This window comes from Halochromatium glycolicum (assembly GCF_016584085.1).
GTDB lineage: Bacteria > Pseudomonadota > Gammaproteobacteria > Chromatiales > Chromatiaceae > Lamprobacter > Lamprobacter glycolicus.
On record NZ_NRSJ01000038.1, the window covers coordinates 1 to 50,215 of the forward strand.

35 protein-coding genes are annotated in these 50,215 nt (G+C 65.3%); 13 read left to right on the forward strand and 22 right to left on the reverse strand.

Annotation, left to right across the window (positions count from 1 at the left end; all coding sequences use genetic code 11):
- A partial coding sequence (gene purL / locus CKO40_RS17430) for a phosphoribosylformylglycinamidine synthase (RefSeq protein ID WP_200347727.1) occupies positions 1–1,993 on the reverse strand: 1,993 nt, incomplete at its 3' end.
- Positions 1,994–2,128: 135 nt separating this feature from the next.
- Between purL and CKO40_RS17435 the strand changes: the two genes are divergently transcribed.
- From CKO40_RS17435 to tsaA, 3 genes are all read left to right on the forward strand, one after another.
- A complete protein-coding gene (locus CKO40_RS17435) occupies positions 2,129–2,359 on the forward strand; it encodes a type II toxin-antitoxin system HicB family antitoxin (RefSeq protein WP_200347728.1) in 231 nt (76 codons plus the stop codon).
- Entirely contained in the window at positions 2,359–2,586 is a 228-nt protein-coding gene (locus tag CKO40_RS17440; RefSeq protein ID WP_200347729.1) for a type II toxin-antitoxin system HicA family toxin, read from the forward strand. The genes CKO40_RS17435 and CKO40_RS17440 overlap by 1 nt, the downstream gene beginning before the upstream one ends.
- 104 nt (positions 2,587–2,690) lie before the next feature.
- Positions 2,691–3,407 carry a tRNA (N6-threonylcarbamoyladenosine(37)-N6)-methyltransferase TrmO gene (gene tsaA, locus CKO40_RS17445; RefSeq protein ID WP_200347730.1) on the forward strand — a complete coding sequence of 239 codons (717 nt, stop codon included), beginning with the start codon at positions 2,691–2,693 and terminating at the stop codon, positions 3,405–3,407.
- Positions 3,408–3,672: 265 nt separating this feature from the next.
- Here tsaA and CKO40_RS17450 read toward each other — a convergent pair whose 3' ends face one another.
- The 7 genes from CKO40_RS17450 to carA all read right to left on the reverse strand — a co-directional run bounded on the left by CKO40_RS17450 (position 3,673) and on the right by carA (position 14,063).
- Positions 3,673–4,128 (reverse strand): hypothetical protein, encoded by a 456-nt coding sequence (locus CKO40_RS17450; RefSeq protein WP_200347731.1) that lies wholly within the window; start codon positions 4,126–4,128, stop codon positions 3,673–3,675.
- Positions 4,129–4,282: 154 nt separating this feature from the next.
- Positions 4,283–5,047 carry an NRDE family protein gene (locus CKO40_RS17455; RefSeq protein WP_200347732.1) on the reverse strand — a complete coding sequence of 255 codons (765 nt, stop codon included), beginning with the start codon at positions 5,045–5,047 and terminating at the stop codon, positions 4,283–4,285.
- A gap of 25 nt (positions 5,048–5,072) precedes the next feature.
- Positions 5,073–7,478 carry a sucrose synthase gene (locus CKO40_RS17460; protein WP_200347733.1) on the reverse strand — a complete coding sequence of 802 codons (2,406 nt, stop codon included), beginning with the start codon at positions 7,476–7,478 and terminating at the stop codon, positions 5,073–5,075.
- A gap of 11 nt (positions 7,479–7,489) precedes the next feature.
- The gene (locus tag CKO40_RS17465; protein WP_200347734.1) at positions 7,490–8,395 is read right to left on the reverse strand and encodes a carbohydrate kinase family protein; all 906 of its coding nucleotides are present in this window, start codon (positions 8,393–8,395) and stop codon (positions 7,490–7,492) included.
- A gap of 268 nt (positions 8,396–8,663) precedes the next feature.
- Positions 8,664–9,140, reverse strand: coding sequence for a transcription elongation factor GreA (gene greA, locus CKO40_RS17470; protein ID WP_200347735.1), 477 nt, complete (start codon positions 9,138–9,140; stop codon positions 8,664–8,666).
- A gap of 278 nt (positions 9,141–9,418) precedes the next feature.
- Entirely contained in the window at positions 9,419–12,625 is a 3,207-nt protein-coding gene (carB, locus tag CKO40_RS17475) for a carbamoyl-phosphate synthase large subunit (RefSeq protein WP_200347736.1), read from the reverse strand.
- Positions 12,626–12,899: 274 nt separating this feature from the next.
- Positions 12,900–14,063, reverse strand: a complete 1,164-nt coding sequence (gene carA, locus CKO40_RS17480) for a glutamine-hydrolyzing carbamoyl-phosphate synthase small subunit (protein ID WP_207173705.1) — start codon at positions 14,061–14,063, stop codon at positions 12,900–12,902.
- A 688-nt stretch (positions 14,064–14,751) separates the two neighbouring features.
- Here carA and CKO40_RS17485 point away from each other — a divergent pair.
- Positions 14,752–15,765 carry an OmpA/MotB family protein gene (locus CKO40_RS17485; RefSeq protein ID WP_200347738.1) on the forward strand — a complete coding sequence of 338 codons (1,014 nt, stop codon included), beginning with the start codon at positions 14,752–14,754 and terminating at the stop codon, positions 15,763–15,765.
- A complete protein-coding gene (locus CKO40_RS17490; RefSeq protein WP_200347739.1) occupies positions 15,762–16,631 on the forward strand; it encodes a motility protein A in 870 nt (289 codons plus the stop codon). Before CKO40_RS17485 ends, CKO40_RS17490 begins: the two co-directional genes overlap by 4 nt.
- 152 nt (positions 16,632–16,783) lie before the next feature.
- Here CKO40_RS17490 and trxC read toward each other — a convergent pair whose 3' ends face one another.
- On the reverse strand, positions 16,784–17,218 hold the full coding sequence (trxC, locus tag CKO40_RS17495; protein WP_200347740.1) for a thioredoxin TrxC: 435 nt from the start codon (positions 17,216–17,218) through the stop codon (positions 16,784–16,786).
- Between the two features lie 186 nt (positions 17,219–17,404).
- On the opposite strand from trxC, the gene trxA reads away from it, so the two are divergent.
- Complete coding sequence (trxA, locus tag CKO40_RS17500) at positions 17,405–18,268, forward strand: thioredoxin (protein ID WP_200347741.1); 864 nt, start codon at positions 17,405–17,407, stop codon at positions 18,266–18,268.
- 193 nt (positions 18,269–18,461) lie between these two features.
- Here the strand turns inward: trxA and tilS are convergent, their stop codons facing one another.
- Positions 18,462–19,766 (reverse strand): tRNA lysidine(34) synthetase TilS, encoded by a 1,305-nt coding sequence (gene tilS / locus CKO40_RS17505; RefSeq protein WP_200347742.1) that lies wholly within the window; start codon positions 19,764–19,766, stop codon positions 18,462–18,464.
- Between the two features lie 112 nt (positions 19,767–19,878).
- Positions 19,879–20,877: an acetyl-CoA carboxylase carboxyltransferase subunit alpha gene (locus CKO40_RS17510; protein WP_200347743.1), complete on the reverse strand. Its 999-nt coding sequence runs from the start codon at positions 20,875–20,877 to the stop codon at positions 19,879–19,881.
- A 354-nt stretch (positions 20,878–21,231) separates the two neighbouring features.
- Here CKO40_RS17510 and CKO40_RS17515 point away from each other — a divergent pair, with 354 nt between their 5' ends.
- Positions 21,232–23,415 carry an HAD family hydrolase gene (locus tag CKO40_RS17515; RefSeq protein WP_200347744.1) on the forward strand — a complete coding sequence of 728 codons (2,184 nt, stop codon included), beginning with the start codon at positions 21,232–21,234 and terminating at the stop codon, positions 23,413–23,415.
- 420 nt (positions 23,416–23,835) lie between these two features.
- Here CKO40_RS17515 and pbpC read toward each other — a convergent pair whose 3' ends face one another.
- From pbpC to CKO40_RS17550, 5 genes are all read right to left on the reverse strand, one after another.
- A complete protein-coding gene (pbpC, locus tag CKO40_RS17520) occupies positions 23,836–25,944 on the reverse strand; it encodes a penicillin-binding protein 1C (RefSeq protein WP_338074213.1) in 2,109 nt (702 codons plus the stop codon).
- 73 nt (positions 25,945–26,017) lie between these two features.
- The gene (gene rimO / locus CKO40_RS17525) at positions 26,018–27,343 is read right to left on the reverse strand and encodes a 30S ribosomal protein S12 methylthiotransferase RimO (protein ID WP_200347745.1); all 1,326 of its coding nucleotides are present in this window, start codon (positions 27,341–27,343) and stop codon (positions 26,018–26,020) included.
- Positions 27,344–27,659: 316 nt separating this feature from the next.
- A complete protein-coding gene (locus CKO40_RS17530; protein WP_200347746.1) occupies positions 27,660–28,304 on the reverse strand; it encodes a hypothetical protein in 645 nt (214 codons plus the stop codon).
- A gap of 95 nt (positions 28,305–28,399) precedes the next feature.
- Entirely contained in the window at positions 28,400–33,070 is a 4,671-nt protein-coding gene (gene hrpA, locus CKO40_RS24525; protein ID WP_242477148.1) for an ATP-dependent RNA helicase HrpA, read from the reverse strand.
- Between the two features lie 416 nt (positions 33,071–33,486).
- Complete coding sequence (locus CKO40_RS17550) at positions 33,487–33,963, reverse strand: universal stress protein (RefSeq protein WP_200347747.1); 477 nt, start codon at positions 33,961–33,963, stop codon at positions 33,487–33,489.
- A gap of 120 nt (positions 33,964–34,083) precedes the next feature.
- On the opposite strand from CKO40_RS17550, the gene CKO40_RS17555 reads away from it, so the two are divergent.
- A complete protein-coding gene (locus CKO40_RS17555) occupies positions 34,084–34,968 on the forward strand; it encodes a TauD/TfdA family dioxygenase (RefSeq protein ID WP_200347748.1) in 885 nt (294 codons plus the stop codon).
- Between the two features lie 324 nt (positions 34,969–35,292).
- On the opposite strand, the gene CKO40_RS17560 is transcribed toward CKO40_RS17555, so the two are convergent.
- Together CKO40_RS17560 and dnaE are read right to left on the reverse strand one after the other, a co-directional pair.
- A complete protein-coding gene (locus CKO40_RS17560) occupies positions 35,293–36,438 on the reverse strand; it encodes a hypothetical protein (RefSeq protein ID WP_200347749.1) in 1,146 nt (381 codons plus the stop codon).
- A 241-nt stretch (positions 36,439–36,679) separates the two neighbouring features.
- Positions 36,680–40,369: a DNA polymerase III subunit alpha gene (dnaE, locus tag CKO40_RS17565; protein ID WP_200347750.1), complete on the reverse strand. Its 3,690-nt coding sequence runs from the start codon at positions 40,367–40,369 to the stop codon at positions 36,680–36,682.
- A gap of 629 nt (positions 40,370–40,998) precedes the next feature.
- Between dnaE and CKO40_RS17570 the strand changes: the two genes are divergently transcribed.
- Complete coding sequence (locus tag CKO40_RS17570; protein ID WP_200347751.1) at positions 40,999–42,753, forward strand: sensor domain-containing diguanylate cyclase; 1,755 nt, start codon at positions 40,999–41,001, stop codon at positions 42,751–42,753.
- Positions 42,754–42,787: 34 nt separating this feature from the next.
- Here CKO40_RS17570 and CKO40_RS17575 read toward each other — a convergent pair whose 3' ends face one another.
- From CKO40_RS17575 to CKO40_RS17585, 3 genes are all read right to left on the reverse strand, one after another.
- Positions 42,788–43,159 (reverse strand): thiol-disulfide oxidoreductase DCC family protein, encoded by a 372-nt coding sequence (locus tag CKO40_RS17575; protein WP_242477149.1) that lies wholly within the window; start codon positions 43,157–43,159, stop codon positions 42,788–42,790.
- Between the two features lie 108 nt (positions 43,160–43,267).
- Entirely contained in the window at positions 43,268–44,431 is a 1,164-nt protein-coding gene (locus CKO40_RS17580) for a helix-turn-helix domain-containing protein (protein ID WP_200347753.1), read from the reverse strand.
- Positions 44,432–44,490: 59 nt separating this feature from the next.
- Complete coding sequence (locus tag CKO40_RS17585; RefSeq protein WP_200347754.1) at positions 44,491–45,129, reverse strand: hypothetical protein; 639 nt, start codon at positions 45,127–45,129, stop codon at positions 44,491–44,493.
- A 473-nt stretch (positions 45,130–45,602) separates the two neighbouring features.
- Between CKO40_RS17585 and CKO40_RS17590 the strand changes: the two genes are divergently transcribed.
- The 4 genes from CKO40_RS17590 (at position 45,603) to CKO40_RS17605 (ending at position 49,092) form a co-directional block, all read left to right on the forward strand.
- Positions 45,603–46,541 (forward strand): DMT family transporter, encoded by a 939-nt coding sequence (locus tag CKO40_RS17590; protein WP_200347755.1) that lies wholly within the window; start codon positions 45,603–45,605, stop codon positions 46,539–46,541.
- Positions 46,542–46,812: 271 nt separating this feature from the next.
- Positions 46,813–47,712, forward strand: coding sequence for a DUF6279 family lipoprotein (locus CKO40_RS17595; protein ID WP_200347756.1), 900 nt, complete (start codon positions 46,813–46,815; stop codon positions 47,710–47,712).
- Positions 47,713–48,060: 348 nt separating this feature from the next.
- Positions 48,061–48,249: a CsbD family protein gene (locus CKO40_RS17600; protein WP_200347757.1), complete on the forward strand. Its 189-nt coding sequence runs from the start codon at positions 48,061–48,063 to the stop codon at positions 48,247–48,249.
- Between the two features lie 351 nt (positions 48,250–48,600).
- The gene (locus CKO40_RS17605) at positions 48,601–49,092 is read left to right on the forward strand and encodes a Uma2 family endonuclease (protein ID WP_200347758.1); all 492 of its coding nucleotides are present in this window, start codon (positions 48,601–48,603) and stop codon (positions 49,090–49,092) included.
- A gap of 8 nt (positions 49,093–49,100) precedes the next feature.
- On the opposite strand, the gene CKO40_RS17610 is transcribed toward CKO40_RS17605, so the two are convergent.
- The gene (locus tag CKO40_RS17610) at positions 49,101–49,982 is read right to left on the reverse strand and encodes a dihydrofolate reductase family protein (RefSeq protein WP_200347759.1); all 882 of its coding nucleotides are present in this window, start codon (positions 49,980–49,982) and stop codon (positions 49,101–49,103) included.
- Positions 49,983–50,215 lie beyond the last annotated feature (233 nt).

A 50,215-nucleotide genomic window follows, 5' to 3' on the forward strand; every position in this document is an offset into this window, starting at 1 on the left:
CGGTCGCGAGCCGGTCCCCGACCGGCGCCACCGAGACCACATCGCGCAGCATCTGCGGCGGCTTGCCGAGCAGCAGGGACAGCGGCATATCGATCGGGACCGTGCCGAATTGGGCGTCCTCGAGCACCAGCCGTTCGTCATCGGTCGCCGTGCCGACGAGCGCATAGGGGCAGCGCTCGCGTGCGCAGATCGCCTCGAACTCGGCCTGGCGCTGCGGATCGAGCGCCAGCACATAGCGCTCCTGCGCCTCGTTGCACCAGATCGCCATCGGCGACATGCCCGGATCGGCGTTCGGCACCCGCCGCAGCTCGAAGCGTCCGCCGCGCCCGCCGTCGTGCACCAGCTCCGGCAGCGCATTGGATAGCCCGCCGGCGCCGACATCGTGGATGAACAGGATCGGGCTCTCGCCGCCGCGCGCGTTGCAGCGGTCGATGACCTCCTGACAGCGGCGCTGCATCTCCGGGTTGGCACGCTGCACCGACGCAAAATCCAGGTCCTCGGCGCTGGCGCCGCTGGTCATGCTCGAGGCCGCGCCGCCGCCGAGGCCGATCAGCATCGCCGGACCGCCGAGCACGACCAACGGCGCCCCGGCCGGGAAGCCGCCCTTCTCGACGTGCTCGGCACGCACCGCGCCGGCGCCGCCGGCGAGCATGATCGGCTTGTGGTAGCCGCGCAGCTCGACGCCACCGCCGGCGCGCGGGACCGGCTGCTCGAAGGTGCGGAAGTAGCCGGCGAGACAGGGCCGGCCGAACTCGTTGTTGAACGCGGCGGCACCGATCGGCCCGTCGCGCATGATCTCGAGCGCCGAGCAGATCCGCGCCGGCTTGCCCCAGTCGCGCTCCCAGGGCAGCTCGGCGCCCGGGAGGCGCAGGTTCGAGACCGAGAAGCCGCACAGGCCGGCCTTGGGCTTGGCGCCGCGTCCGGTCGCGCCCTCGTCGCGGATCTCGCCGCCGGAGCCGGTCGCCGCGCCCGGGTCGGGCGCGATCGCGGTCGGATGGTTGTGGGTCTCGACCTTGAACAGGATATGCAGCGGCTCGTCGCTCGCGCGATAGACCTGATCCTCGGCCGAGACCGCGAAGCGCTGCGCCGGCCAGCCCTCGATCACCGCAGCGTTGTCGCGATAGGCCGAGAGCACGCCCGCGGGCGCCGCGGCGGTGCTGCGGCGGATCATCGCGAACAGCGACTCGGATTGGCGCTCACCGTCGATGATCCAGTCGGCGTTGAAGATCTTGTGCCGGCAGTGCTCGGAGTTGGCCTGAGCGAACATCATCAGCTCAACATCGCTCGGATCGCGCTTGAGCGAACCGAAGCTCTCGGCGAGATAGGCGATCTCGTCGGGCGAGAGCGCGAGGCCGAGCGCGCGATTGGCCTGCTCGAGTGCCACCTGGCCGTCGCGCAATAACGGGATGACCCGCATCGGCTGCGGCTCGGCCTGATCGAACAGCCGCTCGGCGGCGGCCGGATCGCGCAGCACCACCTCGGTCATGCGGTCATGCAGCAGGGCTGCTGCAAGCTTGAGCCACCCGGTGTCGAGCCGACTCTCATCGAGCCCATGGTCACCGAGCTCACCGTCATCGAGTACGGCGGCGTCGACCCCCGCCATGTCGCGCGCAGCGCCTGTCTCCGGGCGCAGGCTGAACAGCGTGCCGCGCTCGAGCCGGCGCACGGCGTCCAAGCCACAATGCTGGGCGATATCGGTCGCCTTCGACGACCAGGGCGAGATCGTGCCGGGGCGCGGAATGACCAGCAGCGTCGCGCCGGCGGTGGTCACCGCGGCAGACGAGCCAGCCGCCTCCGGGGGCGTCGCCGGCCCATAGCGCAGCAGCCGCTCCAGCACCGCTTCCTCGTCGGCATCGAGCGCGCGCGCAAGGTCCACGAAATGGACGAAGGTGGCCGACAGCCGACAGGGCGGCACGCCAGCCGCGCGCAGGCGCGCCTCGAGTTTGGACAGACGGAAATCGGACAGGGCGGGCGCGCCGCGCAGCATGCGCATCGATCAGACTCCAGGCAAGGATCGCAGTGAGCAAGCCTCGATGATACGCGACCTCCCGGTCAGCTTCCGCCAGCGCGACGCCGTGCCATAATCGAGCCGCGCCAGTGAACGACCCCTGCGGATTCGGAGCCGAGATTGGAACAGATCGCACAGCTGCACATCGAAAAACTCCCTGAGGGCGTCTACCTGGCGACCTCCGACGACATCCCCGGCTTGGTTGCTCAGGGGCGAACGCTCACCGAGACCTTGGAGATCGCACGTGATGTCGCAAGAGGACTCTTGGAAGCCCAGGGCGAGCGCTCGAACACCCTCAAGCTCACCCCTATAGGAGAATCCTTGGATATCCCTCTGGTTGTCGGTGGCTGATGGGGAGACTCTCGGGTTTTCGCTATCGGGACATCGTTCGGCGATTGAAACGCCTCGGTTTCCAGTTCGACCGGCAAGCAGCCGGAAGCCATGAGATCTGGTTCAACTCCGAAACACAACGCTATACGACGATCCCCAATCATCCTGGCGACATGCCGGAAGGCACGCTCCGAGCGATCCTGAAACAGGCCGATGTCTCCCAGGAAGACTTTCTCCGCCCGCGTTGATCATTCGGCGACTGGGGATCGTCCGAGGCCGAAACCGCTGGCTTTCCGGAGAGGCACCAGCGCTTGCGATCTCCGATGCCAGGCTCGCCCAGGATGCCTGTCTCATGCCCCTTAAGTTCGATCCCATCGGCCTCTGCCGCTCGCCCTACACCGACAAGTTCGGCATCCCGCGCCAACCGCGCTTGATCACCGCCGCCGAGGCGCGCATCGAGCTGCTGCCGCCCTATGCCCGCGAAGAGGCCTTCGACGGACTCGAAGGCTTCTCGCACGTCTGGCTGGTCTTCGTGTTCCACGACGACTGCCTCGACGCGGGCTGGAAGCCCCAGGTGCGCCCGCCGCGGCTCGGCGGCCGGGACAAGGTCGGCGTCTTCGCGAGCCGCTCGCCGTATCGGCCCAATCCGATCGGGATCTCGGCGGTGGCGCAGCAGGGCCTCGAGCGCAATGGGAAACACCTGTATCTGCGCGTGGCGGGGGCTGATCTGCTCGACGGCACGCCGATCCTTGATATCAAGCCCTATGTGCCCTATGCCGATGCGATCGCCGACGCCGCCGGCGGCTTCGCTCAGAAACCGCCCGGCTCCCGCTTCGAGGTGCGATTCAGCGAGCAGGCGCGGCACGGGATTGCCGAGCATGACCCCGACGGCCGGCGGCGCCTCGCCGAGCTGATCGAGCAGGTGATCGCCCAGGACCCGCGCCCGGGCTATATGGACCGTTACCCGGAACGCCGCCAGTTCTCGCTTAAGCTCTATGCGCTGAATATCGACTGGGAGATCGACGGCACATTCGCGACCGTGACGGCGATCCGAGCGCAAGCGCTATGATGCTCGATTGCCCCAACAGGCCCGAAGTACAACGTTCTTAGGCGATTGCCGGAAAAGCTCGTACCGAATTGCGCAGGATGTTCGTTTGCCTTCGAGGAGCGTCGCCGGGAGCATAGCCGGGCTATGTGACCGGCGGCGCGACGAAGAAGGCGAGCGAAAAGACCAGCAAGGCGGTATGAGCTTTGACAGAAATCGCCTTAACGCTTGCGCCCGATGTCACAGGGTGCGCGCGATCGCGACGGAGTCCGGTGGCCGCCCCGCCACGCTACTGCGATGCGCCTTCCTCCTCGCACTGGAAGCGGCGAAAGCGGGCGCTGCCATCGGGATCGGTCTCGGTGAGCGTCATCACCAGGTTGTCAAGGTTGATCTTGAAGCGGCCCTCCTGGGCCTCGATCTGCTTGCCGCTGATCCAGATCGCCTCCTCAACGGCGAGATAAGGCCGGCCCGCCTCAATGCTAGCGTAATCGAAATGGAAGTCCTCACCGGGTGCGGTCTTGGTGACAGTCAGCATCACCGGCTCGGCCTCCTGCGGTGGCTGCTCGCCGTAGCTGACCTCACCCGGCTCGCCGAAGCTCACCGCGCGCATCGGCTGCTCACGACAGATCAGCTCGAGGCGGCTGGGTGCCTGTTCTTCGGCGGCGGCTGCCAGACCGGTTGTTCCGAGGCAGACGATAAAGGATACGGCAAGCCAGCCGTTCCGGCGGTGGTCTCTGCGCGTCATGGGATCTCCGTAGCATTGTTGAGTTGATTCACAGCCCGGACCTTTCGCTTGCCATTCGCCCGAGCGCGCTCGGGTGCCCTTAGACGCCCTATCAAAATGCCGGCCTAGCCTGCACACGCTGCTGAATGCTAGGCCGTAGCAGGTGTCTCGAAAGTCAGGTCTCGATCTCGACGAACGGCACCTCATCCGGCGCGCCCTCGGCATGCCACCAGCGCGCTCGGCGCTCGAATCCCGGATAGGCAGGCATTGCGATGAGGCTTGAAGAGACGGTCGCAAGGACCGCTCCATCGAGGTCCAACCGCAGGTTCATCGCCGCTGAGGCGTCACCACCGCCATCGCGCGATTGGAGCAGCGCGATCCACTCTGCGAATGCAGCCAGCTGCGCATCGTCGGCGAATGTCGGCGCCACCGCGTTGCGAAACTGCGGTAGGAAGCGCCCGACCCGAGGATGTGCCAGATCATCGAGCTCGGTCGAAGCGATCATATGCAGCCCATCGGCGATCGGATGGACCCGTATCTCACCATCGCCCCCGTGACGCAGCCAATAGGCTCGACGCGGATCGGCGATGATCAGATTGAATGGGGCATAGGCATCCGGGTGCAGATCGGCCAGCGCTCCCGCTGTCTCCTGGGCCTCGGCGTGATCCAGGGCCTCGAGCACCAGCTCGCCCCGGCTGCGACGCTCCGGATGGGGGCCGAGACTGTCCGGCCGATCCAGCACAGCGGCCACTAGCCCGTGGTCATTGATTCCGAGCCAAGAGCCGTGACCGCCCTCGTCCAGCCCGGCCACGACCTCGGGCCATTCGGGCCAGTGTCGGCCCGGCGGTCTTGCAGGCCGCGAGACCCGCTCGTCTCGATTCGCGGCAACCAGCAGCGGCCAGTCGTTCCCGGGCCGTCGAAGCAGGATCAGGCTCGACATCGCATTCGCACCCGGCGGCTGATGATCATCCCGGCACCGCCCTCGCGAGCGGCCGATACTGAAGACCGTAGAACATCCCCAGATAGCGCATCGTCTCCTTACGCTCGAGATTGGTCACGAACTTCCAAAACCCATAGACCCGTGACAGGGTCATCATCCGCTCTGCATAGCGGCGCCAGGTGTAGCGTTCCTCGACCCGCGCCAGGGCACCGTCGGAGAGCGCATCCCAGTGCCTTGGATCATCATCGCATTGACGAAAGAACTCGGCGATCAGCGCGGTTGCGGCTTCCCCGTGATTGGGGTCGATATGAAACCCCGAGATCCCGTCCTCGATGATCTCGAGCGGCCCACCATAGCGGGTCGCAAAGACCGGGAGGCCGCAGCTCATCGCCTCGATCACCGTCAAGCCGAAGGCCTCGAACAGCGCCGGCTGGACGAAGACTCCACGCCGATCGGCGATGGTCCGATAGAGCTCGCCCGCCAGCGGCTTCTCCAGGTGGATGCCGAGCCACCGCACCTGCCCATCGAGTTGATGCGCATCGAACAGCGTATGCACACGGTGGATCTGCTCACGCTCTTCATCGTCTCCAGAGCGCTGCGGATCGACATGGCCAGCGACCACCAGCAGGTTCACCTGCTCGCGCAGCTCCGGGCTTCGGCCATACCATTCGATCAGCCCACTGATATTCTTGATCCGATCGAGCCGCGCCATCGTGAACAGCAACGGGCGTTCACGCTCGGCCAGCACCCCGCGAGACTCGCCGGCGCGAGGACCACCGTAGATCAGCTGGTCGATCTCCGGCTGCAGGTGACCGAGTCTGCGCTCAGGCTCGGTATAGGGGAAATAGATCTCTTCGTCCGCCCCAGGCGAGACGATGTTGAACTTCGGGTCATAGACATCGAGGCCGGAGACGACGCGGTAGAGACCCGGCATCGTGAAGTGGGTATAGCTCTCGTACTGACCGACGCTGTCGTCTGTGCCGGCGATCTCCTGATAGGTGCTGGTGATCACGAAGTCGGCGGTGTTCATCGCGATCAGGTCGGCGGTGAATTGCGCCGAGAAGTGATAATGCTCCTCGTTATCACGCCAGTACAGGTCCGAGAACAGGTACTTGGTCTTCTCCAGCGCATGGGCGATGTTGCACTGGCTGACGTCGAGGCGCTGTGAGAGCAACGAGGCGACCAGATTGCCATCGGAATAGTTGCCGATGATCAGGTCCGGCCGCCCGCCAAGCTCGGCCAGCAGCTCGCGCTCGGCGTCGAGGGCAAAGCGCTCGAGATAGGGCCAGATGCGAAACCGCGAGACCCAATGCGGCAGGACCTCTCCAGCCTCGTTGCGGAACGGCACGCGCAGGATCACCGCATTGCGGGTACCGGCGATGGGCTCCAGGCGCTCATTACACATGGTGCCCTCGGCCTCGGGGATCAGCCGGGTCAGCACCACGACGCGCGGCTCGATATCGATCCCCTGCTCGGCCAGGCGTCGGTGCATCTCGCGCTCCACCGCCCGGACCTGGTCGAGGATGTAGACCACCTGACCGCCGGTGTCCGGGCGTCCAAGCACATTGGACTGACCGAACCAGCCATGGGGTGAGACTATCGCGATCGCGAAGATCATCGGCACCCGGCTCAGGAAGGCCTCCAGCGACCGCGGCGAGGGCGCCTCGAGGATATCCAGCAGCAGGCCCATGGTCTCGCGAATCCGTGCGGCATCGTTGCCCCAGCCAGCCTCGAAGCCGAAGCTGCGCAGCTCGTTCGCAAGCTCGCTGTAAGGGGTGTGACTCGCTCGCCGCCGCAGCGGGATCATCGCCTGGCGCAACCCGTTGCGCAGCTCGGCGACGCTGCCGATCGCCTCATTCAGCATCAGCTGATGACCGCGGTAGCTGTGCATGCTCAGGAAGCCGAGCAGGCGCTGATCGCCTTTACCGAGCTCGTCGAACAGCCGGCTCGAGAGGCGCCGGTTCAGGAACTCGACGCCGCGCCCGATCGAGCCCTCCTCGCTGAGCTTCTGCTGCTCGCGGTAGAACGGCTGCAGATCGATCTCGAGGCCGAAGGGGTCATCATAGCCCCCGGTTGCCAGGTGCTCCTTGAAGCGCAAGAACTCGGAGACGCTGACCTCGTTTAGGTCCATCGTCTCCAGATGGATACGCAGATAGTCCCACTTCGCGACACGCCGCCGCAGCGCTAGGTACACCCAGGACGCGTCGATCGCAGCCTCCTGGGCCTGATACAAGGCTCGCCCGAGCGCGGTATCAGCGATCTCCTGGTCATCCCGAGAGAGCTCGTCGACGGCGTCATGGAGGTCGCTCTTGAGCAGGAACGGCCGCTGCAGTCCGATCAGGTGGTGCATCACCCGATGTGCGGTGCTCCGATGCTCGGCAAGGAAGGCCGCCAGGGCCGGGATGCGCGCGTTAGGCACCTCGGTTTGCATCGATGTGCGCCTCACGCCGCCCCATCGAGGCCCCAAGCCTCGAAGAACGGTTGATAGAAACCGTCGTCACGGACGGTTGCGCCGCGCTGACCGACGATGGCCGACGCAAACGCCTGGGCGCGTTCCAGGGCCTCTCGGATCGGCCAGCGCTTCATCAGCCCGAGGATCAGCACCGACGCAAACCCATCGCCGGCCCCGACCGCATCGACCACCTCGATGCTTCCGGCCGGTTGGACGCGCTCCAGCGTCCCGTCGGCACTCAGCGCAAATGCCCCGCGCGCGCCGAGGGTGACGAACAGGGTCTCGAGCTCATATCGCTCGCGCAACCGCTGAGCCTGACTCTCGATGTCGTCACCATCCGGTGTCAGCAACGCCAGCTCGTCCGCATTCAATTTGACCCAGGTCGCCCCCTCCAGCAGCGCGCTGAGCTGGTCCTTCTGCCACCAGGGATCACGCAGATTCACATCCATGAACACAGCCGGGTCCAGGCGCCCGCGTAATGCCCGCAACGCATCGGCCGAGACACCGTTGCGGAGCGCCAGACTGCCGTGGTAGAGCAGCGCCTGTTCCGGCAACGGTGGCAGCGCGGCCGCATCGATGTGATCGTAGGCCCGATCGGCGACGATCTCGTAGCTCGGCTCGCCGCCTGACAACGACACCTTCACGGTACCGGTCGGATGTTCCGGGTCCCGTTGCAGACCGAGCATCGAGAGCCCACGCTCGCGCATCGCCGCATCGATCCGCTCACCAAGCTCGTCCTCGCCAATCCGGCTCAAGAATACTGGCTCCAATCCGAACGCGGCCAAATGCCATGCGACGTTGAACGGCGCCCCGCCGAGCACCTCGGCGCCATCGGGAAAGCAGTCGAAGAGGGCCTCACCGAAGACGAGGGGGGGCTGTTGGTGGTCGAACGGCATGGGGTTAGGCTCCGCGGACACGAGCAGGCATCAAAGCGCGCCATGCTAAGGGGGCGCGGGTAATGGCCGCAAGCGGACCTTTTCAGCGCTCTGCCCACGCCAGCACCCAGACCCGCCCGACGCACGAGCCGGTCGCGGATGCGGCGACTCCCTCCGCGTTCTCCTCATCCACCCCGGATCGTGACCGGAGCGCCGCTCTCCACCAACATCAGACAGGCCAATCGATGCAGGTTCGTTCAGCGCAGCCTGGCGCGATCCAAGAACCGCGTTATTCGTAACGCACTTCTAGGATCTCGAACTCTCGCCGTCCGCCGGGAGCATCGACCAATGCCGTATCGCCTTCGCTCTTACCGATCAGGCCGCGCGCGATCGGCGAGCTCACCGAGACCTTGCCCTGCTTGATATCAGCCTCGTCGTCACCGACGATCACAAAGGTATGTTCCTCGTCCTTATCGATCTCGAGCACATCGACGGTCGCACCGAACACCACCCGGCCCCCGGCATTGAGCTTGGTGACATCGATGATCTCGGCATTGGAGAGCTTGCTCTCGATCTCTTTGATGCGGCCCTCGACGAAGCCCTGCTGCTCGCGCGCCGCGTGATACTCAGCGTTCTCCTTCAGGTCGCCATGAGCGCGGGCCTCGGCGATCGCCTCGATGATGCGTGGGCGCTCAACGCGCTTGAGCCGCTCCAGCTCTTCGCGCAGCTGATCTGCGCCTCTTGCGGTAAGCGGGACTCTATTCATGCGGAAATCCTCATGCTGTTGGACGTGCTTGTCGCGACGCCCACTCGATACTTCAATCGGCATGCAATGCCGAACCGCCCCGTCTACACCCTGGAGAGGTCGGGATGGCACTCGCGCTAGAACATCGGCTCGAGAATCACTGGAGCCGCCCACGGAACGGACCAGCCCCGCTGGCTGCACTCGATGGCCTCGGAACACCAGCGGAATAGCGAAATGATGCGGGGGTACCCCGTCAAACGGGGCGGAACGACAGGCTGAGACTACCTGCGAGCGGGCACTCAGTAAAGAGCCTGTAACCGCGTAATCTCGAGCAGATCGCCTTCTTCCAGCGCCAGGCAAGTCGCCTCGGCGCCGGCGATCGTGGTCGTGTAGCTGACCTTGTGCTGGAGCGCCGCACGCCGGATCGCTGCCGAGTCGGCAATCGCCTCGGCGCCCTCGGTGGTGTTGACGATGAAGCGGACCTCACCGTTCTTGATCATGTCGACGATGTGCGGCCGTCCTTCCTTGACCTTGTTGACGCCGATGCAATCCATCCCGGCCTCCTGCACGGCCCGCGCGGTGCCATGGGTCCCATAGAGGGTGAAACCGAGTCCCCGCAACTTACGGGCTACCTCGATCATACGCGTCTTGTCGGCATCTCGAATGCTCAGCAGCGCCTTGCCCGGCCGCGGCAGCGCCATACCGGCGCCTTCCACCGCCTTGCCGAAGGCCTCGGCGAAGGTCCGTCCGATCCCCATCACCTCGCCGGTCGACTTCATCTCCGGACCCAGGAGGGTGTCGACGCCCGGGAACTTGACGAAGGGGAATACCGCCTCCTTGACGCAGTAGCGGCTCGGAGCGACACCGCCCAGGACACCCTGATCGGCCAGCGAGCGGCCCGCCATACAGCGCGCGCCGACCTTGGCCAAGGGCACACCGACTGCCTTGGAAACGAACGGCACCGTGCGCGAGGCACGCGGATTGACCTCGAGCACGAAGATCTCATCACCCTTGATCGCAAACTGGGCGTTCATCAGGCCACGCACACCCAGCGCGAGTCCGAGCTGGGTCATCTGCTGTCGCATCCGGTCCTGCAGTGCCGCGCTCAGCGTATAGGGCGGCAGCGAGCAGGCCGAATCCCCCGAATGGACCCCGGCCTGCTCGATATGCTCCATGATGCCGCCAATCAGCACGCTCTCGCCGTCGCAGACCGCATCGACATCGACCTCGATCGCATCCTCGAGGAACCGGTCCAGCAGCACCGGCGCTGTATGCGAGACGCTGACCGCACTGCGGATGTAGCGGCGCAGATCGGTCTCGTCATAGACCAATTCCATTGCCCGACCGCCGAGCACGTATGAAGGCCGCACCACCAGCGGATAACCGATCTCGGCCGCACGCTCGACCGCCTCGCTCTCGCTGCGGGCCGTCGCATTCGGCGGCTGTTTCAGGTCGAGCTGGTTGATCAGGCGTTGAAAGCGCTCGCGATCCTCGGCGTGATCGATGCTGTCGGGCGAGGTGCCGATGATCGGCACGCCGGCCGCCTCGAGATCGCGCGCAAGCTTGAGCGGCGTCTGGCCCCCATACTGGACGATCACGCCATAGGGACGCTCGGTCTCGGCGATCGCGAGCACATCCTCGACCGTCAGCGGCTCGAAGTAGAGCCGGTCCGAGGTGTCGTAGTCGGTCGAGACCGTCTCCGGGTTGCAGTTGACCATGATGGTCTCGAAGCCGTCGTCACGCAGCGACAGCGCCGCATGCACGCAGCAATAGTCGAACTCGATCCCCTGGCCGATCCGGTTCGGCCCCCCGCCGAGGACCATGATCTTCTTCGCATCGGTCGGTACCGCCTCGCACTCCTCCTCATAGGTCGAGTACATATAGGCGGTGCTGGTCGCGAACTCGGCTGCACAGGTATCGACCCGTTTGAACACCGGTCGCACACCAAGACCGCGGCGACGCTCGCGGATCGCTTCTTCGCTCTGCCCGGTCAAGGTCGCAAGACGCCGATCCGAGAACCCGCGGCGCTTGAGCCAGCGCAGCCGATCGGCATCGAGCGCATCGAGCCCCTGCACCTTGACCTCGTGCTCGATCGCGACCAGCGCATCGATCTGGGCGAGGAACCAGGGGTCGATCCCGGTCAGCTCTTGAGCCTCATCGACCGTCACGCCAGCGCGCAGCGCGTCAGCCAGATAGAAGATGCGCTCAGCGCCGGGCTGGCGCAGCTCGGTGCGCAGGCGGCTCATCGCCTGCGGCTCGGACAGGTTCAGGATCTCGTTCAGCCCGTCCTTATCGGTCTCGAGCCCGCGCAGCGCCTTCTGCAGCGACTCCTGGAAGGTCCGGCCGATCGCCATCACCTCACCGACCGACTTCATCTGCGTGGTCAGATGGGCATCGGCGAGCGGGAACTTCTCGAACGCGAACCGCGGGATCTTGGTGACGACGTAGTCGATGCTCGGCTCAAATGAGGCCGGCGTCGCACCACCGGTGATCTCGTTGCGCAGCTCGTCGAGGGTGTAGCCGACCGCAAGCTTCGCGGCGACCTTCGCGATCGGGAAACCAGTCGCCTTCGACGCCAGTGCCGATGAGCGGGAGACGCGCGGGTTCATCTCGATGATGATCATCCGCCCATCGTTGGGATGGATCGCAAACTGGACATTGGAGCCGCCGGTGTCGACGCCGATCTCGCGCAGCACCGCGAGCGAGGCGTCGCGCATGCGCTGGTATTCCTTGTCGGTCAGGGTCTGCGCCGGGGCGACGGTGATCGAGTCCCCCGTATGCACGCCCATCGGGTCGAGGTTCTCGATCGAGCAGATGATGATGCAGTTGTCATCATGGTCGCGCACCACCTCCATCTCGAATTCCTTCCAGCCAAGCGCCGACTCCTCGATCAGCAGCTCGTTGACCGGCGAGAGATCAAGCCCGCGCTGGCAGATCTCCTCGAACTCCTCGTTGTTGTAGGCGACGCCGCCGCCGCTGCCGCCCATCGTGAACGAGGGCCGGATGATGGTCGGGAAGCCGATCTGCGCCTGAACCTGGAACGCCTCTTCGAGGCTGTGCGCCATCGCCGAGCGCGGCATGTCGAGTCCGATGCGCCGCATCGCCTGACGGAACAGATCACGGTCCTCGGCCTTATCGATCGCCTCGCGCGATGCGCCGATGAGCTCGACGCCGTATTGCTCGAGCACCCCCTCACTGACTAGGTCGAGCGCGCAGTTGAGCGCGGTCTGCCCGCCCATGGTCGGCAGCAGCGCGTCCGGGCGCTCGTGCGCGATGATGCGCTCGACCACGCGCCAGTTGATCGGCTCGATATAGGTTGCGTCGGCCATCTCCGGGTCGGTCATGATGGTCGCCGGGTTCGAATTCACCAGGATCACCCGGAACCCTTCCTCGCGCAGCGCCTTGCAGGCCTGGGCGCCCGAGTAGTCGAACTCACAGGCCTGCCCGATCACGATCGGTCCGGCGCCGATGATCAAGATGCTATCGATATCTGTGCGCTTGGGCATGGCCTAGAAGCGTTTCCGCGGTTCTGAGTCGGTTGTCGCGTCCAGAAGACGCGTGATTAGGTGTTGTGCGGTCGGCCTGATCTGACCCCGGCCTAGGGGACGGGGTGAGGGCCGGCCAACGCGATAACGGCCTTCGGCAGGACCCTCCAGCGACCGCGGCGCGGGGCTGCCCCCACCCGCCGGCTCGTGCGGCCCTCGCCACTGCGCCACCGCCAAGATTGAAGGATGGGCTCGGCTCCGCCTGCTAGCCGTCGGCGTCTACTGAATCGACCGCTCAAACAGGCTGTCCGGAACGCTCGGCGCACGCATCCATCATCGCGGTGAACTGTGCGAACAAGGGCGCTACATCGTGCGGTCCTGGGCTCGCTTCCGGATGTCCCTGGAAGCTGAAGGCTGGATGCGTCCGGTGCCGCAAACCCTGCAGTGACCCATCGAATAGCGAGCGATGCGTCGCCTCGACCTCCTCCGGCAGGCTCTGCTCATCGATCGCGAAGCCATGATTCTGGCTGCTGATCATCACCCGGGCGGTCGCCAGATCCTGCACCGGATGATTCGCACCGTGATGTCCGAACTTCATCTTGACGCTCTGCGCCCCAGTGGCCAACCCGAGCAGCTGGTGCCCGAGACAGATGCCGAACAACGGCATGTCGAGCGAGAGCAGCTCACGGATCGCCGCAATCGCGTAATCGCAGGGCTCCGGGTCGCCCGGTCCATTGCTCAAGAAGATCCCGTCCGGCTCCAACGCGAGCACCTCCGAGACAGGCGTCTGCGGGGGCACCACCGTGACCCGGCAGCCATGATCCACGAGCAATCGCAGGATGTTGCGTTTGATCCCATAGTCAAAGGCGACGACATGGCGCGACAGCCGGTTGTCATCCCACGACGATGGCTCAGGCAACCCGCCGGCAAGGCTCCAGGTCCCCTGCGTCCAGCGATACGGGCTGCTAACCCCGGCCTCCCGCGCCAGGTCCATCCCCTTGAGCCCCGGGAACGCAGCCGCGGCCGCGAGCGCCGCCTGCTCATCGGCCTCTTCACCGGCGATCAGGCAGCCATTCTGAGCCCCCTTCTCGCGCAGCAGCCGCGTCAGCCGGCGCGTATCGATGTCGGCGATGCCGACGACCTGATGCCGTTCGAGGTACTCGCTCAGGGTCTCCCGTCGCCGAAAATTACTCGCCACGATGGGCAGGTCGCGGATGATCAATCCGGCGGCCTGAACCGCCGTCGACTCCTCGTCCTCATCGTTCACACCGGTGTTCCCGATGTGCGGATAGGTCAGCGTGACGAGCTGCCGTCGGTATGAGGGATCGGTCAAGATCTCCTGATAGCCGGTCATCGCCGTATTGAAGACGACCTCGCCGACACTTTGGCCGCGGGCGCCGATAGACATCCCACGAAAGACCGAGCCGTCTTGCAGGACGAGGATCGCTGGAATCGTCAACACAGTCTCCGAGGCAATCGGTGGTGCGGATCGTGCTCCGAAACGCGGTTAGCAATCGATGAGGCCCGGTCCGCATCGGACCTCTGCGGCTAGACGACCCAGCTGTGCTCGACCTTCAAGCCAAGGTCGACTCGACGCCGAGAATAACCAGCCAGTCCGTAAGCGTACCCCTGCGGGACCTCGCCCGCTCAGCCCCGCCGAGCGCTCGCGGACCCGCGCGGTCGCGGTGTAAAACGGCGTGGATGTTAGCGAAACCCTCAGGGACTGTCCATCAACAGTGTTGCAATGCAGCACCATCCAGCACGATGCGCAAGCACGCTGACCCGACGCGGAACCTGTTGACTCTGGAACCCGCTTGTCCGATACCTGAAAGATGCCCAGGCAAAAGGGTTTCGATCGTCCGGCGCCTGGCATGAAAACGTGCGGGCCTCGTTGACCCGAGTGCCGATCGGGTGTCCAAGACCCAGTCACCTGGATGCAATCGCGCTCCAAACCAGAAAGAGATGGCACCCTAGGGCGCTCACGGATGGCCCGGATGCCGAGTCAACAACGGCTCACTCGAGCACCGTCTCACAGAGCCTCAGGAGGCACAGCGCAACGACTTGACAAAATCGGGTCTTACGCAGCTCAAGTTCAGGCGCCACCACGGAAAGCTCACGCTGTCGCGATTAGCGTCCATATCAGATTCATGCCAACTCGCTACCAAACGGACATTTCTCTGGGGGAAGCCAATGTTTACCCGCCTCCGCCCACGCGACCCGAGCGCGCACAAGGAGCTGATGACGCTCCCCTCTCGGTCGAATCACGAGTCGATGAAACGTCATCAGGGGAGAGAAACAGGGGGCTTCACAGGGAATCCGAGACGCTAGGCCTATTCGGCGGGGAGAAGAACACGCACTGGTCGATCCCGTGGGGGGACCTCATGATGGTGATGTTCGTGCTCTTCGCGGTCCTGGTGACACTGCAGATGCGCGAGAATCAACGTTTGGTGGAGAGCGCCGAGCGCCAAAAGGAGGCCCTCCAGCAGCAGGAGGCCCTCCAGAGAGAGCAGAAAGAACGCAATGCTGAGTCAACCCAGCCCGAGGGGATCAAACCGCAGCCGCTGCCGTCCCCACCTATCAGACCTCTAATGGAGTACCCCAGCTTCGAGCCGCTGATGCAGGTCGATATCTTCGAGCGCAGCCAGGACGCTGTCCGCGAGACGCGCATCGACAATGTCGAGATCGTGCTGTTGGAAGATGATTCGGTTAAGGTCAGTGTACAGGGACCGGTGTTCTTCGAGCTTGGCGAGGCTGTGCTGCGGCCGCAAGTGCAAGAATTTCTTGAACGGCTTGCCGGTGTCATCGCGCAAACCCCCTATGCTATCCAGGTCATCGGGCACACCGACGATCATCCCGTTGATACCGAGGTCTTCCCGAGTAATTGGGAGCTCTCAGCGGCGCGCGCCGCGCGCGTTACCCGCTACCTGATTGACACCGCCGACATTGACCCACAACGCTTCACGGTGATGGGCCGCGGCGAATACGCCCCGGCGGTCGCCAACACCAGCGACGCCAACCGAGCGCTCAACCGCCGCGTGGAGATCATTGTTACGCGCGACACCATGGAGCCCAAACAGGAGCCCAAACAGGAGCCCAAACAGGAGCCCAAACAGGAGCCCAAACAGGAGCCCAAACAGGAGCCCAAACAGACGACAGAATGAGCCGACTGAACTACCTCGCCGTCGCCCTCTTCGTCACCCTGTTCGCAAGCAGTTTCCTGCTGACCGATGCTGCAGGGCTGTTCTTGAATGCGATCGCCTTCGTCATCGTCGTCTCTGGGACACTGGGGGCAACCTTCCTCAGCTACCCGGCCAACGACATACGGACGGCCATCTTGGTCGCACGCAATAGCTACGTCCGCAACCCCCCGTCCGACCATGAGATCATCGATCTGCTGCTCGACATTGCGGTGCGCTCTCGCCAACAGGGCATCATGGCCCTTGAGCAGATCGAGGAGCAGACGACGGTCAGCTTCCTGCGCTCGGCCCTTGGCATGCTCGTGGACGGCTACAAGGCGAACGAGGTCCGCGACATCCTGGCGACCGAAATGCACTATTTCCGCCAGCGCCGCGCCCGGCACGAAAAACTGTTCCGCTATATGGCGCAGCTCGCGCCCGCGTTCGGCGTGGCTGGATCAGTCGTCGGGCTGATCGGCATGCTAGCCGGGATCGGTGATCCCGACGTCATCCTGAGCACCACCCCGATCGCGCTCACATCGACGCTCTATGGCATCTTGCTGGGCAATTTCGTGCTTACGCCTATCGCCGAGAACATCAGCGCGAAGACTGGTAAGGAGCTGATGCTGCAGACGCTGATCAGTGATGGCGTGCTGGCAATCCTGCAGGAGCGCAACACGATGAAGCTGGCACGCAAGCTGGAGTCATTCCTAACACCCGCGAGACGACATGAGCCCACACGCAGCCTGCTCGAGATCCGCGAGCGTTACCGAGCGCTGCGCCGCAATCGCGGAGCAGGAGTCGAGGCCGCATCCAACTCCCCGATCGACGCGAGCCCCAATCGGTTCTGACGGAGTCCCAGTACCGGGCTGCAGCCCCCAACACAACAGCCCCTTAGCAGTCCCTTCGCGGCAGCGGCTGCAGCGAAAGGCGGTGTCGGAGCCTACAGCGCAAGACCGGAGTGCCAACAGGGATGGTTTACAACAAAACCCAACCGTTGGCATTAGAGTTGGGAGGTGACCCAGCGCACGATCCCGTTGGTATCCATCGCACCAGCTTGACGGGCGCGTTCCTGGCCGCCAGCGAAGATCGCGATGGTCGGGATGCTGCGAATCCCGAAGCGCATCGCCAGCCCCTGCTCCTCCTCGGTATTGACCTTCGCGAGCCGGGCACGCGGCTCCAGCTGCCCCGCTGCGGCCTCGAACGCAGGCGCCATCATCTGGCAGGGGCCGCACCACGACGCCCAGAAATCGACCACTAACGGCAGATCGCTGCGCGCGGTGTGACGGTCGAAACGTGCCTGATTCAGCGCGATGGGGCGGCCATCGAACAGTGGACGATGGCACTGTCCGCAGTGCCCGCCCTCGACAAGACGCTCGGCCGGAAGCCGATTGACCGCATCGCAGTGCGGACAGACGACATGGATTGGATTTGACATGGGCATTCCTCCTGTAAACGACCCCAAACATCAGTGCAGCCGGTGAACGCTGCGTCGCGAGCGCACTGCTCAACCTAGGTCAGGGCCCACTAGCTTGATTGAAGGTGAAGCCCCAATTATTTTCCAACCGGAGAACAAGCGCCAAACTTGAAACCTCCGCGCAACTCACCAACAAGGGAACCGCGCATGACAGACTCTCCTCATATCGCGACCGTTACCGCCGCCGACTTCGAGTCCGTGGTCATCCAGGGCTCGTTCGAGCGGCCGGTGCTCGTGGACTTCTGGGCCGACTGGTGCGCGCCTTGCCGACAGCTGATGCCCATCCTGTCGCGGCTCGCCGACGAATTCAAAGGCCAGCTCCTGCTCGCGAAGGTCGACACCGAGGCCGAGCAAGCACTCGCCGCACAGGCCGGCATCCGCAGCCTGCCAACGGTGCAGTTGTACAAGGACGGCCAGCCCATCGATCAGTTCATGGGTGCCCTGCCCGAGGGGCAGATCCGAGAATTCCTCGCCCGGCATATCAGCCGCGCCTCGGACCGCCTGCTGGACCAGGCGCGGGACGCGATGGCCGGGGGTGATCTCAGCGGCGCCGCAGCGCTGATCGAGCGTGCCGAGCGCGAGGACCCCGACAACAACCGCCTGTTCGTCGCGCAGGTCCAGCTAAAGGCCGCAGAAGGCGATGCCGATGGTGCATTGGCGATGCTCGAGCGCACGCCGCTCGACCTCGCCGATGACCCCGAGCTGGCGGCACTCCGCGGCCGGCTCGCATTCAGCGCTGCAGCCGCCGAGGCGCCACCGACGGAGGCGCTGACCGCGATCCTGGCCGAGGACCCGAACAACAGCGAGGCGCGCTACCAGTTGGCTGCGCGCCAGGTGCTCGCTGATGACCTCGAATCGGCCCTCGAGAACCTGCTGACGCTGCTGCGGCGCGACCGTCAATACGGCGACGACGCGGCCCGCAAGGGCATGCTCGCGATCTTCGACCTGCTCGGCGGCAGCGGCGAGCTGGTAACGCGCTATCGGGCCAAGATGCTGAGCAGCCTGTACTGAGGGCGGCCGGTCCAACGCTCATGGCATGGTGCCACCCCGGACGATGAATCCCGCGTGGTTCAAGGTAACAAAATGAGTCCTACAGCCAACGGATTCAGGAGCTTGCACGAGTCAAGCGGCCGCCTGACAGGGCGTCTAAAGGCCGGAGAGGATGCGAAAAAGGATTGAACGCGCGGAGCCGGCACTGCAGTGCTCAGTCGAACCACCCGAACCCTTCCCACGGATGGCCACGCCAACGGACGGCCGTCTTCGACAGCCCGCAGCCGCAGACACCGGGGACCAATCGCAACGCGCCTGCTGGATCGACCAACAGCGGCACCAACGGGCGCAGCCAGCTCGGAATGCCAGCCTCTTGGAACAGCTTGGTCAGCGGACGCCGCGGCCGGGCCTCTGCTGCACACAGTCGGCCTGGCTCGCCGAATCGAACCTGAAGCGGCGGTAACGGCGCCTGTGGCGCCTCGAGCCAACCGAGGCCGCTTGGCAGTTCGAGCTTGTGCCCTTCAACCCAATCGAGCGCCACTGCCGGAGGCGGCGGCAGCGGCACCAATGCGAACAGATCGTCCCGATAGCGACGCACCTCGCACCCTGGCCAGGCGACCAATGGGGTCGCATCCGCGCGCGCACCGAGGACCTCGTCGAGGATGCGCCTCAAGAGCACAGTGCTGGGGGCCAGGAAGCCTCTTGCGGTCAGCCAGCGCCTCAGCAGCAGGCGGGCCTGACGCGGCTGGAGTGCGGCCAAGCCTGCCACCGAAAGCGCACTAGGCCGGCCGCCCGCAACCGCCGGCAACTGCGCATCCGCCCATTCATCGAGGGTCTGCGCCGCGTCGGCGCAATGCCCCGCTGAGCGCGCGATGGTCCGTGCTGCCGCCGGCCAGCGCTCACGGAGCAACGGCAATACTCGGGAGCGCAACCGGTTGCGATCAAATGCCAGGGTCTCGTTCGCTGGATCATCCAGCCAGCATAGATGGTGCTCCCGCGCATAGGCCAACAGGGCATCGCGTTCGATCCCGAGCAATGGGCGCAGCAGTGTTCCGGACCCGAGCGGCGCCGACTGCGGCATCGCTGCCAGCCCGTGCACACCGCTGCCGCGCAACAGGGCCAGCAACAGTGTCTCGGCCTGGTCATCGAGATGCTGCGCCGTCATCAGCGTATCGCCAGGGGTAAGCACCTCGGCCAAGACACGATAGCGCACCTCCCGAGCAACCGCCTCGAGACTCTCGCCCGGGCGGCGCGAGACCTGCACCCGGCGCCCCGTGAACGGGACATCAAGTCCGGCACAGACCGCCCGACAATGGTTGGACCAGTCACCAGAGGCCGGATGCAGGCCATGATCGACATGGATCGCATGCAGCCGCAGCGAAAGCGGCTCCCGCAGCCGGGAACAGGCATGCAAGAGCACATGGGAATCGAGCCCTCCACTGAAGGCGAGCCATAGCCGCGCGGGGAACGGCCAGCGCTCGAGCTCGCTTCGCAGGACCTCAACCGAGAACGCAGCCATGGCCGCAGTCGCTCATCGACGCGCTGCAACGCGGCTCACCGGACCGATTGGCTAGAGAGCGAGCGGTGCCGCTCGGGGCTGGAACGGCTGTGACCACCGCCGCAATGCCCGTTCACTCCTTGAAACGCCCGTACCCGCGCAAGCGCTCATAGCGGGCGACGAGTAGCTGATCGACCGGCTGACTCATGACCTGCTGCAGCTCGTCCACCAGCACCATCTTCAACGAAGAGGCGGTATCCTCGACATTGCGATGCGCGCCACCGCGAGGCTCAGGCACCACCGCATCGACCAGACCGAGCTCATACAGTCGATCCGAGGTGATCGCCATCGCCTCGGCCGCGGACTGGGCCTTCTCGGCGCTCTTCCAGAGGATCGAGGCACAGCCCTCGGGTGAGATCACCGAATAGGTACTGAACTGGAGCATGATCAGCCGATCGCCGACCCCGATCGCCAAGGCACCACCCGAGCCGCCCTCGCCGGTCACGGTCACGATGATCGGCACCCGCAGCCCGGCCATCACCTGCAGGTTGCGCGCGATCGCCTCGCTTTGGCCACGCTCCTCGGCGCCGACCCCCGGATAGGCGCCCGGCGTATCGATGAAGGTCAGGATCGGCAGGCCGAAACGCTCGGCCATCTGCATCAACCGCAGCGCCTTGCGATACCCTTCCGGCCGCGGCATGCCGAAGTTGCGGCTGATCTTCTCCTTGGTGTCGCGGCCCTTCTGATGGCCGATGACCATCACCGCCTGGCCGTCGAGCCGCGCCAGGCCGCCGACGATCGCACGGTCGTCGGCAAAGGCCCGATCGCCGTGCAGCTCCTGAAACCCCTCGAAGACGCGGTCGACGTAATCGAGGAAGTAGGGCCGCAGCGGATGCCGCGACAACTGCGAGATCTGCCAGGGCGTCAGCGACGAGAAGATCTGCTCGGTCAGCGCCCGGCTCTTGGTCTCCAGGTGCTCGATCTCGTCGGCGATATTGATGCCGTCCTCATCGCCGGGACCATGCCGGCCCAGATGTTGGGCACCGAGCGTCGCGCCGAGGTGGCGCAGCTCTTCGATCTTCGCCTCGAGCTCGGCGACCGGTTGTTCGAAATCGAGAAAGTTCAGGTCCATAGTCGCCGGATTCTACGTGAAACCGCATGCGTCGCGACAGTCAGGATCTTTCCGAATCAGCCCGCGACGCGCAGATCCAGGCGCGCAGCCTCCGCTCAGATCCGATATTCTTCATGATCCTGCGATGTGAATAGCCACGCTATCGCATCGCCCAGCGGGTTCCCGGAGACTCGATCAACATGACCGCACAGCCCTGACGATGTGCTGAGTTTCCAATGACCAGCGGGTGTTTTGCTAGGACTTCTCGGCCTCCCATCACGATCTAGACTGTCCGGCCGCAGCGCGCGCCGTCGCGCTTGGCGACCTTGGGAACCGAGAGATCACTTCCGACTCCGACTCGTGCCAGCCAGCCGTATGACCCCACCGCCAGATTCTCGCTATCTCGTCTTGATCAGTGTCCACGGCCTTATCCGCGGCAACAATCTCGAGCTCGGACGCGACGCCGATACCGGCGGCCAGACGCTCTATGTCGTCGAGTTGGCAAGAGCGCTCGCCGCACGGGACGATGTCGAGCGGGTTGACCTCTTCACCCGTCTCGTCGATGATCCGCATTTGAGCCCGGATTACGCCCAGCCGGTCGAAGAGATCGGCAACGGCGCCCGTATCGTCCGCATCGAAGCCGGTCCCGCCGAATACCTGCCCAAGGAACAGCTCTGGGACTACCTCGATACCTTTGCCGATAACATGCTCGGCTTCCTGCGCGATCAGGAGACCGGACCCAGCCTGATCCACAGTCACTATGCCGATGCCGGCTATGTCGGCACCCGGGTCTCGAACCAGCTCGGCGTGCCGCTCGTGCACACCGGCCATTCGCTCGGTCGGGTCAAACGGCGCCGCCTACTCGCCTCCGGCGTCAAACAGGAGGTGATCGACGCGCGCTACAACATGGATCGTCGGATCGACGCCGAGGAAGAGACACTCGGCGCCGCCAGCCTGGTCGTCACCAGCACGACGCAAGAGATCCAGGAGCAGTACGGCCTCTACGACCACTATCAGCCCAATCGGATGTCGGTCATCCCGCCCGGCACCGACCTGACCCGCTTCCACCCACCAGATGGCGCCGAACAGAAGGCGCCGATCAAGAAGGAGCTCGCCCGCTTCCTGCGCGAGCCGAAGAAGCCGATCATCCTCGCCCTCTCGCGCCCCGACGAGCGGAAGAACATCGCGACCCTGGTCGATGCGTTCGGCGAGTCAGAAGAGCTTCAGAACACCGCGAACTTGGTCATCGTCGCTGGTAATCGCGACGACATCCGCGATCTCGACAGCGGCGCGCAGCAGGTCCTGACCGATATCCTGATCCTGATCGACCTGCACGACCTCTATGGCAAGGTCGCCTACCCGAAGCACCACAGCGCCGACGAGGTCCCGATCCTTTATCAGATTGCAGCCGCCTCGCGCGGCGTCTTCATCAACCCAGCATTGACCGAGCCGTTCGGGCTGACCCTGATCGAGGCCGCTGCCAGTGGCTTGCCAATCGTTGCGACCGAGGACGGCGGCCCGATCGATATCATCAGCCATTGCAAGAACGGCATCCTGATCGACCCGCTCGACAAGCAGGACATCACCAAGGCGCTGCTGAAGGTCGTCAGCGATGCTTCACGCTGGAGGAGCATGGCCAAGAACGGCCTCAGCGGTGTCAAGGCGCACTACTCCTGGGAGGCGCACGCCGAAAGCTATGTCAAGGCGATCGCGCCCCTGCTCGACAAGGTCGAGCCGCCACCGCGGGCACCGGTGGCCCGGCGCCCGATGCTCTATCACGATCGGGCGATCTTTACCGACCTCGACCAGAACCTGCTCGGTGATCCCGACGCCCTGGCCGATTTCCTGCGCATGATCCGCGAGAACCATAGCTGCACCAGTTTCGGGATCGCGACCGGCCGGCGGCTCGATTCGGCCCTGCAGGTGATGCGCCGCTACGGCATCCCGCGTCCGGACGTGCTGATCACCGCGCTCGGCACCGAGATCTACTACGCCCCTCAGCTCACCGCTGATGCCGCCTGGGCGCGACATATCGACCATCTCTGGTATCCGCGCCGGGTGCGCGACGTGCTCGCCGACCTGCCCGGTATCGAGCGTCAGCCGAAGTCCGAGCAGAGCCGCTACAAGGTCAGCTTCTATATCGACCCGGAGCGAGCCCCTTGCCTCGACGAGATCGCCAGTATCCTGCACCAGGCCGATCTCAACGTGCATCTGAACCTCTCGTTCGGTCAGTTCCTCGACGTCGTCCCGGCGCGCGCCTCGAAGGGACTCGCACTGCGCTATGTGGCCGACCAGTTCAGCATCCCGATCGAGCACTGCCTGACTGCCGGCGGCTCCGGCGCCGATGAAGACATGATGCGCGGCAATACCCTGGCCGTGGTCGTCGCCAACCGCCATCACGAGGAGCTCTCGCAGCTCACCGATACGGAAAGCATCTACTTCGCCGAGAAGCCGTTCGCTGCCGGAATCCTCGAGGCGATCGAGCACTATCGATTCTTCGATGCCTGTCAGGTGCCGCGTCGACCCGAAGACGAGGCGGCGCAGGATTCGGATGGTTAGTCGCATTCCTGGGTTCGCATGCGCCCTGGGCTGTTGCGCACCGTTACCTTCCTGGCTGCCCTCCATCTGCCGGAGTGACCTGAGCCAAACGATCGCTCAGGCGATTGCCGGAAAAGCTCGTACCGAATTGCGCAGGATTGTCGTTTGCCTTCGAGGAGCGTCGCCGGGAGCATAGCCGGGCTATGTGACCGGCGGCGCGACGAAGAAGGCGAGCGAAAAGACCAGCAAGGCGGTATGAGCTTTGACAGAAGTCGCCTCAGGTCGCTGGTCTTGAGCCTTGCCACGCAAGCCCGCTCCCTTCACGGCGGATAGTCCGAGTATCGGGCATGGCCCGTTGATCCTTTGAAGGTCTCTACCTGTCTGCAGAGGGTGAACCTTGCTGATTTGTTGACCGATCCGGAAGATCGGACCGGCAAGACATCACCGAAGCTCCACGCTCACGTGGCTTGAACGGCCATCGGCATCGACAACGGCAATGGTCGCGAAACCGGTGCCGTCCGGCTGCCATCGTGCGACCCGGGCATAGGGTTCGCGCGCAACCGGCACACCGTTGGCGAGCCAGAGGAACGGTGGGCGCCCGTTGCGGACCTTGAGCACCAGCGCCTGCACATTGCTGCCGGCGGACCCGCCCACGAGATCGATGCGCGCCCCGTCCGGCGGGAAGGCAATAGCAGGCCCCTCTCGACCGGACTCCGCGGTCTCGTCTGCAGCCCGCTGCAAGGGTCGCGGCAGTTGGGCCGTCGACGCGAACAGTACTCCATTCGGCGGCCCCGGCAGTGGTACCTGTTTGCCGATTCGCGCAAACGCATTGCGCAGGATCGGCACAGCGGCATTGCCCCCGGTCAGGCCCGGCACCGCAGCGCCATCGGGGCGGCCCACCCAGACACCGACCACATGCGCGCCGTCGTAGCCAAGCGCCCAGGCATCGCGATAGCCATAAGACGTCCCGGTCTTGATCGCGATCCCGTCGCTGCGCTGATCGAGACGGCCCGCGCCGGAGAGGATCGAGCCGAGATACCAAGCCGCCCGCTCCTCGAGCACCGGGTTTGCCGGCCTGTCGGCTGCATCGCGTCGCTGGGCAGCGGCATCATCTTGAGCCACGAGCCGCTCCCGCAGGTGGACCGACTGACCGCCATTGGCGATCGCCGCATAGAGGGCCACGAGCTCCTTTAGCGTCAGTCCGAGCCCGCCGAGCCCGATCGCGAGCCCCGCCGGAGCGGACGCCACGGCTGGCAGCTCCGGCTGAGCCCCGGCACGTCTAAGGCGCGCAAGCAGCCGCGCCGGGCCAACGTGCTCGAGCAAGGTCACGGCCGGGACATTCAATGACTGTTGCAGCGCGCTGCGCACCGTGACCGTGCCCTGGAACCCGCGATCGAAGTTCTCGGGGACATAGCCACCGAACGCGCTCGGGCGATCCTCGATCAAGCTCTCCGGATGCGCCAGACCGAGTTCGAATGCCAGCCCATAGATCAAGGGTTTCAGGGTCGAGCCGGGTGAGCGCGGCGCACGGGTCATATCGACGAAGCCGTCACGCTCGCGGGCGAGCAGGTCCGCCGAGCCGACGCTCGCAAGCACCTCGCCGCTGCGGTAATCGGCCGCCAGAAGCGCCACCGATACCGCGTCGGGAAGACGCGCGGCCCGCTCTGCGGCCAGCGTCTCGAGACGCTGCTGCAGCTCGGCATTGAGGGTCAGTCGGTGCTCATCAGCCACCGCAGAAGCCGAAGAAGCCACTGGCGCCGAAGCGACGAGGCGCCGCGTCAGATGCGGCGCGAGCAATGGGAAGGGGCGCCGCTCGGTCGGGATCGGCTCACGCCGCGCCGCCGCGGCGGCGTCGGCATCGATCAGCCCAAGCGCCTCGGCGCGCGCGAGCACCCGGTCGCGTCCGCGCCGCGCCGCCTCCGGAAAGCGATCCGGCCGGCGCTGTTCCGGGGCCTGCGGCAAGGCTACCAGCAGCGCCGCCTGCGCCGGCGTCAGGCGCGCCGGCTCACGTCCGAACCAGGCCAGCGCCGCGGCGCGCACACCCTCGAGATTGCCGCCGAATGGCGCCAGGTTCAGATAGGCGTCGAGCACCCGACCTTTTTCGACGTCGCGCTCGAGCGCCAATGCCCCGATCAGTTGGCGCCATTTATCGTCGAACGAACCCGTCGCCAGCCCGAGACGGAGCCGCACCACCTGCATGGTCAGGGTCGAGCCGCCGGAGACGATGCGCCTATGCCGCAGCATCTGCCAGGCGGCGCGCACCAGCGCCCGTGCGTCAACGCCGGGATGAACGAAGAAGCGCTGATCCTCGTAGCCGATCAGCATTTGCAGATAGAGCGGATCGACATCGGCCTGGGTCACCGGCAGGCGCCAGCGCCCATCGGCGACGGTGAAGGCCCGCAACAGACGCCCATTGCGGTCCAGCACGACCGGCGAGCGCGCGATCTCCAGCGACACCGGCTCGGCGCTGGTCAGGACAGCTTCGACCAGCAGCCAAGCGCCGATCGCGGAGATGGCAAGGGCGATCAGCCCGATCGTGATCCAGGCCACGGACCGCTTGGCCAGGGTTATCGATTTCAGCCAGGGCGACGGGAGCGATTCCAATGACCTGATCGATGAGGGCCTAGGACCCGTTCACCGGCTCGGCATAGAGATCATGCTCATCGCTGGCGGTGATCTCGACCTCGATGAAGTCGCCCGGGTCCAGCTCCCAGGCACCATCGATGATCACGCTCCCATCGATCTCGGGCGCATCGGCATGGCTGCGCGCGATCACCTGCTCTTCCAGCACCTCGTCGACCAGCACGATCTCGCGCCTGCCGATGCGCTCGGCCAGTTTCGCGCGGCTGATCTCGGCCTGGACCGCCATGAAGCGTTGATGGCGCTCCTGCTTGACCTCTTCGGGCACCGGATCGGGCAGCGCATTGGCGGCGGCCCCCTCGACCGGCGAGTAGCTGAAGCAGCCGACCCGATCCAGCCGCGCCTCGCGCAGGAAGGCCAATAATTGCTCGAAATCGGCATCGGTCTCGCCTGGGAAGCCGACGATGAAGGTGCTGCGTAAGACCAGCTCCGGACAGATCCGGCGCCAGTCGGCGAGCCGTTCGAGGACCTGCTCGGTCGCCGCCGGCCGACGCATCGCCTTCAGCACCGACGGGCTGCCGTGCTGCAGTGGCATGTCCAGATAGGGCAGGATCAGCGCGTCGGCCATCAGCGGGATCAGCCGGTCGACCTGCGGATAGGGATAGACGTAGTGCAGCCGAATCCAGGCCTGCAATTCACCGAGGGTGCGCGCCAGGGTCTCGATATCGGTCTTCAGCGGCCGCCCCTGCCAGAAGTCGGTCCGATACCGGGTATCCAGCCCGTAGGCGCTGGTGTCCTGCGCGATCACCAGCAGCTCGCGCACGCCGGCCTCGACCAGCCCGTGGGCCTCATCAAGGATACCGCCGATTGGCCGGCTGAACAGGTCGCCGCGCATGCTCGGGATGATGCAGAAGCGGCAGCGATGATTACAGCCCTCGCTGATCTTGATATAGGCGTAGTGGGCCGGAGTCAGCTTGATCCCCTGCGGCGGTACCAGGTCCAGGAAGGGATCGTGTGCCGGACGCGGCAGATGCGTCTGGACGGCCTCCATCACCGCGTCCTCGGCCTGCGGACCGGTCACGGCCAAGACCTCCGGGTGCGCGTCGCGGATCACATCGGCGCGCGCGCCCAGGCAGCCGGTGACGATCACCCGGCCATGTTCGTCCAGGGCCTCACCAATCGCGTCCAGCGACTCGTCGACCGCGGCATCGATGAAGCCGCAGGTGTTGACGACGACCAGATCGGCCGCGGCGTAATCGGACGCGATCTGATAACCGTCGGCCCGCAGCCGGGTCAGGATGCGCTCGGAGTCGACCGTCGCCTTCGGGCAGCCGAGACTGACGAAGCCGACCTTAGGGATGGATCTCATATCAGAAGCCTGGATATGCTAAGCGATTATGGTCACTCGCCCTGGTTTCCGGACAGGCTGACCCCGCCGGTGCTGACTGTTCCGGCGCTTTCTGTCCGGCGATCAGGCGAAATGGCTATACCTTGAATCCCGCAGAATCGACCGTCCGGGTGGCAGCGCGCCAAGGGCGCTACCGAGAATCACGCGGGATTCATCGTCGGGGGTAGCGCGGTGCCATGCGCGTTAGCAGCAAAGGCTCCGCAGAGATTGCGCAAGGCCGGCTAGGTGCTCTTGGCCGCGAAGCGGAGCGGTCTGCTGCACGTTATTGGTTATCCCCCTATGGAAAGAGCCACTCCAACATCCGGATGAAGCCAACCACCGCCCCCACGGCGCCGACCAACCAGAGCGTCTGGCGGTGGATGGCGGTGCGTAGACTGGCCTCGGTTGCCTTGATCTCCACCCTGGCTTCCTGAACCTCGACACGCACCTCTTGGACCTGCAGCTCGACCTGCTTGATCTCTTTTTGCAGCCGCAGCTCCATGTCCTTGTTCTCGCCGCGAACGACCTCGATCTCCTTGGTCAACCCGCCGCGAACGACCTCGATCTCCTTGGTCAACCCGCCGCGAAGCGCTTCGAACTCCTTGGTCAACTCGCCACGAAGCGCCTCGAGCTCCTTGGTCGACTCGCCACGAAGTGACTCGATCTCCTTGCGCAGATTGAGCTCTACCTGTTTGAGCTCTTTCTGCAAACGCAGCTCCATGTCCTTGTTCTCGCCGCGAACGACCTCGATCTCCTTGCGGACCTCCTCGATTTCTTTCTGCAGCCGCAACTCGGATTCACGCACGTCGTGTGCGGTGGCGACCTCACTGGCGCGTGGCCAGGCCTCTTCGAGCCGACCGATCGCGTGGGCGATCAGCTGGAAGCGCGCCTGATCATCGGCCGCATCGGAAAGCTGCTCATAGAGCTCGAGTGCAACACTCATGGGGGATCACTTCCTGACATCACGCTTTCGCTAGACTGGCATCGGCCCGATCGGCTGTCCAGCCACCTCTGGGATCAGGCGCAAGCGCCTGTCAATCATAGCCCCAGCTCGCGCCAGCGCCGCTCGACGCGCTTGACCGAGACCGGATAGGCCGTGCCCAGCTGCTGCGCGAACAGCGAGACGCGCAGCTCCTCGAGCATCCAGCGGATCGCATCGAGGCGCTCGTCCTCGCGTTCCGCCGCCACTGCGGCGGCACGACGCTCGCGCCAACGCTCGAGCAGCGGCGCCATCTCCTGCATCCGGTCGCGGTCCCGGCTCGCCGCCGGGGGCAGCTTCTCGGCGCGCTGATCGAGCGCCTTCAGATAGCGCGGATAGTCGCGCAGATGCGCGAATGGCACCGCGGTAAGGAAGCCACGGAAGACCAATGCATCCAGCTGCGCCTGCATATCCAGCACCGACGGCATCCAGTTGATCTGGGTGATCCCAGCGAGGCGCTTGCGCAGCGCCTGGTAGGTGCCGAGGATGGTCGACACCAGGTCACAGACCTCTTGCGCGACCGAGATCAGCCGCGGCTTGTTCGCCGTCAGGCGTTGCTCGAAGCTCGCCTGGTCGCGGATCGGCGGCTGGCCCTCGGTGAAGGTCAGATCGAGGATCAGTGCGATCAGCTCGTCGCTCAGGTCGACGGCCGCGGCCGCGCTGGTCTTGGCCCCAGCACCGCCCGGCGTCGCCGCCGCCCCAGCCGCGCTCGTCATGCCTGCCCCCTTGCCGCTGCCCTTGCCCTTCTTCTTGCCGCGTTTGCGTGCTTTGGGAGTCGTCCCCTGCACGACGGCTGCACTCAGTGCGCCAGCCGTGGCCGCCGCCGAGTCGGAAGACACCTGGGCGCCGACGGCCTTGATGCTGGCATCCGCTGCCTCGGCGCGCTGGCCCGAAGCCGGCGTCGATGCGGACCCCGCAGACGCCGATCCCGCCCCGGCAGGCGCTGATGCCGGCCCCGTCCCGCGCGTACGCCCTTCGCCAACAGCCGCATCACGGCGATTCGGGTCAGCGAGCGGGACGGTCGGCTGCGGCGCCTTGGCATATTGCAATCGCATCCGGTCGATGCCGCCCTCGCCTTCGCAGAGGTTGCGGCGCAGATAGCGCAGATCGGCGCCAAGGCTCAGCATGATCAGCCGGCGCAAGCCGGCGCGGGTTGCGCTTGCAGCACGCGACTCCGAGTCGAACACCCGGATCGCAACCGCGTCGCCCTGATCCAGCAGCGCCGGCCAGCCGCGGATGCGGATACCGCCGCGGTCCAGATCGAGATGATCCGGCAGCGCGCCGAAATCCCAGCGCGTGATCCCATCACGCTCGATCGCGTGGCCCCAGCCGGTTGGGCCGATGGCGGCGACCCCGGAGCCCCCGCCGGCCCCAGGCACGGCGCCCGTTCCAGCCGCAGTCCCAGCGCCACCTACAGCGCCACCTCCAGCGCCAATTTCAGCTGCAGCGCCCCGGCCGGCGAGCCCAGCCGCCGCCAGCGAGCCCGCAGCCACGCTGCCATCACCATAGCGGCGCTTGAGCGCGATCAGGTCATCGCCGCGCGCGATCTGCTTGCCCTCGCCGTCGATCAGCTTCAGGTGCATGCGCAGATGGGGCGGCAGCGCCTCCAGGTTCCAGGCATCCTCGGGCACCTGCTCACCGGTGAGCGCCCTCAACTCCTCGCCCATGGCCTGGATCAACGGCCGATCCGAGGGTCGAAGCCGCGCGGCGACCCGCTCGGCGGTCTCGGGGATCGGCACGAACGCGCGCCGCAATGTCTTCGGCAGCCCGCGCAGCATGGCCGTGATCCGCTCGGCGAGCAGGCCTGGCACCAGCCAGTCGAGCCGCTCGGGCGCGACCTGATTGATCAGCACCTGCGGCAGCACCAGCGTCACCCCATCGGCCTCGTGGCCGGGCTCGAAGCGATACTCCAGCGGCAGCTCGGTCGCGCCGATGGTCAAGGCATCCGGGAAGCGCTGCGGGGTGATCGCACCGGCATCGTGCTGCATCACCTTCGCGAGGTCCATGTGCAGCAGCTTCGGTTGCTGACGCGTCGCCTTGCGCAGCCAGCGCTCGAATTGCGGCTTCGAGTAGATCCCGGACGGCACCCGCTCGTTGTAGAAGGCGTAGATCGCCTCCTCGTCGACCAGGATGTCGCGCCGGCGCGACTTGGCCTCGAGCGCGTGCACCTCGGCGATCAGCTCCTGATTGTGCCGCCAGAACGGCGCGCGGGTCTCGAAGTCGCCCTCGACCAGCGCCGAGCGCAGGAAGACCTCGCGCGCCTCGGCCGGGTTGATCGGCCCATAGTTGACGCGGCGGCGGCTGAACAAGGTGATGCCGTAGAGGGTCACGGTCTCGAATGCGGCAACCTGGCCGGCGCGCGACTGCCAGTGCGGCTCGGACCAACTGCGCTTGAGCAGGTGCGCCCCGGCCTGCTCGATCCAGCCCGGCTGGACCTTGGCGCAAATGCGCCCGTAATCGCGCGTGGTCTCGACCCGCTCGGCGCAGACGATCCACTTCGGCGTCGCCTCGAACAGCGTCGAGCCGGGATGGATGTAGAAGCGGCCGCCGCGCGCGCCCTGATACTCGCGCTGCTCGTCCTTGCGGCCGATGGTGCTGAGCAGGCCGGTCAGCAGGGCTCGATGGACCTCCTCATAGGTGCCCTCGGCCTGATGCTTGACCAGGCGACGACTCGGGGGCTTGCCCGCGTTCTGGCTCCGATCTTGGCCCAGAGGCTCCCCTGCTCCCTGATGACTCGCAGGTTGGCCCGCTTGCTGGCTCCGATTCTGGCTCCGATTCTGGCTCGTATGCCCGCCTCCTTCCTTGTCAGGAGCGTTGCCGGCTTTCGCACCTGAGCCCTGATCCGCGTCCTTGCCCGGGTTCTTGCCGGCGTTCTTGCCCTGGTGACCGCCAAGCTTATCGCGATAGCCCAGCTCGGCCATCAGCTCGTGCAGTTGGATCTGGGTATCACGCCATTCCTGGACCCGATTCCAGGACAGGAAATGGTTCTTGCACAGGCGCTGGTATTTGCGCCGGGTCAGATGGCGGCGCTCCTTGTCGAGGAACTCCCAGAGATTGAGGAAGCCGAGGAAATCGGACTCGGGATGGCGGAAGGTCGCGTGGATCTCGTCGGCGGCCTGCTGCTGCTCGAGCGGCCGTTCGCGCGGGTCCTGCACCGCGAGCGCCGCGGCGATGATGGTCAGCTCATGCTGGCAGTGGTGCGCGGCGCCAGCGAGCAGCATGCGGCCGATGCGCGGGTCGACCGGTAGGCGCGCGAGCTGCTTCCCGATCGGGGTCAGGTCGCCTTTTGTATCAAGCGCGGCCAGCTCCTCCAATGTCCGATACCCGTCCGAGATCAGCCGCGAGTCGGGCGGATCGACGAACGGGAAGCGCTCGATCTCGCCGAAGCCGAGCGTTTTCATCTGCAGGATGACCGCGGCCAGGTTGGAGCGGCGGATCTCGGGCTCGGTATGCGCGGCGCGGGCGGCGAAGTTGTCCTCATCGTAGAGGCGGATGCAGACGCCGGACGCGACCCGGCCGCAGCGGCCCTTGCGCTGGTCGGCCGAGGCCTGCGAGATGCGCTCGACCGGCAGCCGCTGCACCTTGCTGCGATGGCTGTAGCGGCTGATGCGGGCGAAGCCGGGATCGACCACATAGTGGATGCCCGGCACCGTCAGCGAGGTCTCGGCGACATTGGTCGCCAGCACCACCCGGCGGCGCCCGTGCGCCTGGAACACCCGCGCCTGCTCGGCCGGGCCCTGGCGCGCAAACAGCGGCAGCACCTCGGTCGACGGTGGATGGTGCTTGCGCAGGGTCTCGGCGGTCTCGCGGATCTCGCGCTCGCCGGAGAGGAACACCAGCACGTCACCGGGCCCCTCGCGCGCCAACTCGGCGACCGCATCGGAGATCCCCTGCTGCATCGCATCATCGCGCTCGCCGGCGTGCGCCTCCTCGGGCGGGCGATAGCGCACCTCGACCGGATAGGTGCGCCCGGATATCGTGATGATCGGCGCCGGAGTACCATCCTCGGCCGCGAAGTGCGTGGCGAAGCGCTCCGGGTCGATGGTTGCCGAGGTCACGATCAGCTTCAGGTCGGGGCGCTTCGGCAGCAGCTGCTTCAGATAGCCGAGCAGGAAGTCGATGTTGAGGCTGCGCTCGTGCGCCTCGTCGATGATCAGGGTGTCGTATTCGTTCAGGAACCGATCGCGCTGGATCTCGTTCAGCAGGATGCCGTCGGTCATCAACTTGACCGCGGTCTCGGGGTGCACCCGATCGTGGAAGCGCACCTTGTAGCCGGCCGGCGCGCCGAGCTCGGTGCCGAGCTCCTGCGCGACCCGGCTGGCCAGGCTGCGCGCGGCGATCCGGCGCGGCTGGGTATGGCCGATGCGCCCGAATAGGCCGCGGCCGAGCTCGAGACAGATCTTCGGCAGCTGGGTCGACTTGCCGGAGCCGGTCTCGCCGCAGAGCACGATCACCTGATGCTCGCCGATCAGCGCCGCGACCTCGTCGCGGCGTTCGCTGACGGGCAATTCGGGCGGAAATGGGATCGGGCTTGGGATACGCGCCTTGCGGGCATCGACCACCGCGCGCGAGCGCTCGATGGCGCGCACTAGCTCGCGCCAGCGCTCACTGCCGTCTGCGGCCGATACCTCAGCAGAGGGAATACGCTCTAAATTCCTTCGTAAACGACGACGATCCTGGAGCAGGCACTGGGTAATGGTGGCCCGGGCTTCGTGGTAAGAGGTAGACAACAACGATCTCACTAACGGTCAAACAGCAGGTGCATCCGCAATGGCTGGCTCGGCCAACAGGATTGCATCAATGCCAGTTCAGGAGGAGCGGTACCTTCGAAGAGGCTGAGCACCTCAGCAGATGGACGCCTTCGTCCTTTGCGACAAATGGGCATCCAGAAACGGCAGTTGAACCTGGCGGCCACCCACTGTCGCGTCCAGGATGAGCGCGAACGGTGGCGTACTGACCGAGGCAGCAAACGTCGGCCTGCTGACGATCAATGCTGCACGCCAGGCAGTTCGGCGCAGGGCCTGATATAGCCATTCCGTCTGATCGCCGGACAGAAAGCGCCGGAAAGGTCAGCACCAATGGGCTCAGCCTGTCCGGAAACCAGGGCGAGTGACTATATGCCCGCGCGACCAGCGCCTCTTGTCAGTCAGTCGGGCTCGGCCTCATCGAGGCGCACAGCCAGCACATCGCAGACCTCGTGCTTGAGCAGCGACTGCGGGGTCGAACCGAGCAAGCGACCAAGCCAATTGCGCTCATGGACGCCGACGACGATCAGATCAGCGCCGATATCACGGGCCACGTGCTGAATCCCGCGACTGGTTGGGCCGGACTCGATGATTCGGTCCTGAGGCGGAACCCCGATCCGTTCGCCCAGGGCCTCGATCTCCTTCTTTGCGACCTCGATCAGCTCTTGCTCCAACCGGGCATCATCGGGAAGGATCGGCTCGCTGACGAAGGCGCCACCGACATACTCCGTTCCCGGCGGAACATACTCGACCACATTCACCAGCGAGAGGCGTGCGCTGAAGCGCTCGCGCATCATCAATGCCCGGTCGATCACGACCTGAGACTCTGGTGCAAAATCCACCGCCAAAAGGAGATGTTCGTAACCCTTGCTCGACATCGTCGCTGCACCTGTAATGACACCAACCTGATCCCAGTATAGAAGGCAAGCAGCGGCTTTCCTGGTTCCCTGACGCCGATCTGCGCCAAGCCTCCGCCTAAGCATCCAGCTCTTGATCCGATGGCCAACCTCGACGCCCTTCTGACCCTCGACCATCCAGACGACTACGCCCGCTGGCGTGACCGCAAGCTCGCCGAGGCGCCGTGGCGGCTCGACGAACTGATCGTCGAGGTCCGCGATCCCCGCCGGCTCACCAGCGGCGAGCGCAACGCGATCATCGACCGCTGCCGCCGGGCAAACATGGCCATCTACGTGAGTGCGCTCGGCGGCATCGCCGACAAGGTGATCCCACACCGGCTCGGCGAGCAGCTCGGGCTCCTCCGCCTCGACCACAATCCCGGTGCCGATGCTGATGCGATCACATCAGTCAGCGTCCAGTCCGATGCGCTGCACCGCGGCTATATCCCCTATACCGACCGCCCACTCGCTTGGCACACCGACGGCTACTACAACGACCCGAGCCGCCAGATCAATGCCTTCATCCTGCATTGCGTGCAGCCGGCCGCTGATGGCGGTATCAACGGGCTAATCGACCCGGAGATGCTCTATATCCGGCTGCGCGAGCAGGACCCCGAGCACATCGGGGCACTCACCGACCCCACCGCGATGACCATCCCTGCCAACATCGTCGACGGGGTCGAGGTTCGGCCGCCGAGCATCGGCCCGGTGTTTCGTCGTGGCGAGCACGGCCGACTTGCATTGCGCTATAGCGATCGCCGACGCAACATCGAATGGCGCGATGACCCGGCCACCAAGGCTGCCGTCGACGCCATCCGACGCTTCCTCGACGACCCGACCACACCCAGTTTCCGGGTCCAGCTCGACCCAGGCTGCGGCATCGTTTGCAACAATGTGCTGCACAGCCGCAGCCGCTTTCGAGACGACGCCAGGCCCGGTCGCCTACTCTACCGCGCTCGCTATTACGAGCGGATCGCCGCCACCTGAGAGAAGACCGCCGAAAGGCGGTTGCCGCAACAGCGCGTCACGCACTGCGCGCGATATTTCGTTTGCCTTCCAGGCGCATCGTCGGGGGCGTAGCGGGGCGGTATAGCCAGCACCGGTCATATTGTCACTCGCCCTGGTTTCCAGACAGGCTGAGCCCATCGGTGCTGACTGTTCCGGCGTTTTCTGTCCGGCGATCAGACGGAATGGCTCTATGAGCCTAGACGGCAACCACCGGAGTCCTCCCCAAAGCAAAACGCCGCAGCCCTGCGGACAGGGCTGCGGCGCTCGGCCTGGTTGTTCCGGCGCGTGCTCGATCCGATTCGATCAACGCCCAGACGCGGTTGCCCGCGGCGGCATCGGTGCAAACTGCGGCGCCCAATTCGGAATTGGCCGGCTGGGCATGAACTTCCGCGGCTCGACCGGCGGTGTAAAGGTCCCAGGCTGGGACGGCTCCGGTAGCTTGGCCTCTGGCAGCGCCTGCTCCGCTTGATCAGCCGCTGCGGTCGCCTCCTCCGCGGCTTCAGCCTCTGCCTTGGAGGCCGACTCCATCGGCATGGGCTCAGGCTCGGTCGCCGCAGACCCTTTGGCCGGTTCCGGTTCCGCAGCCGCCGTCTCGGCGGCAGCCGGTTCAGACGCCATCGGCTGCGCCTCAGCACCACCTTCAGTGACCGGTGCATCGCCAGCCTGGTCCGCCGTAGCCGAGGCCTCGGCAGGCACGGCCTCGGCTGCCTCGGCTTTGGCCGTCTCAGTCGCAGGCGCCGCCTCGGCCGGCGCAGCTGAGGTCTCTTCCGGGGCGGTCGCCGGCTCAGGCGCTGCTGCCTCGGCCTGCTCTGCCGCTACGGTCTCAGCCTCGGCGACCTCCGGAGCAGGCGCCGGCTCTGCGGCGGTCTCAGCCTCGGCCTCGGCCGCGCGCTCCGCAGGCGCAGTCTCGGCTTCCGCCACATCCGCTGCCGCCGACTCCTCTACAGGCTCCGCATCAGGCGTGGCAGCCGCTGCCTCTTCGGTCGGTTCGCTCGGGGCAGCCTCGGATACGTCGGTCTCAGTGGTGCCAGCCGTAGCCGAATCATCGGAGGCATCGCTCGCAGCAACCTCGGTCTCGGCCGGAGCGGACTCCTCGGCCGACTCCTCAGACGGCTCTTGCGACGGTTCAGGGGCGGCAGACTCCGCGGACACCGCAGCGGGCTCGGGCTCAGATGCAGGTGCGTCCTCCTGGGGCGTTGCCTGAGCCGGCTCAGGTGCTGGCTCAGGTGCCGGCTCAGGTTGGGCAACCCGAACCGTCCCGATCGGGTCCAGGTTCGAGGCGATCGCCGAGGGCGACAGTTGCTGACCATCCGAGCTGTCACCTGCGAACAGCACGTAAGCCGTGCCGACAACCACAAATACCGCGACAGCCTGGACCGACAACATACCGATGTCTTTGGTCTTCAAGGTCTCCAGCCAGGAACCGAGACCGGATTTGTTATCACTCACTGAATTCTTCCTCTTCGCGCAAGTTCGCGCCGCTCATGGGCAAGCCTAAACCGGGTGAAGACTGCCTGAATCTGCGCTCGGGTTCAACCTGGGAACCGCAGTTGACCGCTGCGCAGGTGAGCCAGCAGCCGGGATCGACACCCCACAAGCCGGCTCGAAGATACCGGCCGGTTCGCAGAGCAATCGCCGCTCGGCGGGCAGGTGGCGTGCATCAGCAGCGTTGCCTTCTCTCAGCGGCGCTTCATGCCTCGGCATAGGTCATCTCGTCAGCCTCAGCCGGCACAGTCGACGGTGGGCCATCAACCATTGTCGACGCGAGGCTGTCGCTCGCGGACAGCGGGCGCAGTCGAGACGGCGCCGGGCTGGGCGCAACCCGCGAGCGCCGATAGATCACCTCAACGGCCGCTGAGTCGCCGAGCAGCTGCCGCAAACGCTTCAGCAGCACTTCGGTTGGATCGACCCGCCAAGCTGCTCCGAGCCGGCAAATCGCCGATGCGCCCGGACGCCGGTACTCAAGCCGCACCTTGAGCCCGTTATCCAGACGATGGGCCTCGAGTTCGTCCGCCAGGGCGCCGATCAGCTCAGCACCGCGGGCATGCGCAGGCGGCTCGGTCAGATCCAGCCTCAGCGCGAGATGGTCGGCAAGCTTGACCCGAGCCTCGGCCAAGGTCCTCACCTCGCTCGCGGTCAGGCTCCAGCCATTGGTGAAATTGTCCGGCCGTAGGCTGCCGGTCACGACGATGATCGCATCCGGCACCAGTAGATGGCGCACCTGATCGAACAGCTCAGGAAAAACGGTCACATCGATGCGGCCGGTGCGATCATCGAGGGTCACGGTCGCCATCCGCCCACGCGCGGACTTGTTGGCCCGGATCGCCATGATCAGTCCCGCCAGTGTGCGCTGTTCGCGCTCCCCGCCACCGCGCTGTGGGCCGCCACCCATCTCGACCAGGCCCTGCGCCGACTCGAGCACTGTACCGATTCGCTGCGACACCATCGCATCGAGCTCGGCATCGACACGGTTGATCGGATGGCCCGTCAGATAGAGGCCGAGTGTCTCCTTCTCGCTCAGCAGGCGCTCGTCCTCCTCCCAATCCGGCCAGACGCGCGCCGCAATCTGCGGGTCCGGCGCAGCAGGTGCTTCAGGTTTGGTCGTGAGTGAGCCAAAGAGGTCTCCCTGTCCGGCTGCCTCTTGGGCGTGGTGCTGCTCGGCGAGCTTGAGCGCCAACGGTAGGCGGTTCATCAGTGTCGCCCGATTCTCGCCGAGCCCATCGAGCGCACCGGCGCGGATCAGCGCCTCGAGCACCCGTTTGTTCGCGCGCTGCAGATCGATCCGGCGGCAGAAGTCCCACAGATCGGCGAAGTCGCCGCCCTGCTTGCGCGCCTCGAGCATCGACGCGATCGCTGACTCCCCGACCCCTTTGATCGCACCGAGGCCGTAGATCACGGTGTCATCGCCGCCGGTCGTGAACATCAGCTCGGAGCGGTTGATCGCCGGCGGCTCGACCTTGAGCCCCAGCGAGCGGCACTCGTCGATCAGCGTGACCACCTTGTCGGTGTTGTCCATATCGGCCGAGAGCACCGCCGCCATGAACGCAGCCGGATAGTGCGCCTTGAGCCAGAGGGTCTGATAGGAGACCAGCGCATAGGCCGCCGAATGGCTCTTGTTGAAGCCGTAGCCGGCGAACTTCTCCATCAGATCGAAGATGTAGGTCGCGATCTTCGGGTCGACGCCGCGCTCGGCCGCCCCCTGCTCGAAGATCGCGCGCTGCTTCTCCATCTCCTCGGGCTTCTTCTTGCCCATCGCCCGGCGCAGCAGATCGGCGCCGCCGAGCGAGTAGCCGGCCAGCACCTGCGCGATCTGCATCACCTGCTCCTGATACAGGATCACGCCGTAGGTCGGCTTGAGGATCGGTTCCAGCTCCGGGTGCGGATAGGCGACCTCTGCACGGCCGTGCTTGCGGTCGATGAAGTCGTCGACCATCCCGGATTGCAGCGGACCGGGCCGGAACAAGGCGACCAGCGCGGTCATGTCCTCGAAGCTGTCCGGCTGCAGTTTGCGGATCAGCTCCTTCATCCCGCGCGACTCGAGCTGGAACACCGCAGTGGTCTTGCAGTCCTTCATCAGTGCGAAGGCCTGCTGGTCGTGCGGATCGATCAGGTTGATATCGAGCGGCGGCTCGCCCTGCTCGGCGTGCCCGGCATTGATGGTCTCGATCGCCCAATCGATGATGGTTAGCGTCCGCAGCCCGAGGAAGTCGAACTTGACCAGACCGGCCTGCTCGACATCGTCCTTGTCGTATTGCGTGACCAGATTCTCGCCACCGGGCTCGCAGTAGAGCGGCGCGAAATCGGTCAGCTTGGTCGGCGCGATCACCACGCCGCCGGCGTGCTTGCCGGCGTTGCGCGCGATGCCTTCGAGCTTGCGCGCCATGTCGATGATCGCGGTGACCGCCTCGTCTTCCTCATACGCCTTAGCCAGGTCAGGGCTCTCGACCAGGGCCTTCTCGAGCGTCATCTTGAGCTCGAACGGGACCATCTTCGCGATCTTGTCGACGAAGCCGTACGGGTGACCGAGCACGCGGCCGACGTCGCGCACCACCGCCTTCGCGGCCATAGTGCCGAAGGTGATGATCTGCGAGACCGCCTCGCGCCCGTACTTGCCGGCGACATAGTCGATGACCTCGTCGCGGCGGTCCATGCAGAAGTCGACATCGAAGTCCGGCATCGACACGCGCTCGGGGTTGAGGAAGCGCTCGAACAGCAGATCGTGCTCGATCGGGTCCAGATCGGTGATCTTGAGCGCATAAGCGACCAACGAGCCGGCGCCGGAGCCGCGCCCCGGCCCGACCGGGATGCCGTTGTCCTTGGCCCATTGGATGAAGTCGGCAACGATCAGGAAGTAGCCCGGGAAGCCCATCTGACAGATCACGTCGAGCTCGCGCTGCAGGCGGGCATCGTAGACCTGGCGTCGCTCACTGAAGTCGGGCGCATCGCGGTCGAAGGTCCGATCGAGGCGCCATTCGAGCCCGGCGCGCGACTCGGCGGCGAGGTGCTCGTCGATCGACCGGCCCGCGGGCACCGGCGAATCGGGCAGGAAGGTCTCGCCGAGGCGCAGGTCCAGGTTGCAGCGCTTGGCGATCTCGACGCTGTTCTCGAGCGCCTCGGGCAGATCGGCGAACAGCTCGGCCATCTCGTCGGGCGTGCGCAGATACTGCTGCGGGCTGTGCGCACGCGGGCGGCGCGGGTCGTCGAGCGTGTGACCGCTGTTGATGCAGACGCGCACCTCGTGGGCGTCGAAATCCTCGGCGGCGAGGAAGGCGACGTCGTTGGTCGCCACCACCGGCACGCCCTTGGCAAGCGCGAGGTCGACACTGGCCTCGACGCAACGCTCGTCCTCGTCGCGACCGGTGCGCGTCAGTTCCAGATAGTAGCGATCGCCAAAGGCCTGCAGCCAGTCGTCGAGCAGCTGTTCAGCCTCCGCTTGATGGCCGCCAAGCAAGGCGCGCTGCACATCGCCTTCCGCCCCGCCCGAGAGCGCGATCAGTCCTGCCGCCGACTCCAGCACCCAGTTGCGCTCGACCAACGGAACGCCCTGCTGCTGGCCGTCGATGTAGCCACGCGAGATCAGCCGCGTCAGCGCGCGATAACCGGCATCCTCCTGCACCAAGAGCACCAGCCGATGCGGCTTGCTCGGCTCGGACGGATTGCGCACGGCCAGCTCGGTGCCGGCAATCGGCTTCACGCCAGCGGACAGGGCCGCCTTGTAGAACCGGACCAGACAGAACAGGTTGCTGAAATCGGTCACTGCGACCGCAGGCATGCCGGCAGCGGCCACCGCCTTCACCAGCGGCTTGATCCGAACCAGCCCGTCAATGAGCGAGTATTCGGAATGCAGGTGGAGATGGACGAAACGCGGCTCCGGCGACAAGGGGGCGCTCCTCTGGGTGGGTAGTCGAAACGGGGCACCCTAGTCTAGCGGCAGCGTCCCCGGGCTGCGCGTCCGATTGACTGGTCCGCTCGCGGCCGACGGCCGGGTACTGGCACCCCGCCCTCTGCATCAGCCCCGAATCCACCGACACACTGACCTAGCGCTTGGCGGTCAGGTCTGCGAGAACCGCTCTGCAAATACCGAGCCCTCTGCATCCACCCGAGCTTCAATCCACCGGTGGGCGAGTGTCTACGCTGCTTGGGCGGTGGTTTGCGACTCAAGCAGGGAAACAACAGAGATGAGCTCAAGCCAGCATCCAAACGCTGTCGTCAGCGACCCCACGAGCAAGCGAGCGTGCTCGTGGCGAAGCACTTTCAGGGTTCCCCTGATCGCGTCTGATCACGAGACCTGTAAGACTTAGACCCAATGCTAGAAGGCCCTATCGAAACAGCCGCTTGACTCGCGCAACCTCCTGATCGATCTGGCTACAGGGGGCATTCTGTCACCGTGAATCACGCGGGATTCATCGTCCGGTGTGGCACCGCGCCCTGCACGTTAGGGCTTCTAAATGCCTGGTTGGGAGTAGAGAGGCGCCGGCGCTGACGTAAGGGCGACTGATGGAGGCGGGCATGGTTGGACACACGGCGGCTTTAGGACAGGCGGCTTTAGGACAGGCAACTGGCCGCTCGCCGGCGCCACCAGACGCGATCCTCGGCCGCCTCCCCGGCGTGGTGTACCAATTCAAGGTCTGCGCCGATGGTACCTGGCAGTTCTGCTATCTCAGTCCGGGTGCGGAAACCCTGTTCGAAGTCCCGGTCGAGGAGGCCTATGCCGACCATAACGCATTGACCCGCTGCCTCCTGCCCGAGGACCGGGCAGCGCATCAGGCTCTCGTCGAGCAAGCGAGTCGAGAGCGGACGCCCCGGGACCACGAATACCAAATCCGGACACCGAGCGGACGCGTCAAATGGGTGCATATCCAGGCTGACCCGATGCCGGAGCCTGACGGCAGCGTCCTCTGGAACGGCCTCATCACCGACATCACCGAGCACAGGGAAGGTATGCGGCGGATTCAGCACGACCGGGACCGCTACAAGGCCATCGTTGAGGCGTTGCCCGATCTCGTATGCCGTTCCCTGCCAGATGGAACACTCACTTACGTCAACCAGGCGTACTGTGACTACTTCGGGCGAGGGCGAGACAGGCTTCTCGGACGCAATTTCATGGCACTGATCCCTGAGGACGAGCATGCCTTCGTCACGGAAAGCCTGAAGGAGTGTCACGCCGGGCATCCAGTCAAGACCTACGGGCACCGTGTGCGTCGGGGCGATGGCGAAGTCCGTTGGGTGCAATGGACGGATCAAGCGGTCTTGGATCAGCGCGGCCTGGTGGTTGAACTGCAATGCGTCGGACGAGACGTGACAGCTCAGCGCCGCGCTGAGGCGGCGTTACGCGCAAGCGAGCACCGCTTCAGACAGCTCTTCAACGCCATGCAGTCGGGGTTTGCGCTGCACGACCTGGTCTTCGACGCCTGCGGGCGGCCTTGTGACTACCGCTTTCTCAGCGTGAATCCCGCCTTCGAGCGGCTCACGGGCTTGAACGCCTCGGCGCTGATCGGCTGCACCGCCAGAGCGGTGTTGCCCGATCTCGAGCCGGTATGGATCGATACCTATGCACAGGTGGCGATGAGCGGTCAGTCTGCCGACTTCGAGCAGTACACCAAGGCGCTCGACAAGACCTTCGAGGTCCACGCCTACTGTCCTCAGCCCGGTCAGTTTGCCTGCATCTTCCTCGATATCAGTACCCGCAAGCGTTTGGAAGCGACCCTGCTCGAGCAGGCCACAAAGGACGACCTGACAGGATTGGCGAATCGGCGCGCATTCATCTCCCGTCTCGAGGAAGAGCTTGCGCGGCTGAAACGCAGCAGCGGCCGTGAGGCTGCTGTGCTGATGATCGACCTCGACCACTTCAAACAGATCAACGACAGCTTCGGCCATCATCAGGGTGATGTGGTCCTGCGCCACTGTGCAATGCTGATGCGCGCCGCGCTGCGCCGCAGTGATCAGGTCGGGCGCATCGGCGGTGAGGAGTTCGTGATCCTGCTCCCAGAGACCGATCAAGCCGCCGCGCGGTTGTTCGCCGAGCGTCTGCGCGCGACCATCGAGCAAACACCGGTCGAGCCACCACAGGGTCCACCTATCAAGGCCACGATCAGCGTTGGTGTCACAGCGCTGCGCAGCGTCGATACCACGATCGATACCGCCCTCGCCCGCGCCGACGCGGCGCTCTACCGCGCCAAACGTGGCGGGCGCAATCGGGTCGCGATGGCTGAGGTCAGTCAGACCTCGCAAGCGGAGACGCCGGACGCGACTATCGGCCGATAGAATTGCTCACTCGAAATTGCTCACTCGAAATTGCTCACTCGACAGGGCAGGCTCCATCGGCGCAGCGCTGCCGAAAGCGGCGCTCTGCGAAGCGCCGATAGGCCCATTCGAGCGGACCGGTCAGGTGCAAGCCGCTGACCAGGCGCGCGAGCCAGTGCCAGCGCGGAAGCCGTCGCCAGATCGCAACGAATGCAGCGACGCCGCTTAGCATTCGCCCTTCTGGATCTTGAACATGCAATCGCCGCATCGCGGTCGGCAGGTCGAGCCCAGCGGCGGCGAGCGCGTTGGGTTCCTGGGTGATGTCGACCCAACGGACCCGCCCAGCGCGATCGATCTTACGGTAATGCGCGATCTCGCGGCTGCACAGTGGGCAGCCGCCATCGAAGAATGTGATTAGCTCGGCCATGCTCATGGTCATCCCGTGATTGATAACGCCTCGGAGGTTGTACCCAAGCCGCGTTCCATCAACCCGTTCCCAGCGCACCGCCGCTTGCTGCTCGTCAGCTGGCACCCTTTACGAGCCACCACGGATCGGGATCACCTCGGCGCAGCTCTCGGACGGGCACGCCGGCTTTGGTCGCGGCGTCGGCATCAGCAGCACCTGAGCGGGGCCGTGCGAGAGCAGCCCGTCCGGCAAGCCTGCCAGGGCCTCGATGTCTGCCGGCGCCAGCCCGAATGCCGCGAGCAGCTGGTCCACCGAGAACCCGCCCTCGGTCAAGAGCAGCCGAATGCTGCGCTCCATCAGGCGCGGGCGTTCAACAACCAAGCGGTCGTCGTCCGGCTCGCGACGCGCCCAACCGCGCGCGCTGCTCGCCTTGAACAATCGCCCGGCATGCCCTTCGGAGATCAGTCCGAGGTCCTTGCAGCGATAGATCATCGCGGCAATCGATACCCCCCAGCGCGGTTTCAGCGCCTGGAACACATCCAGTGAGGTCTCGGCCAGCTCGTTGACGAAGCCCTCGGACGGCAGCAAAAAGGCGCTCGCGAAGCGATGCGCCTGCCGCTCCAGCTCCTTGAACTCATCCCGCTGAGTCAGCGCAGCGGCATCCACGTGGCGATGCAGCACCAGGTGCCCGAGCTCATGAGCGGCATCAAAGCGCGAGCGCACCGCCGCGCGCTTGTCCGACGACAGCAGCACATAGGGCCGATCATCTGCCAGCGACCAATGCGATACGCCGTCGATCGACGGCGCCGCGAACGAACAGCGACCAACGACGATGCCAGCGTTCTCCAGCACCAACAGGACATCCGGGATCGGCGCGCGCCCGAGCCGCCAGCGCGCGCGCAGGCAGGCCGCCGCATCCTCGATCTCACAGGACTGAAGCAGCCGGAAATCGGTGCCGCCGAGGTCCGGTAGATCCACGGTCGGCAAGTCCACCCAGGTCTGCAGCTGATGACTGATGCGCTGCAGCCACAACAGATGCTGCTGGATGCGCTCGCGCGAGCCCTTGGTGGCGTTCGCCATCGAGCGGAAGAAACGCGGACGCTCACCCGCATCAAACGGACCGTTGAAGAAGAACTCCCGCGGCACGAGCAAGACTCGCGCCAGTGCTTCGAGTGCATCGGGGGTCGGTGTCTGCTGCCCCGCCTCCCACTTGCTCAGGGTTGACGCTGAGCGGTCCACAGCCGCTGCCAGAGCGGCGCGCGTCAGCCCCCGGGCCAGCCGCGCTTCGGTCAACTGGGTGGCCTCAAAGCCCGGGAATCCTCCAAACATCATCGAGATCTTGTCCTGTGGTGTTACTGGCTGTTCGGTGTATCCATCCGACCCCGCTTGGCCTTCAGCACTGGTCTGGCCTGGTCGACCAGCTGTGGAACCTGATCGGCATAGGCAGCAAAGAGCTGTTCGAGCGTCAGCAGCAAGTGCCAACCCTTGAGATCGCGTGTCGGCACGCCGAAGCCGATGCGCATCGGCACCGACTCATCCTGCCCCGACCCTGGCTCGGCATAGCGCACGACCACGACAGCGAAGACGCCGGCATCCGGGTCGGTATCATCCCAGAGTGCGAGCTGTTCGCCATCGCTGGGGTTGTGCCGTGCCAGCGCCTGCTTGTAATCCTTGTCCTCGATCGGCTCACCCCAGTGCGCCACCTTGGCGTGGGTGATCAGAAAGTGGCCACTCAATGCCAGCGGGAATGCATGCGTGTTCACATACTCGTGGCGACAGGGTATCCCGACATCCTCGGCGCTGAGACGGAATGCCTCGCTGCGCTCGAAATAGCGTGTCGTCCCCAAGCGCATCCGATACGCGGGCACCTCGGGCGGCGTACGCACAGCCTGGCGATAGGCAATCGCGGTACAGCTGGTCATGCGTGCCTCAATCCGATGGAAGAACGCCTCCGGGATCGTGGCGAGGGTCAATTTAAGCAGATCGGGCATCGCGGTGTTACCTCGGGTAGCCGACAAATCAGGTCTCGTCACCCAGAGGATAGCGTGAAAAACCTCGCCCAACCGACCTAAGACCTTGTGGGGAAAAACGTTTCGATGCCTGATGACCAGATCGCAGTAGCAGATCGAGATGCCGGCGTCGATCCCGCGCTGGACAATTGAGGACCAAGCGAACGCGGAGGCCCCAAAACCCCAACGACAACAGGGCCCGAGACCATCACCTACCCAGTTATTCACCAGGTTATCCACAGCACTGGTGGATAAGCCGGGCTTGACAATGCTCGTCAACGATGTCGGACTAAAAATGGCACTGGTCAACGTAAGCGCTTGATTGAACGGTGTTGATCAGTCTCTGACCAAGTTGGCGTCGGCATCCCGAAACCGTCGGCAAATCAGTCGGCAGCGCGCAGCATCCCAACTCTATCCACAGCCTTGCCCACAGTCGCCGTGGACAAAGGAGCCCCATGCCCCGTTTTCTCGCTCATCTCGTCGGTCTCGAGATCCTGTTCGTACTGCTCTGGAACTCCGGTTTCATCGGCGCCGAGTATGGCTTGCCTAATGCCGGGCCCTGGACCCTGATGCTCTGGCGCTACTCGGCGCTGACACTGGTGCTCGGGCTCTGGCTGACGGTCCGCGGCCGACTGCGGTGGCCGGGTGCACGCGCGGTCGGCCATGCGGCAATCGTCGGCGTCCTCGCGCATGGTGTCTGGCTCACCTGTGTGATGCTTGCCCTGGAACAGGGCGCACCGACCGGGATCGTCGCGTTGGTGACCGCGCTGCAACCGCTCTTGACCGGCGCACTGGCGGGACCAGTGCTGGGCGAGCGGACCGGACTACGGCAATGGCTAGGATTGCTGCTCGGCTTCAGCGGGGTGACCATCGCGGTCGCGGCGCGGTTGTCGTTGGACTCGCCGGTGCCGGTGATCGGTTATCTGTTCCCGTTCGTATCAGTGGTCGGGATCACGATCGCCAGCCTGTTTCAGCGCGGTTGGGCAAAGGCTGGCACCAACACGGAACTGCCGCTCGATGCCACCCTCTTCTTCCAAGGCCTGGCGACGACACTGGCGGTGCTCGGACCGGCCTGGTGGCTGGAGGACTTCGCGACCGACTGGACGCCACCGTTCATGGCGACCCTGGCCTGGCTGATCCTGCCGGTTTCGCTCGGTGCCTACTGGGCGATGTGGCGCTTGTTGGCCCGCCAAGAGGCGACCCGCGTCGCCAGCCTGTTCTATCTCAGCCCGCCGGTGACGATGCTGATGGCCTGGGCAGCCTTCGGCGACACATTGATCGTTAGCGATCTGGTCGGTCTGGCGGTCGCCGGCGCTGGGGTGTTGCTGGTCTACGGCCTCGGCTTAAGGAAGGCTGCGAAGCCGCCTCGAGAGACCGCAATCAGGACACGATAGCGCGCGGCAGCTCCAATCTCTCCGGGAAACGGGCTCGTCAGGAAACGGCCCGATGAAGCAAGGCCCCTCAAGGCAGACGGTCGCGGCAACGCTCGCGCAAGCCTCATGCGGAACCAGTGGCCTAGATCAGGGGTCTCCACTTCGGTATGCCGGGCGTAGCCTGCGCCGAGTGCCAATGGCTAGGCAACTGTGCCAACGGCCTTCTCCGTTCCATCTGCCAATGCACGCCCGACCCCGACCGACCGTTTCCTTCCCATCTCAACCTGTTCGGTTGCGGACAGCGTTCGCACCGCGTCAGCGACCCAGCAGGGCGAGCTGGTGGCTCCTCCTTGGCGCATCGCTGCTGTTATCGACTGGCTGCTCGACGGTCCGGCTCGCCTACAATACGGCCGATCTGTTCATCGGGGGCTACGCCGATGACTACCTCGGCCTCGACGCCGAACAGCGCCGCGCCTGGTCGCCGACACTCCGCACGACACTGGCGCGGCACCGCAGCGAAGAGCTACCGTATCTCGCGGCATTCTTCGACACCGCACTGACCGACGCCGAACAAGGCTTTACCCGCCAGGGCATCGATTGCTTGCTGGATCAGTTCGAGACCATCTATCGGCGCCATTTCCGGCTCGCCTCGGCCGCGGCCGCACCATTGTTGGCAGACCTGAGCCCCGAGCAGCTCACCGCGCTCGCCGCGACCTTTGCAGAGGAGGCCGAAGAGGACGCCGCCGAGCCCGGAACCAAGGCCGCTGACCGCCGCGCCCGGAAGCGCGCGGAGCGCTATGTCGACAACCTGCGCTGGTGGTTGGGCGAGCTCAGCTCAAGACAGCGCGGGATCGTACGCAATCTGACCCGATCGATCCCGGACACCGCTCCCGCCTGGTATGCCTACCGTGCCGAGAAGCGCCAGCAGCTGATCGCATTACTCCGCCGCGGGGCCGAGAGCAAGGAGATCGAGGCCTTCCTGATCGACTGGTTGGTCGATTATTCGGACATGCCGACGGAATTGGAGCGGGCGCTTCCGGCATTGCGCCAAGCCTTCACCGAGCTCCTGCTCCAACTTCAGCCCACCTTCGACGAGGCGCAACGGGACAAGCTCCTTGGGCGGTTGGAACGGCTGCGCGACGATTTCCTCAGACTCCAGTCGCGCTCGCGCATGGTTCCTGTGAACTGCTGAGCCGTTGCGAGCCGATTGGTGCCTATGCCCCATCGATGTGGGCCAATGCCCCACTCGAAGCCGGAAAAGGCGGTTGGCCGCTGTGCAGATCAGGCACCCGCTTGGCTTGATTGGGGGCGTACAGCCGCTTGAGACCGAGCCGTCGATGCCGGCCGCCCTGTCGACCGCCCTCCCGGCCACCCGGATGAACCTCGAGGCCGGGCCATGCCCCGAATGCAGCAGCTGCCGACCGTGGCCGACCGCACAGCGTGCGGTGCTGCTCCGCTTGGCGGCAAGGTTGGCTTGGTCTTTGCTGGATCAACCCTGTCATTCACCCAACGAGACCGCATCGCGCGGTTAGGAGGCACCATGAATTGGGAGCAAATCCGCGGAAATTGGGAAAAGGCCAAGGGCGAGCTGAAGGTCCAGTGGAGCAAGCTCACCGACGACGACCTCGCCAAGATCAATGGCGAGCGCGACAAGCTCGTCGGGCGCTTGCAGGAGCTCTATGGCGTGACCAAGGAAGAGGCCGAGAGCCAGATCGACAAGAAGAGCTGAACCAAGGTCAGCCCGACGCCACCGGAGGCAAGGAGGCCGCTCGCGCCAGAGCAGGCGCCCGGCGATCATCCGTCACGAGCAACCAGAGATCAGCAGCAAACCGATGACCGGTTCTCGAAGCCCAGTTCGGCTGTATCGAACGCAATTTGCCCTCGATGCGGAGAGCAGAGCCAGGCGTTGCAAGTGGCCTGGGCCGGCCCCTATTTGGATCAGCGACGGAGCACGGATGCTTGAGCAAGCTCAGCCGATTAAACTGACAGATCGGCTGTAGACCGAGGTAGACTGACCCGTAGACCGAGCAAGTCTACGCGGTGCAGCTTTGCTTGAGATCATCACCTCACAAGAGGCCTCATGAGCATCGACCCTCGACTCCTGCACGCCAACGAGCTCGGCATCCGCTTAGAGATCGTCAACGGCCTGGCGATTTGGGAGGCGCAGCCCCTCTATCGCCATCAGAAGCATGTCGAGCGGATCAGCAGCAGCATTCGCCCCGCCGATGACGCAGTCGACTGCGCCTGTGTCCATGCGCTGGACGTCTACGTCCAGTTCCCGAACGGCCTCAAACGACCCGACATATCGCTGTTTTGCCGTGAGCCCACCGAGGAGGAGCAGGACAGTGCGCTGACGCTGATCCCGGAGGCGGTGATCGAGGTGGTGAGTCCGGGCTATGAGGCAAAGGACCTGGAGATCGGTCCCGCCTTTTATCTCTCGCAAGGCGTCAAGGACATCATCGTCTTCGACCCGCGCACCCTGCTGGTGTTGCACATACGCCAGGGTCATGTCAGCCGACAGGTTGCCCCGCAGGAGATCGGCCTCGAATGCGGTTGTGCCGTGACCGTCTAAGTGACCGTCTAAGAGGCCCTTCCAGCACGCTCACAGCGATCATAGACCTGCAGTAACTGGCCTACGCCGTGGGCACCTGCGGGGTCGAAATAGAGCGCACGCAGCGAGAAATCACAAGGCGGCTCGAGCCTGGGGCCATGGACCAGGGTCGCAAAATCGCTCCCGGCCAAGACTCTTGCGACCATCGTGAGATACAAACGCTGGAGTACCTGACCGCGCAGCAGCAGATGCAGCACCTCGGGGCCGGCCGTCGAATAGATCAAGCGGAGGGAACGCTCGCTCAATGCGTCGATCAAGTCACGGGCATCGACCGCCTGATCGCCAAGCCGGAGCAGCTCGGCCCCTGCCGCCTGCACCGCGTCGGCGCGCTGGCTCGCTGCCGCTGCCACCCCGGCCACGATCACCCGGCGCTGGCTGACCAGGGTCTCCAAGATACCCCTGGGCAACTCGAGCGAGCGGCTCACCACGACCAGCGCCGGTTGCTCCGGCATCCCGAGCTCAGCGCGAAACGCGAGCAGGTCTTCAGGGCCGCCATCGCTGAAGGCCGGCCAGGCCTGGGCCATGCCGGCCTCCAGCTCGCGAAGGAGCCGGCCCGAGACGATGATCGCATCCGCTGGCGCCGCAAGCTCGAGCAGGAGACGCCAATCGCGCGGATTCGCGGTCTGCTTCGGCACCTCGTGCTCGGTGCTGCCTGCCCTCGGGAGCGCAATCCGGCCATCGAGACTCGTGATGAAGTTACTGTAGACGAAGCCCCCTGAGGCCGGCAGCAGGGATCGTAGATCGTGCCCAAGGTAGAGTCCGGACAATGGGACCGGCTCTGATCTTGGATAGAGCATTTGCAATCCGAGTGCCTCATGCTCGCTCGGGGCAGTCGCTGCAGGCTCAGTCACACATCTTCTCCCAGCTTGCTCCGGCCCGGGATTGGATTACGGGCCAAGACACTACCGCACCGGCGACCAGCCGCTTCGCTCCCTGCATCGCCCACCGCCGGGTAGGCAGCAATTCCCGCCATCCTCGGAGATGGCAGCTGACAAGACACGGAGACCGGCATTGAAGATCTCTGGACGCATGGACGCCTCGCTGCAGAGCAACGCTTTGATGAAGCTGGCTTGTTCTCCCCTCA

Excerpts from the sequence above, each read along its gene's own strand:
- CKO40_RS17440 (WP_200347729.1), top strand. The coding sequence starts at position 2,359 with ATGGGGAGACTCTCGGGTTTTCGCTATCGGGACATCGTTCGGCGATTG.
- tsaA (WP_200347730.1), top strand. The coding sequence starts at position 2,691 with ATGCCCCTTAAGTTCGATCCCATCGGCCTCTGCCGCTCGCCCTACACC.
- CKO40_RS17450 (WP_200347731.1), bottom strand. The coding sequence starts at position 4,128 with ATGACGCGCAGAGACCACCGCCGGAACGGCTGGCTTGCCGTATCCTTT.
- CKO40_RS17455 (WP_200347732.1), bottom strand. The coding sequence starts at position 5,047 with ATGTCGAGCCTGATCCTGCTTCGACGGCCCGGGAACGACTGGCCGCTG.
- CKO40_RS17460 (WP_200347733.1), bottom strand. The coding sequence starts at position 7,478 with ATGCAAACCGAGGTGCCTAACGCGCGCATCCCGGCCCTGGCGGCCTTC.
- CKO40_RS17465 (WP_200347734.1), bottom strand. The coding sequence starts at position 8,395 with ATGCCGTTCGACCACCAACAGCCCCCCCTCGTCTTCGGTGAGGCCCTC.
- greA (WP_200347735.1), bottom strand. The coding sequence starts at position 9,140 with ATGAATAGAGTCCCGCTTACCGCAAGAGGCGCAGATCAGCTGCGCGAA.
- carB (WP_200347736.1), bottom strand. The coding sequence starts at position 12,625 with ATGCCCAAGCGCACAGATATCGATAGCATCTTGATCATCGGCGCCGGA.
- CKO40_RS17485 (WP_200347738.1), top strand. The coding sequence starts at position 14,752 with ATGCCAACTCGCTACCAAACGGACATTTCTCTGGGGGAAGCCAATGTT.
- CKO40_RS17490 (WP_200347739.1), top strand. The coding sequence starts at position 15,762 with ATGAGCCGACTGAACTACCTCGCCGTCGCCCTCTTCGTCACCCTGTTC.
- trxC (WP_200347740.1), bottom strand. The coding sequence starts at position 17,218 with ATGTCAAATCCAATCCATGTCGTCTGTCCGCACTGCGATGCGGTCAAT.
- trxA (WP_200347741.1), top strand. The coding sequence starts at position 17,405 with ATGACAGACTCTCCTCATATCGCGACCGTTACCGCCGCCGACTTCGAG.
- tilS (WP_200347742.1), bottom strand. The coding sequence starts at position 19,766 with ATGGCTGCGTTCTCGGTTGAGGTCCTGCGAAGCGAGCTCGAGCGCTGG.
- CKO40_RS17510 (WP_200347743.1), bottom strand. The coding sequence starts at position 20,877 with ATGGACCTGAACTTTCTCGATTTCGAACAACCGGTCGCCGAGCTCGAG.
- CKO40_RS17515 (WP_200347744.1), top strand. The coding sequence starts at position 21,232 with ATGACCCCACCGCCAGATTCTCGCTATCTCGTCTTGATCAGTGTCCAC.
- rimO (WP_200347745.1), bottom strand. The coding sequence starts at position 27,343 with ATGAGATCCATCCCTAAGGTCGGCTTCGTCAGTCTCGGCTGCCCGAAG.
- CKO40_RS17530 (WP_200347746.1), bottom strand. The coding sequence starts at position 28,304 with ATGAGTGTTGCACTCGAGCTCTATGAGCAGCTTTCCGATGCGGCCGAT.
- CKO40_RS17550 (WP_200347747.1), bottom strand. The coding sequence starts at position 33,963 with ATGTCGAGCAAGGGTTACGAACATCTCCTTTTGGCGGTGGATTTTGCA.
- CKO40_RS17555 (WP_200347748.1), top strand. The coding sequence starts at position 34,084 with ATGGCCAACCTCGACGCCCTTCTGACCCTCGACCATCCAGACGACTAC.
- CKO40_RS17570 (WP_200347751.1), top strand. The coding sequence starts at position 40,999 with ATGGTTGGACACACGGCGGCTTTAGGACAGGCGGCTTTAGGACAGGCA.
- CKO40_RS17575 (WP_242477149.1), bottom strand. The coding sequence starts at position 43,159 with ATGGCCGAGCTAATCACATTCTTCGATGGCGGCTGCCCACTGTGCAGC.
- CKO40_RS17585 (WP_200347754.1), bottom strand. The coding sequence starts at position 45,129 with ATGCCCGATCTGCTTAAATTGACCCTCGCCACGATCCCGGAGGCGTTC.
- CKO40_RS17590 (WP_200347755.1), top strand. The coding sequence starts at position 45,603 with ATGCCCCGTTTTCTCGCTCATCTCGTCGGTCTCGAGATCCTGTTCGTA.
- CKO40_RS17600 (WP_200347757.1), top strand. The coding sequence starts at position 48,061 with ATGAATTGGGAGCAAATCCGCGGAAATTGGGAAAAGGCCAAGGGCGAG.
- CKO40_RS17605 (WP_200347758.1), top strand. The coding sequence starts at position 48,601 with ATGAGCATCGACCCTCGACTCCTGCACGCCAACGAGCTCGGCATCCGC.